Source organism: Isoptericola sp. MSGPD8_1_ISO-PGPR-S23-394, from assembly GCF_058072785.1.
The window spans coordinates 2,776,825-2,834,495 of record NZ_CM176517.1 but is presented as its reverse complement, the minus strand read 5'-3'; the positions used below and the strand labels follow the sequence as shown (position 1 = coordinate 2,834,495).

General features: G+C 70.9%; 37 protein-coding genes and 1 riboswitch (2 of these 38 only partly in view). Of the genes, 34 read left to right on the top strand and 3 right to left on the bottom strand.

The features are described from left to right. The 7 genes from pulA to AC3RJ8_RS12940 all read left to right on the top strand — a co-directional run. Window positions 1-3,338, top strand: partial view of a pullulanase-type alpha-1,6-glucosidase gene (pulA, locus tag AC3RJ8_RS12970; RefSeq protein ID WP_489713018.1) — the 3' portion only. It extends 2,497 nt beyond the left edge of the window; only the last 3,338 of its 5,835 coding nucleotides appear in the window; its start codon lies beyond the left edge, outside the window; it ends in the stop codon at window positions 3,336-3,338. 314 nt (window positions 3,339-3,652) lie between these two features. After that, the gene (gene chvE, locus AC3RJ8_RS12965; protein WP_489713017.1) at window positions 3,653-4,810 is read left to right on the top strand and encodes a multiple monosaccharide ABC transporter substrate-binding protein; all 1,158 of its coding nucleotides are present in this window, start codon (window positions 3,653-3,655) and stop codon (window positions 4,808-4,810) included. 126 nt (window positions 4,811-4,936) lie between these two features. Beyond that, a complete protein-coding gene (mmsA, locus tag AC3RJ8_RS12960) occupies window positions 4,937-6,496 on the top strand; it encodes a multiple monosaccharide ABC transporter ATP-binding protein (protein WP_489713016.1) in 1,560 nt (519 codons plus the stop codon). Then, window positions 6,493-7,671, top strand: a complete 1,179-nt coding sequence (mmsB, locus tag AC3RJ8_RS12955) for a multiple monosaccharide ABC transporter permease (RefSeq protein ID WP_489713015.1) — start codon at window positions 6,493-6,495, stop codon at window positions 7,669-7,671. Before mmsA ends, mmsB begins: the two co-directional genes overlap by 4 nt. A 66-nt stretch (window positions 7,672-7,737) precedes the next feature. Beyond that, window positions 7,738-8,940, top strand: a complete 1,203-nt coding sequence (locus tag AC3RJ8_RS12950) for an ROK family transcriptional regulator (protein ID WP_489713014.1) — start codon at window positions 7,738-7,740, stop codon at window positions 8,938-8,940. Continuing rightward, window positions 8,937-9,692, top strand: coding sequence for an ATP-binding cassette domain-containing protein (locus tag AC3RJ8_RS12945; RefSeq protein ID WP_489713013.1), 756 nt, complete (start codon window positions 8,937-8,939; stop codon window positions 9,690-9,692). The genes AC3RJ8_RS12950 and AC3RJ8_RS12945 overlap by 4 nt, the downstream gene beginning before the upstream one ends. A gap of 88 nt (window positions 9,693-9,780) precedes the next feature. Then, on the top strand, window positions 9,781-10,908 hold the full coding sequence (locus AC3RJ8_RS12940) for a substrate-binding domain-containing protein (RefSeq protein ID WP_489713012.1): 1,128 nt from the start codon (window positions 9,781-9,783) through the stop codon (window positions 10,906-10,908). 63 nt (window positions 10,909-10,971) lie between these two features. Here AC3RJ8_RS12940 and purU read toward each other — a convergent pair whose 3' ends face one another. Beyond that, entirely contained in the window at window positions 10,972-11,880 is a 909-nt protein-coding gene (gene purU / locus AC3RJ8_RS12935) for a formyltetrahydrofolate deformylase (protein WP_489713011.1), read from the bottom strand. A gap of 29 nt (window positions 11,881-11,909) precedes the next feature. Here purU and AC3RJ8_RS12930 point away from each other — a divergent pair, with 29 nt between their 5' ends. From AC3RJ8_RS12930 to AC3RJ8_RS12865, 14 genes are all read left to right on the top strand, one after another. After that, entirely contained in the window at window positions 11,910-12,491 is a 582-nt protein-coding gene (locus AC3RJ8_RS12930) for a GNAT family N-acetyltransferase (protein ID WP_489713010.1), read from the top strand. A gap of 35 nt (window positions 12,492-12,526) precedes the next feature. Further along, window positions 12,527-13,558, top strand: coding sequence for a LacI family DNA-binding transcriptional regulator (locus AC3RJ8_RS12925; RefSeq protein WP_489713009.1), 1,032 nt, complete (start codon window positions 12,527-12,529; stop codon window positions 13,556-13,558). Window positions 13,559-13,648: 90 nt separating this feature from the next. Further along, window positions 13,649-15,274: a xylulokinase gene (locus AC3RJ8_RS12920; RefSeq protein WP_489713008.1), complete on the top strand. Its 1,626-nt coding sequence runs from the start codon at window positions 13,649-13,651 to the stop codon at window positions 15,272-15,274. Between the two features lie 24 nt (window positions 15,275-15,298). After that, the gene (locus AC3RJ8_RS12915; protein ID WP_489713007.1) at window positions 15,299-16,015 is read left to right on the top strand and encodes an L-ribulose-5-phosphate 4-epimerase; all 717 of its coding nucleotides are present in this window, start codon (window positions 15,299-15,301) and stop codon (window positions 16,013-16,015) included. Between the two features lie 57 nt (window positions 16,016-16,072). Beyond that, window positions 16,073-17,584, top strand: a complete 1,512-nt coding sequence (araA, locus tag AC3RJ8_RS12910) for an L-arabinose isomerase (protein ID WP_489713006.1) — start codon at window positions 16,073-16,075, stop codon at window positions 17,582-17,584. A gap of 127 nt (window positions 17,585-17,711) precedes the next feature. Beyond that, window positions 17,712-18,731 carry a LacI family DNA-binding transcriptional regulator gene (locus tag AC3RJ8_RS12905; protein ID WP_489713005.1) on the top strand — a complete coding sequence of 340 codons (1,020 nt, stop codon included), beginning with the start codon at window positions 17,712-17,714 and terminating at the stop codon, window positions 18,729-18,731. Then, a complete protein-coding gene (locus AC3RJ8_RS12900) occupies window positions 18,731-20,302 on the top strand; it encodes a sugar ABC transporter ATP-binding protein (RefSeq protein ID WP_489713004.1) in 1,572 nt (523 codons plus the stop codon). The genes AC3RJ8_RS12905 and AC3RJ8_RS12900 overlap by 1 nt, the downstream gene beginning before the upstream one ends. Window positions 20,303-20,457: 155 nt before the next feature. Further along, on the top strand, window positions 20,458-21,477 hold the full coding sequence (locus AC3RJ8_RS12895) for an ABC transporter substrate-binding protein (RefSeq protein WP_489713003.1): 1,020 nt from the start codon (window positions 20,458-20,460) through the stop codon (window positions 21,475-21,477). 103 nt (window positions 21,478-21,580) lie between these two features. Further along, entirely contained in the window at window positions 21,581-23,119 is a 1,539-nt protein-coding gene (locus AC3RJ8_RS12890; protein ID WP_489713002.1) for a sugar ABC transporter ATP-binding protein, read from the top strand. Continuing rightward, window positions 23,119-24,192: an ABC transporter permease gene (locus tag AC3RJ8_RS12885; RefSeq protein ID WP_489713001.1), complete on the top strand. Its 1,074-nt coding sequence runs from the start codon at window positions 23,119-23,121 to the stop codon at window positions 24,190-24,192. The genes AC3RJ8_RS12890 and AC3RJ8_RS12885 overlap by 1 nt, the downstream gene beginning before the upstream one ends. Window positions 24,193-24,266: 74 nt before the next feature. Then, a complete protein-coding gene (gene yjfF / locus AC3RJ8_RS12880; protein ID WP_489713000.1) occupies window positions 24,267-25,241 on the top strand; it encodes a galactofuranose ABC transporter, permease protein YjfF in 975 nt (324 codons plus the stop codon). A gap of 220 nt (window positions 25,242-25,461) precedes the next feature. Beyond that, window positions 25,462-30,843, top strand: coding sequence for an alpha-L-arabinofuranosidase C-terminal domain-containing protein (locus AC3RJ8_RS12875; protein WP_489712999.1), 5,382 nt, complete (start codon window positions 25,462-25,464; stop codon window positions 30,841-30,843). Window positions 30,844-30,995: 152 nt separating this feature from the next. After that, window positions 30,996-35,870, top strand: coding sequence for a family 43 glycosylhydrolase (locus AC3RJ8_RS12870; RefSeq protein WP_489712998.1), 4,875 nt, complete (start codon window positions 30,996-30,998; stop codon window positions 35,868-35,870). A 313-nt stretch (window positions 35,871-36,183) separates the two neighbouring features. Then, complete coding sequence (locus AC3RJ8_RS12865; RefSeq protein ID WP_489712997.1) at window positions 36,184-39,438, top strand: discoidin domain-containing protein; 3,255 nt, start codon at window positions 36,184-36,186, stop codon at window positions 39,436-39,438. Window positions 39,439-39,508: 70 nt separating this feature from the next. On the opposite strand, the gene AC3RJ8_RS12860 is transcribed toward AC3RJ8_RS12865, so the two are convergent. After that, a complete protein-coding gene (locus AC3RJ8_RS12860) occupies window positions 39,509-40,957 on the bottom strand; it encodes a carboxylesterase family protein (protein ID WP_489712996.1) in 1,449 nt (482 codons plus the stop codon). A gap of 166 nt (window positions 40,958-41,123) precedes the next feature. Between AC3RJ8_RS12860 and AC3RJ8_RS12855 the strand changes: the two genes are divergently transcribed. Beyond that, a complete protein-coding gene (locus AC3RJ8_RS12855) occupies window positions 41,124-42,581 on the top strand; it encodes a helix-turn-helix domain-containing protein (RefSeq protein ID WP_489712995.1) in 1,458 nt (485 codons plus the stop codon). Between the two features lie 76 nt (window positions 42,582-42,657). On the opposite strand, the gene arfA (AC3RJ8_RS12850) is transcribed toward AC3RJ8_RS12855, so the two are convergent. Beyond that, the gene (arfA, locus tag AC3RJ8_RS12850; RefSeq protein WP_489712994.1) at window positions 42,658-44,187 is read right to left on the bottom strand and encodes an arabinosylfuranosidase ArfA; all 1,530 of its coding nucleotides are present in this window, start codon (window positions 44,185-44,187) and stop codon (window positions 42,658-42,660) included. A 143-nt stretch (window positions 44,188-44,330) separates the two neighbouring features. Between arfA (AC3RJ8_RS12850) and AC3RJ8_RS12845 the strand changes: the two genes are divergently transcribed. From AC3RJ8_RS12845 to AC3RJ8_RS12790, 12 genes are all read left to right on the top strand, one after another. Then, window positions 44,331-45,347 (top strand): LacI family DNA-binding transcriptional regulator, encoded by a 1,017-nt coding sequence (locus AC3RJ8_RS12845; protein ID WP_489712993.1) that lies wholly within the window; start codon window positions 44,331-44,333, stop codon window positions 45,345-45,347. Between the two features lie 183 nt (window positions 45,348-45,530). Continuing rightward, window positions 45,531-46,907 (top strand): ABC transporter substrate-binding protein, encoded by a 1,377-nt coding sequence (locus AC3RJ8_RS12840; RefSeq protein WP_489712992.1) that lies wholly within the window; start codon window positions 45,531-45,533, stop codon window positions 46,905-46,907. Window positions 46,908-46,980: 73 nt separating this feature from the next. Continuing rightward, complete coding sequence (locus AC3RJ8_RS12835; protein WP_489712991.1) at window positions 46,981-47,958, top strand: carbohydrate ABC transporter permease; 978 nt, start codon at window positions 46,981-46,983, stop codon at window positions 47,956-47,958. Continuing rightward, complete coding sequence (locus tag AC3RJ8_RS12830; protein ID WP_489712990.1) at window positions 47,958-48,872, top strand: carbohydrate ABC transporter permease; 915 nt, start codon at window positions 47,958-47,960, stop codon at window positions 48,870-48,872. The genes AC3RJ8_RS12835 and AC3RJ8_RS12830 overlap by 1 nt, the downstream gene beginning before the upstream one ends. Before the next feature lie 91 nt (window positions 48,873-48,963). Continuing rightward, on the top strand, window positions 48,964-50,475 hold the full coding sequence (gene arfA / locus AC3RJ8_RS12825) for an arabinosylfuranosidase ArfA (protein ID WP_489712989.1): 1,512 nt from the start codon (window positions 48,964-48,966) through the stop codon (window positions 50,473-50,475). Continuing rightward, entirely contained in the window at window positions 50,445-51,587 is a 1,143-nt protein-coding gene (locus AC3RJ8_RS12820) for an arabinan endo-1,5-alpha-L-arabinosidase (RefSeq protein ID WP_489712988.1), read from the top strand. Before arfA (AC3RJ8_RS12825) ends, AC3RJ8_RS12820 begins: the two co-directional genes overlap by 31 nt. A 48-nt stretch (window positions 51,588-51,635) precedes the next feature. Next, window positions 51,636-51,723, top strand: a riboswitch (ZMP/ZTP riboswitch). Between the two features lie 45 nt (window positions 51,724-51,768). Beyond that, complete coding sequence (gene glyA, locus AC3RJ8_RS12815) at window positions 51,769-53,052, top strand: serine hydroxymethyltransferase (RefSeq protein ID WP_489712987.1); 1,284 nt, start codon at window positions 51,769-51,771, stop codon at window positions 53,050-53,052. Continuing rightward, entirely contained in the window at window positions 53,049-53,906 is an 858-nt protein-coding gene (locus AC3RJ8_RS12810) for a bifunctional 5,10-methylenetetrahydrofolate dehydrogenase/5,10-methenyltetrahydrofolate cyclohydrolase (RefSeq protein WP_489712986.1), read from the top strand. Before glyA ends, AC3RJ8_RS12810 begins: the two co-directional genes overlap by 4 nt. Before the next feature lie 64 nt (window positions 53,907-53,970). Next, window positions 53,971-54,837, top strand: a complete 867-nt coding sequence (locus AC3RJ8_RS12805) for a PPK2 family polyphosphate kinase (protein WP_489712985.1) — start codon at window positions 53,971-53,973, stop codon at window positions 54,835-54,837. A gap of 75 nt (window positions 54,838-54,912) precedes the next feature. Then, window positions 54,913-55,395, top strand: coding sequence for a VOC family protein (locus AC3RJ8_RS12800; protein ID WP_489712984.1), 483 nt, complete (start codon window positions 54,913-54,915; stop codon window positions 55,393-55,395). Between the two features lie 58 nt (window positions 55,396-55,453). Beyond that, on the top strand, window positions 55,454-56,272 hold the full coding sequence (locus AC3RJ8_RS12795) for an exodeoxyribonuclease III (protein ID WP_489712983.1): 819 nt from the start codon (window positions 55,454-55,456) through the stop codon (window positions 56,270-56,272). A gap of 170 nt (window positions 56,273-56,442) precedes the next feature. Next, window positions 56,443-57,671 carry the 5' portion of a Na/Pi symporter gene (locus tag AC3RJ8_RS12790; protein ID WP_489712982.1) on the top strand. 10 nt of this gene lie beyond the right edge of the window, so the window shows 1,229 of its 1,239 coding nt (coding positions 1-1,229); it begins with the start codon at window positions 56,443-56,445; its stop codon lies off the right edge, out of view.

The window sequence follows — 57,671 nt, the reverse complement described above, 5'->3', positions numbered from 1 at the left end:
GCGTGACGGTGCCCGGCAGCCACAACAGCGAGATGGGCTGTGCGGGCGACTGGACGCCGGACTGCGAGGGCGCCCGGCTCACCGAGCGGGCCGACGGCGTCTGGGGGGCCACGTTCGACCTGCCGGCCGGGGACTACGAGTACAAGGTCGCGCTGAACGGCTCGTGGGACGTCAACTACGGCGTCGGGGGTGTACAGGGCGGCGCCAACGCGATGTACACGCACGACGGCGGTGAGGTCACGTTCTACTGGGACCCGGCGAGCAAGGACTTCTCCTCGACGGCCCAGGGACCGGTCGTCACGCTGCCCGGGTCGTTCCAGGACCAGCTCTGCCCGTCGGCCTGGGACCCGGCCTGCCTGGCCACCTGGCTCAAGGACCCCGACGGCGACGGGGTGTACACCTGGTCCACCGGCGCGCTGGCCGCCGGTGCCTACGAGACCAAGGTCGCCCACGGCCTGAGCTGGGCCGAGAACTACGGCGTCGGGGGAGCGCGTGACGGCGCCAACTACTCCTTCAGCGTCGGCGACGCTGCGACGGTCGAGTTCTCCTACGACCTCGCCACCCACGAGCTGACCATCGGCACCGAGGGTCCGACCTTGGAGGGCCGGGGGCAGCGGGCCGCGCACTGGGTGCGCCCGGACTTGCTGCTCGCGCCGGGCGACCTGGGCTCGGGCGAGGACTGGACCCTGTGGACCGCCCCGAACGGTGGCCTCGAGGTCACCGAGGCGGACGGTGGCTCCCGCGTGACCGGCCCGGACGGCGGCGACCTGCCCGACGGCGCGGCCGCGTACCCGCTCGAGCCCGGTGGCGAGATCCCCGACGACGTCGCCGCGGACCTCCCGGCGCTGGCGGACCACCAGACCCTCGCGCCGACGTCGGACGGTGAACCCCTCGACCGGGCCACGGTCGAGGACCTGCTGACCGGGCAGCTGCTCGTCAGCCGTGCGGACGGCGACGTCCTCACCGCCGCCACGGGCGTGCAGGTCCCCGGCGTGCTGGACGCCCTGTACGCCGAGGCTGCGGCCGACCGTACGTTCGGCGCCGTGGTGCACCCGAACCGGAGGTGGGCGTCGTTCGCGCTGTGGGCCCCCACCGCGCAGGACGTCGACCTGCTCGTCTGGCCGGAGGGCCGGGACCTGGACGCCGACCCGGACCGGTTCGACACCGAGCGTCAGACGGACGGTGCCTGGACCCTCGACGGCAAGCGCACCGACAAGAAGTACCCGTGGAACGGTGCACGGTACCGGTACGCCGTCGAGGTGTACGTCCCGAGCGCCGGTCGGGTGGAGACCAACCTCGTCACCGACCCGTCCTCGGTTGCGCTGACCACGGACTCCACGCACTCCGTCGTCGTGTCGCTGGACGACAAGCGGTTCCAGCCGAAGGTCTGGCGCACCGCGGAGCAGCCCGTCGTCGAACGGCCCGTGGACCAGACGATCTACGAGCTCCACGTGCGGGACTTCTCGATCGCCGACGCCACGGTCCCCGAGGAGGTCAGGGGAAAGTACCTGGCCTTCGCCGAGGACGGTTCGGACGGCATGGTGCACCTGCGGAAGCTGGCCGAGGCCGGGATGACGACCGTGCACCTGCTGCCGACGTTCGACATCGCCACGATCCCCGAGAGCCCGGCGGACCAGGAGACGACCGGTGACCTGTCCGGGTTCGCCCCGGACTCCACGGAGCAGCAGGCCGCCGTGGCCGAGGTCCAGGGCACCGACGCGTTCAACTGGGGCTACGACCCGTACCACTTCACGACGCCGGAGGGTTCGTACGCGGTGGACCCCGACGGCGGTGCCCGGGTGGCGGAGTTCCGCACGATGGTGGGCGCGCTGCACGACTCCGGCCTCCAGGTGGTGCTCGACCAGGTGTTCAACCACACGGCCGCCAGCGGCCAGGACGCGAAGAGCGTGCTCGACCGCGTCGTGCCGGGCTACTACCACCGGCAGGACCCGACCACGGGCGCGGTGGAGACGAGCACCTGCTGCCAGAACGTCGCCACGGAGCACGCCCTGGCCGAGAAGCTCATGGTCGACTCCGTGGTGACCTGGGCGCGCGACTACAAGATCGACGGGTTCCGGTTCGACCTCATGGGCCACCACAGCCGGGACAACCTGCTGGCGGTGCGCGACGCGCTCGACGCCCTGACGGTGGCCGACGACGGCGTGGACGGCTCCGCGGTCTACCTGTACGGCGAGGGGTGGAACTTCGGCGAGGTGGCGGACGGCGCGCTGTTCGAGCAGGCCACGCAGGGCAACCTGGGCGGTACGGAGATCGGCACGTTCAGCGACCGGCTGCGCGACGCCGTGCACGGCGGCTCGCCCGTCGACGGCGCGTCCACGTTCACGCAGGGCTTCGGCACCGGGCTGTTCACCGACCCGAACGGCCGGGAGGCCCGGACCGGTGAGCCCGGGACGGTGAACGACGGCGGCGGCGACGAGGCGGCCGACCTCGGTCACCAGACCGACCTGGTGCGCCTCGGGCTCGCCGGGAACCTGCGCGAGTTCTCCTTCACGGCGTCCGACGGCGAGCTCACCCGGGGTGAGGACCTCGACTACCGCGGCTCGCCGGCGGGGTACGCCGACTCCCCGGAGGAGGTCGTCACCTACGTCGACGCGCACGACAACGAGACGCTCTTCGACCTGTTGGCGCTCAAGCTGCCGACCGAGACGTCGATGGACGACCGGGTGCGCATGAACACCGTCTCGCTCGCGACGACGGCGCTCGCCCAGACGCCGTCGTTCTGGCACGCGGGCACGGACCTCCTGCGGTCGAAGTCGCTGGACCGCAACTCCTACGACTCGGGGGACTGGTTCAACGCCATCGACTGGTCGGGGCAGGACAACGGGTTCGCCCGGGGGCTGCCGATGGCCGCCGACAACGAGGAGAAGTGGCCGCTGATGGCGCCGCTGCTCGCGGACCCGGCGCTGAAGCCCGGGCCGGCGGACATCGACGCGGCGTCCGAGCGGGCACGCGAGCTGCTGGCGCTGCGCTCGTCGACCGACCTGTTCCGCCTGGGCTCGGCGGAGCGGATCGAGCAGAAGGTGTCGTTCCCGGCGTCCGGGCCCGACGCCGTGCCGGGCGTCGTCGCGATGTCGATCGACGACACCGTCGGCGGTGACGTCGATCCGGCGCTGGACGGGGTGCTGGCCGTGTTCAACGCCTCGCCGGAGCCGGTGACCGTGACGCTCGACGAGCTGGCCGGGCGCTCCTTCGAGCTGTCGCCGGTCCAGCGCGACGGCGGGGACACCGTCGTGCGCGAGACGGTCTGGGACCAGGTCGCCGGCACCGTGACCGTCCCGGCGCGCACCGTGTCGGTGCTGGTCGAGCCCCAGCGCTGACACCCGCCGCACGACCGTGTCCGGCACCTTCCGCACCGTCGGAACGTGCCGGACACGGTCGTTCGGCGTTCCGGGTTGTGTTTGGAGGGCGAACGAATGAATCGTGAGGGAGCGCCCGGTTTGCCCGATGTTCGCGCTTCCATGCCGTGACCAGATCGTAATCACTCTCTTGCTGCGACCCTTTGACTTCGAGACTCGAAGCCAGGAAGGTTGTCCTCGGCCATCCACGAGGAGGGCTGCGGTCCGGCCCCGACGGGGCACCAGCGGTGAAGGTCGCCGCCGGCGGACCCTCGACGACGAGAAGGAGCGCGAGGATGCGACTCGGCAAGAAGATGGGCGTGGTCGCCGCGGGTGCGGCGCTGGCGCTCACCCTGACAGCGTGCGCGGGCGAAGGCGCGGGCAGCAGCAGCGGAGACGGCGACGGCGGCGGCGAGACGGAAGGCGGCACCATCGGTGTGGCCATGCCGACCGAGACCTCCGAGCGCTGGATCGCCGACGGCGACGCCGTCAAGTCCGGGCTCGAGGAGGCCGGCTACGACGTCGACCTGCAGTTCGCGGGCGACGACATCCCCACCCAGACCCAGCAGATCGACGCGATGATCACCGGTGGCGCCGAGGCGCTCATCGTCGCCGCGATCGACGGCACGGCCCTCACGAGCCAGCTCGATGCCGCGGCCGCCGCGGGCATCCCGGTCATCTCCTACGACCGCCTGATCCGTGACAGCGAGAACGTGGACTTCTACGTCTCGTTCGACAACTACAAGGTCGGCGTCGCCCAGGCCACCGCCCTGCTCTACGGCCTCGGGCTCACCGACGCCGCGGGCGAGCCCACCGGCGAGGAGGGCGAGTTCAACATCGAGCTCTTCGCCGGCTCCCCGGACGACAACAACGCGCACTTCTTCTGGAACGGCGCGATGGACACCCTCCAGCCGTTCTTCGACGACGGCACGCTGACCGTCCCCTCCGGCCAGACGGAGTTCGACCAGGCGGCCACGCTGCGCTGGGAGCAGGAGCGGGCGCAGAAGCGCATGGAGGACCTCATCACCTCCACCTACACCGGTGGTGACACGGAGCTGCACGGCGTGCTGGCCCCGTACGACGGTCTCTCGCGCGGCATCATCACCGCGCTCACGGGCGCGGGCTTCGGCGACACGATCGAGGACGGCCTGCCGGTCGTCACCGGTCAGGACGCCGAGATCGCGTCGGTCAAGCTGATCCAGGACGGCGTCCAGCAGTCCACGATCTTCAAGGACACGCGCAAGCTCGCCGACCAGGCCGTCATCGCGGCCGAGGCGTACCTCGCCGGTGAGGAGCCCGAGGCGAACGACACCGAGACCTACGACAACGGCGTGAAGGTCGTGCCGTCGTACCTGCTCGAGGTCGACACCGTCTACTCGGACAACATCACCGAGCTGCTGGTCGACAGCGGCTACTGGACCCAGGACGAGATCGACGCCGGTCAGGCCGAGTGATCCGATCCTGAACCCCGGGCCCGCCGCCGACGCTTCCCCCGAGTGTCGGCGGCGGGCCCGGTCAGGGCTCTGCCCCGGCAGTCGGCCGGTGGCGGGCACATCCCAGAAGGAGGGACGAGGGCGCGCATGAGCAAGATCCTGGAGATGCGCTCCATCACCAAGGAGTTCCCGGGCGTCAAGGCGCTGTCGGGGGTCGACCTCGGTGTCGAACGCGGCGAGATCCACGCCATCTGCGGCGAGAACGGCGCCGGCAAGTCCACCCTCATGAAGGTGCTGTCGGGCGTGTACCCGCACGGTACCTACGAGGGTGACATCGTCTACGAGGGCGAGACCGTCCGTTTCGGGTCGATCAACGACTCAGAGGACAAGGGCATCGTCATCATCCACCAGGAGCTCGCCCTGGTGCCGTACCTGTCCGTGGCCGAGAACATCTTCCTCGGCAACGAGACGCGCAACCGGCTCGGGCTGATCGACTGGGACAGCGCGAACCACCGCGCTGCCGAGCTGCTCGACCAGGTCGGCCTGCACGAGAACCCCACGACGCCCGTCGGCCAGCTCGGGGTCGGCAAGCAGCAGCTCATCGAGATCGCGAAGGCGTTGTCGAAGAAGGTCAAGCTGCTCATCCTCGACGAGCCGACGGCCGCGCTGAACGACACGGACTCCGAGCACCTGCTCGGTCTGCTGCGGACGCTGCAGGAGCAGGGCATCACGTGCATCATCATCTCGCACAAGCTCAACGAGATCGCCGAGATCGCCGACAACACGACGATCATCCGCGACGGCCAGACGATCGAGACGATCGACATGTCCGAGCCGGAGTCCACGCAGGACCGCATCATCCGGGGCATGGTCGGCCGTGACCTCGAGAGCCGCTACCCCGATCGCACGCCGGACATCGGCGAGGAGGTGCTGCGCATCGAGGGCTGGAGCGTCGACCACCCGACGCAGGCCGGGCGCAACGTCATCTCCGACGCCTCCCTGAGCGTGCGCAAGGGCGAGGTCGTCGGGATCGCCGGGCTGATGGGCGCCGGCCGCACCGAGCTCGCGATGAGCCTGTTCGGACGCTCCTACGGACGCAACATCCGTGGCAAGGTGTTCAAGAACGGCCAGCAGATCCAGGTCCGCGACGTCGACGAGGCGATCCAGCACAAGATCGCCTACGCGACGGAGGACCGGAAGCGCTACGGCCTCAACCTCCTCGACGACATCCGCCACAACATCTCCTCGGCCGGGCTGCGCCAGCTCTCGCCCGGCGGCTGGGTCAACGGCAACGAGGAGCTGAAGATCGCCGAGGACTATCGCGAGTCGCTCAACATCAAGACGCCGGACGTCCTGGTGAACGTCGGCAAGCTCTCCGGCGGCAACCAGCAGAAGGTCGTGCTGTCCAAGTGGCTGTACACCGACCCCGACGTGCTCATCCTCGACGAGCCCACCCGCGGGATCGACGTCGGTGCGAAGTACGAGATCTACACGATCATCAACAAGATGGTCGCCGCGGGGAAGGCGGTCATCGTCATCTCCTCCGAGCTGCCCGAGCTCCTCGGGATCTCCGACCGCGTCTACACGCTCGCCTTCGGACGCATCACCGGTGAGGTCCCCGTCGCCGAGGCGACGCAGGAACGGCTCATGGAGCTCATGACCCTCGAGCGCGACCAGCCCCTGCCCACGAAGGAAACGAACTCATGAACGTCATCGCTGGAGCCCGGGACCTCGTCACCCGGCACCTGCGCGAGAGCGGGATCTTCATCGCGTTCGCGATGATCGTGATCCTGTTCTCCGTGCTCAACCCGAACTTCCTGAGCCCAGGAAACCTGACGAACATCATCCTGCAGTACTCCTACATCCTGATCCTGGCGATCGGGATGCTCATGATCATCGTGGCGGGGCACATCGACCTGTCCGTCGGGTCGGTGGTCGCCCTGACCGGCGCCGTCTCCGCCGTGGTGGTCATCAGAATGGGCATGCCGTGGTACATGGGCGTGATCGCGGCCCTGGTGGTCGGACTGCTCGTCGGGATGTGGCAGGGCTTCTGGGTCGCCTACGTCGGGATCCCCGGCTTCATCGTCACGCTGGCGGGCATGCTGCTCTTCCGCGGTATGACCTACCTGGTGCTCGACAACGTCTCGCTCTCGCCGTTCGGCGGCACCTACTACGAGATCGCCAACGGGTTCTCCAACGGCCTGCTCGGCGGCATGGGCTTCGACGTCTTCACCGTCGTCATCTTCGCGATCGGTGTGGCCGGCTACGCCGTGAGCCAGTGGCGCACGCGCCAGGGCAAGATCGCCTACCGCCAGTCGGTCGAGTCCATCCCGATGTTCGCCCTGAAGATCGTCCTCGTCGGTGCGGTCGTCATGTGGTTCGGCTTCCAGCTCGCCCAGAGCCGCGGCCTGCCGTTCGTGCTGATCATCCTGGCCGTGCTCGTCATCGTCTACACGCTGGTGACGCAGAAGTCGGTGTTCGGCCGGCACATCTACGCCGTCGGCGGCAACCTGCACGCCGCGCAGCTGAGCGGTGTGAAGGTCCGTCGCATCAACTTCTGGATCTTCGTCAACATGGGTGTCCTGGCCTCCGTGGCCGGCATCGTGTACTCGTCGCGCATGAACGCCGCGCAGCCGGCCGCGGGCAACATGTTCGAGCTCGACGCCATCGCCGCCTGCTTCATCGGCGGCGCCTCGACCACCGGTGGTGTGGGCCGCGTCGGCGGCGCCATGATCGGTGGTCTGATCATGGCGGTCATGTCCAACGGCATGCAGCTCATGGGCGTGCCGCAGTCGATGCAGCAGGTGGTCAAGGGCCTCGTGCTCCTGCTCGCCGTCGCGTTCGACATCTGGAACAAGCGCCGGGCCGCTGCCGCGCGCTGATCCGCCTGACGGCGGCGGGCCGGCGGTCGGACCGCCTGCCCGCCGCCGTCTTCTACACTCCGGTGCGTGAAGGGACGGCACCCCATGGCGGGATCCCAGTCGTCGCTGCGCGAGGCCAACCGAGCCCGCGTCGTGGACGCGGTGAAGAAGCACGGCGGGCTCACCCAGGTCGAGCTCGCCGGCGCCACGGGGTTGTCGGCCGCGACCGTCTCGGCGATCGTCAAGGAGCTCGTGGCGGCCGGGGCCGTCGAGGTCCGCAACACCGTGCGGTCCGGGCGCCGGGCCCAGCTCGTCACGCTGGCGCACCGCGTGGGGCTGGTCGCGGGCGTCGTCGTCGGCTACCGCCACCTCAGGGTGGCGCTGGCGGACGTGTCCCACGAGGTGCTGGCCGAGCAGGTCCTGCCCCTGCCGGCCGACCACCGCTCCGACACCAGCCTCGACCGGGCCGCCCTGCTGATCGTCGACCTGGTGGAGCGCGTGGGCGCGGACCTGGACGAGCTGCTCGGGATCGGGCTCGGGCTGCCGGCGCCCGTCGACCCGGCGACCGGCATGATCAGCGTGCGCGGCGTGCTGCGCGGCTGGGACTCGGTCCAGGTCGCCCAGGTGCTCGAGAAGCGGTTGGCGTGCCCGGTGTTCGCGGACAACGACGCCAACCTCGGCGCGCTCGCCGAGTCCACGTTCGGCGCCGGTCGAGAGCTGCGCGACCTGATCTACGTCAACGCCTCCCAGGGGGTCGGTGCCGGGCTGGTGCTCAACGGCCGGGTCCATCGCGGCGCGGACGGCACCGCCGGTGAGATCGGGCACGTGCAGGTCGACCCGGCCGGGCGCATCTGCGCCTGCGGCAGCCGGGGGTGCCTCGAGACGGTGGTGGGCTGCCCTGCGCTGCTCGAACCGCTCTACCCCAGCTACGGGCACGTCACCCTGCGCGACGTCGTGCGGATGACCAACCAGGACGATCCCGGCTGCCGCGAGATCGTGGCCGACGCCGGCGCGACCGTCGGCACCGTCGTCGCCGCCCTGGCGACCGGGCTCGGGCCCCAGCGGGTGGTGGTCGGTGGCGACCTCGCCGAGACGGGGGAGACGTTCCTCGGGCCGCTGCGGGACGCGCTGCGACGTCGCACCGTGCTGAGCCAGGCGGGTGGTCCCGACGTGGTGCCGTCCGCGCTAGGGTTGCGTGCCGAGCTCCTCGGTGCGATCGCGTTGGCGTTGGCGAGCACCGACCTGTTCGAGCGACCCGACAGCACCGACGACGAGGGAGCGGGACGATGACGCTGCCCACGGACGGCATGCGCCGGCGCTCCCCCCTGCTCGCCCTGCGGGAGGTGACGAAGAGCTTCGGCGCCGTCGAGGCACTTGTCAGCTTCGACCTGGAGGTGCACGCCCACGAGGTGGTGGCCCTGGTCGGGGACAACGGGGCGGGCAAGTCGACGCTCGCCAAGATCGTGTCTGGCGTGCTCACGCCGGACACGGGGCAGGTCGAGATCGAGGGCAGGCCGGTGACGATCTCCTCGCCGTCGGCCGCCAACGAGCTCGGGGTGGCGAGCGTCTTCCAGGACCTCGCCGTCTGCGAGAACCTCGACGTCACCGCCAACGTGTTCCTGGGGCACGAGATCCGCAACCGGGCCGGGCTGCTCCACGACGGGCGGATGGAGATCGACACGCGACGTCTCCTGGAGCACCTCACGGTCCGCATCCCGTCGGTGCGCACCCCGTTGCGCAACCTCTCGGCGGGGCAGCGGCAGGCGGTGGCCATCGCCCGCACGCTGATCGGCGACCCGCGGATCGTGGTGCTCGACGAGCCGACGGCGGCGTTGTCCGTGGCGCAGACCGGTGAGGTGCTCACGCACATCGAGCGTCTCCGGGAGATGGGCCTCGGGGTGATCCTCATCAGTCACAACCTCAACGACGTCCGCGCCGTGTCCGACCGCATCGAGGTGATGCGGCACGGCCGTCACAACGGCTCGTTCCCGGCGTCCGCCAGCCACGAGTCGATCCTGGCCGCGATCACGGGGGCCGCCTGAGATCTCGGCGACCGGCGTCGGCCCCACGGTCGGCGCCCGACGACCAGCGTCCGCCTGCCGGTGCGGCGGACTGAAACGGAGGAACGCGATGAATCGACGACTGGCAGCAGGTGCTGCCGTCGTGGGGACGGCCGCTGTGCTCACCCTCGCGGGGTGCGGGACGGACGGCGACGACGGAGCGAGCAGCGGCGCCGGCACCATCGGCGTGGCGATGCCGACGGAGTCGTCCGAGCGCTGGATCACCGACGGGGAGACGCTGGAGTCCGGGCTGGAGGAGGCCGGGTACGACGTGGACCTGCAGTACGCCGGTGACGACACCGCAGGGTTCAAGCAGGCTGACCAGGTCCAGGCGATGATCGACGGCGGCGCCGAGCTGCTGATCATCGCGGCCGTGGACGGGGCCGGGCTCGGCGACCAGCTCGAGGCAGCCGCGGCGCAGAACATCCCGGTCATCGCCTACGACCGGCTGCTGCTCGACAGCGACGGCGTCGACCACTACGTGACGTTCGACAACTACGCGGTCGGGGTCGCCCAGGCGACGTCCCTGCTGCGGGGCCTCGGCGTCGTGGACGACGAGGGCGAGCCCACCGGGGACGAGGGCCCGTACAACATCGAGCTGTTCGCCGGGTCGCTCGACGACAACAACGCGCACATCTTCTGGCAGGGGGCGATGGACACCCTGCAGCCGTACCTGGACGACGGTGTCGTCAAGGTGCCGTCGGGGCAGACGGACATCGTGCAGGCCGAGTCCTGGCGCTGGTCGGGAGACCTGGCGCAGGACCGGATGTCGGGGCTGCTCGCCCAGTTCTACGGGGACGGCACGACGCTCGACGGTGTCCTGTCGCCGTACGACGGCATCTCCCGGGGTGCGATCACGGCGCTGGCGCTGGACGGCCTGGGCCCGACGATCGCCGACGGGATGCCTGTCGTGACGGGCCAGGACGCCGAGGCCGACTCCGTGAAGCTGATCAACGAGAAGATGCAGTACTCGACGGTCTTCAAGGACACCCGCGCGCTGGCCGACGAGGCCGTGCGGGCCGCGGTGGCCTACCTCGAGGGTGGCGAGCCGGAGGTCAACGACACCGAGACGTACGACAACGGCGTCAAGGTCGTGCCGACGTTCCTCCTCGACGTGGCGACCGTCTACCGGCGCGACATCGACGAGGTGCTCGTCGACAGCGGGTACTACACCGCGGAAGAGGTCGACGCGGGCTGACGCCTGGCATCCCCTCGGCCACCCGAGGGGCCCCGGGGATCGGTCAGCGGAACCCGGGGCCGGTCAGTGGAAGACGACCGTGCGGTGGCCGTCGAGCAGCACCCGGTGCTCGGCGTGCCACCGCACCGCCCGGGCGAGCGTGCGCCGCTCCACGTCCTCGCCGAGGGCGACGAGGTCGGTCACGGCCCGCGAGTGGTCGACCCGCTCGACGTCCTGCTCGATGATCGGCCCCTCGTCCAGGTCTCCGGTGACGTAGTGCGAGGTGGCGCCGATGAGCTTGACCCCTCGCTCGTGCGCCTGGGCGTAGGGGCGCGCGCCCTTGAACGACGGCAGGAACGAGTGGTGGATGTTGATCACCTGTCCGGACAGGTCGCGGCACAGGTCGTCCGAGAGGATCTGCATGTAGCGGGCCAGGACGACCAGCTCGACGTCGAGCTGGTCGACGAGCTCGCGGAGCCGGTCCTCCGCCGCGGTCTTGGTGTCCCGGGTGACCGGCACGTGGTGGAACGGCTTGCCGTAGAACGCGGCGATGTCCTCCAGGTCGCGGTGGTTGCCGACCACGCCGACCACCTCGATCGGCATCCCCTGGTCGCGCTCGCGGTAGAGCAGGTCGACGAGGCAGTGGGCGGCCCGGGACACCATGACGAGGGTCCGCACGGGGCGGCCGACCACGTCGAGCGTCCACGTCATCTCGAAGTCGGACGCGACGTCGGACATCGCCGCCTCGAGCTCGTCGCGCGAGGCGTGCGACTCGACCTGGACCCGCATGAAGAACGTCCCCGACCCGGGGTTGCCGAACTGCTGCGACTCGGTGATGTTGCCGTCGTGGCCGGCGAGCATCCCGCTCACGGCGTGCACGATCCCGGGGCGGTCGGGGCACGACAGGGTCAGGACCCACTCGGTGGGTCGCCCGGCGGCTGCCGTCGTGCTCGAGGGCGTGGGTGCTGTCGGCTGCGTGGTCACGCACGCCATTGTGGCCCACCGTCTGCCACGATGGGGCCATGAGCGACACGACCGGCGTCCCCGACGACACAGCGAGCGGCGGCACCGCGCCCGATGAGCCCACCCGGATCGCCCTGGTCACCGACGACCACGCCGGCGAGCTGTTGACGCTGCGCCGTGCGGCGTTCGTCTCGGAGGCCCAGCTGTACGACGACCCGAACATCCCTCCGCTGACGCAGACGCTGCCCGAGCTGCGCGAGGACATGGCCCGTCACGACATCGTCACGGTCGGCGCGTGGGAGGGTCACCGGCTGGTCGGCTCGATCCGGGTCGAGGTCGACGGCTCGAAGGCGACCCTGGGACGGCTGGCCGTCGCGCCCGACCAGCAGGGGCGCGGACTGGGCACCACGCTCATGTTCGCGATCCTCGACTACCTGCCCGAGCAGGTGACGGAGATCTGGGCGTTCACGGGCAAGGACTCCAAGCAGAACCTCGCGCTGTACACCAAGCACGGCTACGAGGCCCAGTACGACGAGGCAGCGGGACAGCTCACCATGACCTACCTGCGCCGGGTGCTGCACGCGGTCGACGCGCGGAACGCCGCCGGGGGGCCGGCGGAGTCACCCGCCGACGGGTCGTGAGCGTCCCGGGCGCACGTCGCACGGGACGGCCGTCGATGGCGGACGTCGCGGCCGTGGCCGGGGTGTCGCACCAGACGGTGTCCCGGGTGCTCAACGGCCACGCCAGCGTCCGTGGCGAGACGCGGGAGCGCGTCCAGGAGGCGATCGAGCAGCTCGGCTACCGGCGCAACAGCGCGGCCCGGGCGCTCGCGACGTCGCGGTCGGCGACGCTGGGCGTGGTGACCACGGGCTCGGCGCTGTTCGGCCCGACGAGCACGCTCATCGCCGTCGAGGAGGCGGCGCGGGACAAGGGCTACTTCGTCTCGGTGGCGACGTTGCGCACCTACGACACGACCTCGATGCACGAGGCGCTCGAGCACTTCATGGCGCAGGGCGTGGACGGGATCGTCGTCATCGCGCCGCACGACGACGTGGCGGCGGCCGTCGAGTCCTTCCGCGCCCCGGTGCCCGTCGTGGTGGTGGCGGCGCTGGACGAGCGCCCGACGGCGGGGCTCACCCCGGGCGACGAGCCGTCGGGGACCATGTCGGTCGCCGTGGACCAGCGCGCCGGCGCCCGGGTGGCGACGGAGCACCTGCTCGACCTGGGGCACGCGGACGTGCTGCACGTCGCCGGTCCGCAGGACTGGTTCGACGCGCGCGAGCGGGCGGCGGGCTGGCGGGCGGCGCTGGAAGCCCGGGGGGTGGTGCCCACCCGCCCGCGCACGTGCTCCTGGTCGGCCGAGGACGGCTACCGGGCAGGGCGCGACCTCGCCGAGGCGGTCGTGGCGGGGGAGGGTCCGACGGCGGTGCTGGCGGGCAACGACCAGCTGGCGCTCGGCATCCTGCGGGCGCTGTGGGAGCGCGGGCTGAGCGTGCCCGACGACGTCTCGGTGGTCGGGTTCGACGACGTCGCCGGGGCCGCGTACTTCGTGCCGCCGCTGACGACGGTCCGCCAGCCGTTCGCCACGCTCGGTGCCCACTGCGTGGCGATGGTGCTCGCCTCCTTGGCCGGCGAGACCGTCGCGGTGGAGCGGATCGAGCCGGAGCTGGTGGTCCGCTCGTCCACCGGCCCGCCGCGTCGTGCCTGACCACCGGCTCGCGCGGGGAGCGGGTTGAGATCCGCCCCATGTGAGCGCTAACATCAATCGATCCGACCCCCCCAAGGAGTGGACTCCCCGATGACGCAGCATGACCGGGTGGCCGAGGTGCGCGACGCCATCACCGCCGGGCGCACGACGCTCGGTATCGAGCTCGGCTCGACCAACATCAAGGCCAGCCTCGTCGGCCCGGACCACACGCCGGTCGCCGGCGGGTCCCACGCCTGGGAGAACGAGCTCGTCGACGGTGTCTGGACCTACTCGCTCGACGCCGTCCACGCCGGGCTGCAGGGTGCGTACGCCGCGCTCGTGGCCGACGTCGAGGCGCGCTACGGCGTCCGGCCCACCACCTACGCCGGGCTCGGCGTGTCCGCGATGATGCACGGCTACCTGGCCTTCGACGCCGCGGACCAGCTGCTCGTGCCGTTCCGCACTTGGCGCAACACCAGCACCGGGCCGGCCGCCGCCGAGCTCTCCGAGCTGTTCGGGTACAACATCCCGCTGCGCTGGTCGATCGCGCACCTGTACCAGGCGATCATCGACGACGAGCCGCACGTGCCCCAGATCGCCTCGTTCACCACCCTGGCCGGGTACGTGCACCGGGCCCTGACCGGTCGGCACGTGCTGGGCGTCGGTGACGCCTCCGGCATGTTCCCCGTCGACCCCGCCACGCGGGACTACGACGAGCGCATGCTCGGCCAGTTCCGGCACCTCGTCGCCGCGAAGCGACCCGGGCTCCAGGTCGAGGGTCTGCTCCCCGAGGTGCTGACGGCCGGCAGCGACGCCGGTCGCCTGACCGCCGAGGGTGCCGCCCTGCTCGACCCGACCGGTGCCCTCGAGCCCGGGATCCTGCTCTGCCCGCCCGAGGGTGACGCCGGGACCGGCATGGTCGCCACGAACGCGGTGGCGCCCCGCACCGGCAACATCAGCGCCGGCACGTCGATCTTCGCGATGGTCGTGCTGGAGGAGCCGCTGACCAGCGTGCACCACGAGCTCGACCTCGTGACCACCCCGGCGGGCGACCTGGTCGCGATGGTGCACTGCAACAACGGAGCCAGCGAGCTCGACGCCTGGGCGGGCCTGTTCGGCGAGTTCGCCGCCGCGCTGGGGCACGACGCCGCCGCGGACGACGTCTTCGGCGCACTCTTCCGTGCCGCGCTCGACGGCGCGCCCGACGGCGGCGGGCTGCTCGCCTACAACTACCTCGCCGGCGAGCCCATCACCGGGCTCGACGAGGGTCGGCCGCTGGTCGTGCGCACGCCGGACAGCCGGCTCACGCTCGCGAACTTCATGCGCACGCAGATCTACGGCGCCTTCGGCACGCTCGCCCTGGGCATGCGCGTCCTGCACGGCGAGGGCGTCGCGATCGACACGATGTTCGCCCACGGGGGCGTGTTCCGGACGGCCGGGGTCGCCCAACGCCTCTTGGCCGCCGCCGTCGACGCCCCCGTCGCCGTCGGCCGGACCGCCGGCGAGGGCGGCGCCTGGGGCATCGCGGTGCTCGCCGCCTACGCGGCCGCCGTCGACGCGGACGGTGCCGACGGCACCGCCCCCGCGCTCGACACCTACCTGGCCGAGCGCGTCTTCGCCGACGCCGCGCTCGACGTCGCCGCACCCGAGGCCGAGGACGTGGCCGGGTTCGCGACCTACCTGCAGCGGTACAGCGCCGGCCTCGTGGTCGAGCGCGCCGCGACCGAAGCCCTCTAGCAACAGCCTGAACGGAGCATCACGATGCCGAGAACGCCGATCACCGCGGTGCCCGCGCACCTGCGCACCGCCGTCGACGCCGCCAAGGAGAAGGTTGCCGCGCTGCACGCCGAGCTGCCCCGCTGGGAGCTCGTGGTGTGGACCGCGGGCAACGTCTCCGAGCGGGTGGCCGACGACCAGGCCGCCGGGACCGACGGCGACCTGCTCGTCATCAAGCCCTCGGGGCTGTCGTACGACGACATCACGGCCGACGCCATGGTGGTGTGCGACCTGGACGGCAACCTCGTCGAGGGCGACCGCGCGCCGTCGTCGGACACCGCCGCGCACGCCTACGTCTACGCCCACATGCCCGAGGTGGGCGGCGTGGTGCACACCCACTCCACGTACGCGACGGCGTGGGCCGCCCGCGGGGAGGAGATCCCCTGCGTGCTGACGATGATGGCCGACGAGTTCGGCGGGCCGGTCCCCGTGGGGCCGTTCGCCATCATCGGCGACGACTCGATCGGCCGGGGCATCGTCGAGACGTTGCGTGGGTCCCGTTCGCGCGCGGTCCTGATGCAGAACCACGGCCCGTTCACCATCGGCACGGACGCGAAAGCCGCGGTCAAGGCCGCCGTGCTGTGCGAGGAGGTCGCCCGCGCCGTGCACGTCTCGCGCCAGCTCGGCGAGCCGCTGCCGATCGCCCAGGAGCACATCGACTCCCTGTACGACCGCTACCAGAACGTCTACGGCCAGCACTGACGCGTCCCGGCACCGCCCGCGGTGCGGCCGGCCCGACCATCTCTCGGAAGGAAGAACATGAGCAAGCCCTACGGTGACCGCGAGGTCTGGTTCCTCACCGGCAGCCAGGACCTGTACGGCCCGGAGACGCTGGAGCAGGTCGCCCAGCAGTCCCGCGAGGTCGCCGAGGCGCTCGACGCCTCCGGCGACGTCCCCGCGAAGGTGGTCTGGAAGCCGGTCCTGAAGGACTCCGGCTCGATCCGCCGCGCGATGCTCGACGCGAACAGCGACGACAACGTTCTCGGCGTCGTCACCTGGATGCACACGTTCAGCCCCGCGAAGATGTGGATCGCCGGGCTCGACGCGCTGCGCAAGCCGCTGCTGCACCTGCACACGCAGGCGAACGTCGAGCTGCCGTGGGCGGACATCGACATGGACTTCATGAACCTCAACCAGGCCGCGCACGGCGACCGGGAGTACGGGTACATGCTGTCCCGTCTCGGCGTCGCACGGACCACGGTGGTGGGGCACGTGTCGAACCCGGCCGTGCAGCGCCGGGTCGGCACCTGGGTGCGCGGCGCCGCCGGCTGGGCCGCGACCCACGAGCTCTCGCTGGTCCGGTTCGGCGACAACATGCGCAACGTCGCCGTCACCGAGGGCGACAAGACCGAGGCCGAGCTGCAGTTCGGCGTCTCCGTGAACACCTGGGGCGTCAACGACCTGGTCGCGGCGGTCGACGCCGTCGCGGACCAGGCGGTGGACGCGCTGGTCGCCGAGTACGAGCAGTCCTACGACGTCGTGCCCGAGCTGCGTGCCGGTGGCGAGCGCCACGAGTCGCTGCGCTACGCGGCGCGCCAGGAGATCGCCATGGAGGCGTTCCTCACCGAGCGCGGCGCCAAGGCGTTCACCACGAACTTCGAGGACCTCGGCGCCCTGCGCCAGCTCCCCGGCCTCGCGGTGCAGCGGCTCATGGCCAAGGGCTACGGGTTCGGCGCCGAGGGCGACTGGAAGACGGCCGTGCTGGTCCGGGCCGCGAAGGTCATGGGCGAGGGGCTGCCCGGCGGTGCCTCCCTCATGGAGGACTACACCTACGACCTCACGCCGGGCGACGAGCTGATCCTCGGGGCCCACATGCTCGAGATCTGCCCGTCGCTGACCACGTCGACGCCGCGGATCGAGATCCACCCGCTCGGCATCGGCGGCAAGGAGGACCCGGTGCGGATGGTCTTCGACGCGGACAGCGTCGAGGGCGCCGTCGTCGTGTCGCTGGCCGACATGCGCGACCGCTTCCGCCTCACGGCGAACGTGGTCGACGTGGTGCCGCCGACGGCGGAGCTGCCGAACCTGCCGGTGGCGCGTGCGGTGTGGAAGCCGCGGCCGGACTTCCCGACGTCGGCCGAGGCCTGGCTGACCGCGGGCGGCGCCCACCACACGGTGATGTCCACCGCCGCCGGCATCGAGGCCTTCGAGGTGTTCGCCCAGATCGCCCGGACCGAGCTGCTGGTGATCGACGAGTCCACCACGCGGCGCGGGTTCGCCGACCAGGTGCGCTGGAACCAGGTCTACTACCGGGTCGCGCAGGGCCTCTGACCGCTCCCGAGCTGTCAGGCCCTGGTGGGGGTATGCACCCCTGAGGGTCTGACAGCTCGGGGCGGCGGTAGTCTGTGGTCGCCGCGCCGCACGTCGGCGGGCTGGCGGAACACGATGGAGGGTCTTGATGGCGAGTCCCGGTGTCGACAAGCCGAACATCCGGCAGGTCGCGCAACTCGCCGGTGTGTCCCACATGACCGTGTCGCGGGTGCTCAACGACCACCCGAACATCCGGGAGGCGACCCGGCGCCGCGTCGAGGAGGCCATCGAGGAGCTCGGCTACCGCCCGAGCATGACGGCCCGCGCCCTCGCCACGCAGCGCAGCCGCCGCATCGGCGTCCTCGTCGAGAGCGCCCTGACGTTCGGTCCCACCAGCACGTTGTACGCCGTCGAGTCCGCCGCCCGGGCGTCGGGGTACGAGGTCAGCTCGATGCTCCTGCGCGCCGGCGAGGAGATCACGCCCCAGGAGGCCGTGGACCACCTGATCGCGCTGGGTGTCGAGGCGCTGTGCGTCGTCGCGCCCCGCTCCTCGTCGATCGCGGCGCTGCGACGCATCGCCGTCGGCGTCCCCGTGCTCGTGGTCAAACCCGAGAAGGACCCGACGTTCCTCACGGTGACCGTCGACCAGCAGGCGGGCACGGCGCTCGCCGTCGACCACCTGGTCTCGCTGGGACACCGCGACATCCTGCACCTGGCGGGCCCGCTCGACTGGCTCGACGCCAGGACGCGCGAACGAGCCTTCCGTGCCCGGGCGAAGTCGTGGGGCCTGCGGGAGCGCCCGATCGTCGTCGGCGACTGGACGGCGGACTTCGCCTACGACTTCGCACGCGGGATCCGCGAGCTCCCGGAGTACTCGGCGGTCTTCGTCGCGAACGACGACATGGCGGTGGGGCTCGTCCACGGGCTGCACGAGCGAGGGTTCTCGGTGCCCGAGGACATCAGCGTCGTCGGATTCGACGACATCCCGCTGGCGCGCCACGTCATCCCGCCGCTGACCACCGTGCGGCAGAACTTCGACGCGCTCGGGGTCGCGGTCGTCGACGTCCTGCGGGCGGCGATCGAGGGTCGCGACATCCCGGACGCCACGCGCATCCCGGCGGAGATCGTCGCCCGCGCGTCGAGCGCGCCACCACGGAAGGCCGACTGATGGCCGCGCGGGAGGTCCCGGTGGCACAGGTGCCGGCACCGGTGGTCGAGATGCACGGGATCACCGTGGAGTACGCCGGCGTGCGGGTCCTCGACGGGGCGGACCTGACCCTGCGTCCCGGCGAGGTGCACGCGCTCATGGGGGAGAACGGTGCGGGCAAGTCCACCCTCATCGGCGTGCTGACGGGAACGGTGCCGCTCCTGTCGGGCGAGGTGCTCGTCGACGGCGTGCCCCGCACGCCGACGAGCGTCGCCCGCAGCCGGGCGGAGGGGATCGCGACCGTCTTCCAGGAGTCGCACCTGAGCCCGCACCTGTCCGTCGCGGAGAACGTCATGATCGGCCACGAGGTGCGAGGGCGCTTCGGCATCAGGTGGGCGCGGAACCGGGACCGCGCCTCGGCCGCGCTCGCCACGCTGGGGATCGACGACGTCGACCCGCGCACACCGCTGGAGGCGTTGTCGCCGGCGACCAAGCAGCTCGTGGCCGTCGCCCGTGCGATCGTCCTGGAGCCGCGGGTGCTCGTCCTCGACGAGCCCACGTCGAGCCTGGACGAGGCGGAGGCGGCCCGGCTGCTCGGGGTCGTCCGCCGCCTGCGTGACCAGGGTGTCGCCGTGCTGTTCGTCTCGCACTTCCTGGAGCAGGTGTTCGAGGTGAGCGACCGGATGACGGTGCTGCGCGGCGGTCGCGTCGTCGCGGAGTACCGCACGGAGCTGGTGGAGCGGGCCGAGGTCATCTCGAAGACGATCGGCGAGGACATCGACGCCCTGCAGGCGCTGCACTCCGAGCGGCTCTCGCACCACTACGCGGAGTCGAACCGGGTGACGTTGCGCGCGGCCTCCATCGGACGCCGCGGGACGCTCGAACCGACGGACGTCGACCTCGCCCGGGGGGAGGTGGTGGGGTTCGCCGGTCTGCGCGGCTCGGGTCGCACCGAGCTCGCCCGCCTGATGAGCGGGGTCGAGCGCGCCGACCGGGGCGAGCTCTGGCTGGACGGCGAGCGGGTGCAGCTGCGTGGCCCGGCCGACGCGCTGCGGCACCGGATCGCGGTGTCGAGCGAGAACCTGCGCCACGAGGGCATCGTGGCGGGCCTGACCGTGCGCGAGAACATCGTGCTGGCCCTCCAGGCGCTCCGCGGCTGGACACGGCCCTTGTCCCGGGCCGAGCAGGACGCGGTGGTCGACACCTACCTGGACGCCCTGCGCCTGTCGCACGAGGACCTCGACCGGCCGGCCGGCCAGCTGTCGGGCGGCACCCAGCAGAAGGTCATGCTGGCCCGCCTGCTGGCGACGCGGCCGCACGTGCTGATCCTCGACGAGCCGACCCGCGGCATCGACATCGGCGCCAAGCTCGACATCCAGCGCCGGGTCGCCAGGCTGGCCGGCGAGGGGGTGGCGGTCGTCTTCATCTCGTCCCAGCTGGAGGAGGTGGTCCGCCTGAGCGACCGCATCGTCGTCCTCAAGGACCGGGAGAAGATCGGCGAGCTGAGCAACGGCCCCGGGGTCACGGTGGACACCATCGTCGAGATGATCGCGGCCGAGCTGGACGAACCCGGCGGGGCCGACACCGACTGATCGGACGCTGTTACGGGATCGTGATGCGCGGGGTGGTCCCACCCTCTTTGTGACCGGTCACATTTGCGCTATGTTAGCGGTCACAAGCCAAGGGTCGGAGCTGACCCGCGGACCGGGAGCACCGGTGGCCTGGCGTCTCGAGGAGGAGAACAGACATGACACGCAAGATGTGGATGCGCGGCACGGTGGCGGCCGTCTCGGCGGCGGCGATGCTGACACTGGCCGCCTGCAGCAGCGAGCAGGCACCGTCCAGCTCGGGCGAGGAGACCGCGAGCGGCGAGGAGGAGATGGCCGAGGGTGACGGCGTCATCTCGATCGGCTTCTCCCAGGTCGGCGCGGAGTCCGGCTGGCGCGCAGCGAACACCAAGTCCATCCAGGACACCCTGACCGCGGAGAACGGCTTCGACCTCAGCTTCTCCGACGCCCAGCAGAAGCAGGAGAACCAGATCCAGGCGATCCGCTCCTACATCTCCCAGGGCGTCGACGTCATTGCCTTCTCCCCGGTCGTCGAGAGCGGCTGGGACCCGGTCCTGCAGGAGGCCCAGGCGGCCGACATCCCGGTGATCCTCACCGACCGCGCCGTCGACTCGGCGGACGACAGCCTCTACGAGTCGTTCATCGGCTCCGACTTCGTCCTCGAGGGCGAGATGGCCGGCGAGTGGGCCGTCGAGCAGTACGACGGCGAGGGCTACAAGATGGTCGAGCTGCAGGGCACCACCGGCTCGGCTCCGGCGATCGACCGCAAGGAAGGCTTCGCCGCCGCGATCGAGGGCAGCGACATCGAGGTCATCGACTCCCAGACGGGCAACTTCACCCGCACCGAGGGCAAGCAGGTGATGGAGGGCTTCCTGCAGAAGTACGACGACATCGACCTCGTCTTCGCCCACAACGACGACATGGGCCTGGGCGCGATCGAGGCGATCGAGGCTGCCGGCATGGTCCCCGGCGAGGACATCAAGATCATCACGATCGACGCCGTCAAGGACGGCATGCAGGCGCTCGCCGACGGCAAGATCAACTACATCGTCGAGTGCAACCCGCTGCTCGGACCGGACCTCGCGGAGATCGCCCAGAAGGTCGTCGCCGGCGAGGAGGTCGAGAAGCGCATCGTGGTCGAGGACCTGGCCTTCGACCAGGAGGCGGCCGCCGAGGCCCTGCCCGACCGCCAGTACTGATCGGTCGCCCGGCGGGCCCGTGCCACGGACCCGCCGGGTGGTCGTCCTTCGAACCCGCGGCGGGGTGCGATCGCACCCCGCCGCGTCCCACGGAAGGTCAACGATGACGAGCCCCGATCCCGCGGAGCGACCGGTCGTCGAGATGTCCGGGATCTCCATCGAGTTCCCCGGCGTCAAGGCGCTCGACCAGGTCGACTTCAGGCTCTTTCCCGGGGAGGTGCACGCCCTCATGGGCGAGAACGGCGCCGGGAAGTCCACCCTCATCAAGGCGCTCACAGGCGTCTACGCGATCGACGCCGGCCAGATCCGGGTCGACGGCGACCTGCAGCACTTCTCCGGACCGGGGGAGGCCCAGGACGCCGGCATCGCGACGGTGTACCAGGAGGTCAACCTCTGCGAGAACCTCACCGTCGCGGAGAACATCATGCTGGGCAACGAGCCCCGGCGACTGGGCGCCATCGACTGGCGTGCCACCCGGCGCGCGGCCGCGCGGCACCTCGCCACCATGGGGCTCGACATCGACCCGGCGTCCTCGCTCGGCGCGCACTCGATCGCGGTGCAGCAGCTCGTGGCGATCAGCCGTGCGATGGTGGTCGAGGCGAAGGTGCTCATCCTCGACGAGCCGACGTCGAGCCTGGACGCCGACGAGGTGGCGCAGCTGTTCGCCGTCGTCCGGCGGTTGCGCGACGAGGGGGTGGCGATCCTGTTCGTCTCCCACTTCATCGACCAGGTCTACGAGATCTCCGACCGGATGACCGTGCTGCGCAACGGCCAGTTCATCGGGGAGTACCGGACCGCCGAGACCGACCGTGTCGAGCTGGTCTCCACCATGATCGGGCGCTCGATGGAGGTCCTCGAGGACCTCCACGTCACGGCCGACCGGACCGTGGAGATCGAGCGGGGCTCCGACCCGTTCCTGCAGGCCGTGGGCCTCGGGCGCAAGGGCAGCGTGCAGCCGTTCGACCTGGACGTCTACGCCGGCGAGGTCGTCGGCCTCGCCGGGCTCCTCGGCTCCGGCCGCACGGAGGTCGCCCGCCTGCTGGCCGGTGCCGACCGGGCCGACGCCGGCTCGACCCAGGTCAAGGGGCGGGCGGCCCGGCTGGGGACCCCGCGGGCCGCCATCTCGCACGGCATCGCCTTCTCGTCCGAGGACCGCAAGGCCGAGGGCGTCGTCGGTGACCTGACCGTGCGCGAGAACATCGTCCTGGGCCTGCAGGCCGGTCGTGGCTGGATGCGACGTCTGCCCGGCCGCCAGGTGGACGAGATCGTCGCCAAGTACGTCGAGGCATTGAACATCCGACCGGCGAACCCGGACGCCCTGCTGCGCAACCTGTCCGGCGGCAACCAGCAGAAGGTGCTGCTGGCACGGTGGCTCGCCACCGCGCCGGAGCTGCTCATCCTGGACGAGCCCACCCGTGGCATCGACGTCGGGGCCAAGGCGGAGATCCAGAAGCTCGTCGCCGAGCTGGCGGGGCAGGGCATGGGCGTCCTGTTCATCTCGGCCGAGCTCGAGGAGGTCCTGCGGCTCAGCCACCGGATCGCCGTCATGCGTGACCGTGAGAAGGTCGCCGAGGTGGTCAACACCGAGGGTGTCGGCGTGGACGACGTCGTCGACCTCATCGCCAGCGGAGGGAAGCACTGATGCCCACGACCACCCCGGTGCGTCCACGCACCACGGAGAGCGCGCTCCGGCGCGCCTCGCACCACGCCCTGTTCTGGCCGGTGGTGGCGCTCATCGCGCTGCTCGCGGCCAACACGGCCTTCCGTCCGGACTTCCTGGCCGTCTCCGTCCTGGACGGGCACCTCTTCGGTGCGCCGATCGACATCCTGCGCAACGCCGCACCGCTGATGCTGGTGGCTCTCGGCATGACCCTCGTCATCGCGACGCGGGGCATCGACCTCTCGGTGGGCGCCGTCGTCGCCATCTCCGGAGCCCTGTCGCTCAGCTTCATCGCGACCTCACCGGATCCCGGTTCGGTCTCGACGGTGCTCCTGGCGATCGCCATCGCGCTGGGGGTCTCGCTGGTGCTGGGCGTCTGGAACGGGTTCCTGGTCTCGGTGGTGGGCATCCAGCCGATCATCGCGACGCTGATCCTCATGACCGCCGGCCGCGGCATCGCGATGCTCATCACCGAGGGGCAGATCACCACCGTCACCAGCCCGCCGTTCAAGACGCTCGGCGCCGGCTTCTGGCTCGGGCTGCCGGTCGCGACGCTGGTCGCCGGGGGAGTCTTCCTCCTGGTGGCGCTGCTGACCCGCCGCACGGCGCTGGGGATGCTGGTGGAGTCCGTCGGTATCAACCCGTCGGCCAGCCGGCTCGCCGGTGTCAAGGCCCGCACCATCGTGTGGACCGTGTTCGCGCTGTCCGGTCTGTTCTCCGGCCTCGCCGGTCTCATCCTGGCGTCCAACGTGATGGCCGCCGACGCCAACAACGCCGGGCTGTTCATCGAGCTCGACGCGATCCTCGCCGTCGTCATCGGCGGGACGTCGCTGCAGGGCGGCAAGTTCTCGCTGTCCGGCACGCTCGTCGGGGTGCTCATCATCACGACGCTGACGCTGACCGTCACGATCGTGGGGATCTCGCCGCTCGTCACGCCGCTGTTCAAGGCCCTCGTCGTCATCGCGGTGACCCTCCTGCAGTCGCCGCGGATCCGGGAGTCCTTCGCGGCCCGGGCCCGACGACGGGTCGCCCGTCCCGAGGAGGTGTCCGCCTGATGGCCGCCGTCGCCCCCGAGCGCTCCGCCGACAGCTCGTCCCCCGCCCCGCGGCCACGGAAGGAAGGTTCGTCGATGCAGACGATCGCACGACGGCTGCACGTCGACCGACGGTACATGCCCGTCCTCGGCACGTTCGTGGTGCTCGCCCTGATCCTGGTGATCGGCGGGATGCGCTACGAGAACTTCCTGTCCGTCGGAGTCCTGGCGAACCTGTTCATCAACAACTCGTTCCTCATCGTCCTCGCGGTCGGGATGACGTTCGTCATCCTCACCGGCGGGATCGACCTGTCGGTCGGCGCGGTGCTGGCGCTGTCCGCGGTGAGCGCGGCTTACCTGCTGGACGCCGGCCTGCCCGCGGTGGTCGTCCTGCCGGCGGTGATCCTCATCGGGTCGATCATCGGCTTCCTCATCGGTCTGATGGTCCACGTGTTCGACGTGCAACCGTTCATCGCGACGCTGGCGGGCATGTTCTTCGCCCGCGGCCTGTGCTTCGTCATCGCCCCCGAGTCCATCCCGATCACGGACGAGACCTTCGTCGCGATCGCGGGCTGGGACACGTGGGTCGGCGGGCAGTGGCGGATGACCACCAGCGTGGTGATCGCGCTCGTCGTCGTGGCCCTCGCCTTCTACCTGCTGCACTACACGCAGTTCGGGCGCACGGTCTACGCGATCGGCGGGGGCGAGCAGTCTGCGAAGCTCATGGGTCTGCCCGTCGCGCGGACGAAGGTGCTCGTCTACGTGGTCTCGGGCACCTGCGCCGGGCTGGGCGGGCTGTTGTTCGCGATGTACTCCCGCTCCGGCTACTCGTTGACCGGCGTGGCGATGGAGCTCGACGCGATCGCCGCCGTCGTCATCGGTGGCACGCTGCTGACGGGCGGGACGGGGTTCGTCCTCGGGTCCGTCCTGGGCGTCCTCGTGCTCGGGCTGATCCAGACCATCATCACGTTCGAGGGCACCCTGAGCTCGTGGTGGACCAAGATCGTCATCGGCGTGCTGCTGCTGGTGTTCGTGGTCCTGCAGCGGGTCCTCACCCTGCGGCGCACGTAGCGTCCGTCCGGTCCGGCCCGCCGCAGCAGCGGCGGGCCGGACCCACCTCTTCCGTCCGGATCGATCGGAGGTGACGTGGCACGAAATGTGAGCGCTAACATCCTGACCCGCGACCGTGCGACGACGCACCGTCGCCCCGCCCGGCACCGTCCGGGCAGTACCGAGACACGCTCAGCGAGGAGTAGTCACGATGTACAGAGCAGTACGACGATCGACGCCCGTGGCGTTGGCCCTGGCCCTGGCGCTACCGGCCACCCTGGCCGGACCGGCAGCCGGCGCACCCTCCGCACCGACGGCGGGCTCCGCCGTCGTCCCGACGGCCGTCGATGTGGACGACGCCGCGTACGACGCCTACGTCTTCCCGTACTTCGCCGGCGAGGGCGAGGACGGCGAGAAGATCTACCTGGCGGTCAGCGAGTCGGACGACCCGACCGCCTGGCACACCCTCAACGACGGCGAGCCGATCCTCGAGTCCACCCTGGGCACCGAGGGCCTGCGCGACCCGTTCCTCATCCGGCACCCCGAGACCGGGGTCTACTACCTCATCGCCACCGACCTGCAGATCTACGGCGGCGGGAACTTCGGCGACGCCCAGGAGACCGGCAGCCGGTCGATGATGGTCTGGGAGTCGCCGGACCTGGTCACCTGGTCCGAGCAACGTGAGATCGAGCTCGCCCCCGAGAACGCCGGCAACCTGTGGGCGCCCGAGGCGCACTGGGACCCCGCCGCGGACGACGGCGCCGGCGCCTTCGTCGTGTACTGGGCCTCCGCGCTCTACCCGGACGACGTGGCCCCCGAGAACCGCGACATCAACACGTCCTACCAGCGGATGATGTCCGCGACCACCCCGGACTTCACCGAGGGCAGCTTCTCCGAGCCGCAGGTGTGGATCGACATGAAGCGCGGCACCGGCCGCGGCATGATCGACTCCACGGTGGCCGAGCTGACCGACGGCGACGGCAGCACCTACTACCGGCTGACCAAGGACGAGGCGGACATGACCGTCCGTCAGGAGGTCTCGGACGACCTGCACCTGACCCAGGGCGTCACCGAGGGCGACGGCTGGGACCTCATCGGCGAGCAGATCGGCGTCGGCGAGCCGAACCCCTGGGGCGGCGAGTTCACGTCCGGCGAGGGCCCCACGATGTTCCCGTCGCTGACGGACGACTCCTGGTACCTCATGATCGACCAGCCGTCCTACCACGGCGGCGAGGGGTACATGCTGTTCCAGACCCAGGACCTGGCGTCCGGCGACTGGACGTCGCTGCCGGAGGTGGAGCTGCCCAGCAACCCGCGGCACGGCACGGTCCTGCCGATCACTGCCTCGGAGCAGACCGCGATCATCGAGGCCTACCAGCCGGACCTCCTCACCGAGGGTGTCACGCTGGACCGGTCCGAGCTCTCGCTCGAGCCCGGCTCGACCACGACCCTCACCGCGACCGTGTCCCCGTTCACGGCCGAGGACCAGACGGTGACGTGGTCCTCCGACGACGAGTCGGTCGCCACGGTCGACGCCGACGGTGTGGTCACCGCGGTGGCGGAAGGCGCGGTCTCGATCACCGCGACGTCGAACGGCGGCCACGGCGCGGCGTCCGCGACCGTCACCGTCGCGGCGGCCGCACCCGCCCCGCTGCCCGAGGGTGCCTGGGTCGACGAGTTCGACTCCGACGAGCTGGACTCCCGGTGGACCATCGACCGCGAGGAGGCCTCGGCCTGGTCCCTCGGTGACGGTGCGCTCACGCTGCAGTCGCAGCCCGGCGACACCTACCAGGGCGACAACAACTACGAGAACATGTTCCTCGTCGACGTCCCCGCCGGGGACTTCGTCGCCCAGACGTCGCTGGCGGCCACGCCGACGGCGGACTTCCAGGGCGCCGGCATCATGGCGTGGCAGAACGCCGACAACTACGTGCGTGCCGGCCTGACCCACGCGTCCGTGTTCGACACCGGCCCCGTCGGCGTCGAGACCGGCACCGAGACCGCCGCGACCTATGCGGCGACGTTCCTGGCCCGTGAGGGCTCCACGGGGGAGACGCTCCGGATGGAGCGCGCCGGCGACGACTTCACCGTCTCCGTCTGGGACGGCACGGGGTGGACCGAGGCCGCGACGACGACGCTGGCTCCGGGCACCACACAGATCGGCCTGTACGCGCTCGCCGCGGGCAGCGCCCCGAGCCACGAGGTCGTCTTCGACTACTTCGCGCTCGTGGAGCCGGACGGTGCGGACCTCGTGCCGGAGGGCGAGTTCACCCTCGCCGGGTCCGGCGGCCGCTCCCTGGTCGACGACGGCGGTCTCGCCCTGGTCGACGAGCGTCCCGCGGGCGTCACGAGCTTCGAGGCCACGACCGTCGAGGGGGAGGAGGGCACGTCGCCGGTCACCCTGGCCACGCCCGCCGGGCTGCCGCTGGTGCTCGACGGCGACCGGCTGACGGTCGGCGCCGAGGGTGACGAGGCCGCCGTCGTGCGGCTCGCCGACGTCGGTGGCGGCAAGACCGCCGTGCTGGTCGGTGACCAGGCGCTCGTCGAGGGTGCGGACGGGGTGCTCGCCCTGGGTGACCCGGCCGAAGCCGCTCGTCTTCTGATCGTCCCGGTCTCCGTCGAGGAGAACACGATCTCCGTCGACGCGGACGCCGAGCGCACCGAGATGAGCGACGACCTCTACGGCGCGTTCTACGAGGACATCAACTACGCGGCCGACGGCGGTATCTACGCCGAGCTGGTCCGCAACCGGTCCTTCGAGTTCAACAGCGCGGACAACGGATCGTTCACCGGCCTCACGGGCTGGGAGCGCGTCGGTGGCGGGGACGTCGCCGTCGAGTCGGACGAGGCCGAGTGGCTCAACGAGTCCAACCGCTTCTATCTCACGGTGGACTCGGACGGCACCACCGGCGTCGCCAACTCCTCGTACAACGAGGGTGTGGCCGTCGAGGACGGAGCGTCGTACGACGCCTCGGTCTGGGCCCGCACGCCCGTGGCGCAGGACCTGACCGTGCAGGTGGTCTCCGCCGGCGGCGAGACCACCTACGCCACCGGCACGATCACCGTCGACGGCTCGGACGAGTGGAAGCAGTACGAGACCACGCTGACGGTGACCGGTGACGCGAACGACGCCCGCTTCCAGGTGCTCTCGAGCGCCGAGGGCACGCTGCGCCTGGACATGGTGTCGCTGTTCCCGCGGGACACCTGGGTCGGTCCCGTCAACGGCAAGAGCCCGCTGCGCAAGGACCTCGCCGAGATGGTCGCCGAGCTGAACCCGGAGTTCCTGCGGTTCCCGGGTGGCTGCGTGACCAACGTGGGGACCTTCGACACGTACCTGGGCTCCGACGGGGAGGATCGTCGGCGCACCTACCAGTGGAAGGAGACCATCGGACCGGTCGAGGAGCGCCCGACGAACTGGAACTTCTGGGGCTACAACCAGTCGTACGGCATCGGGTACCTCGAGTACATGGAGTGGGCCGAGGACCTCGGCGCGTTCCCGCTGCCCGTGGTGTCCGTGGGCGCCAACGGCTGCGGCTCGAACATCCCGGAGATGCACCCCGGCGACGAGAACTTCGACCGCTGGGTCCAGGACACCGTCGACCTCGTCGAGTTCGCCAGGGGTGACGTCGACACCGAGTGGGGGGCCGTGCGCGCCGAGCTCGGCCACCCGGAGCCCTTCGAGCTGCCGTACATCGGCCTGGGCAACGAGGAGAACACCTCGACGTTCGAGGAGAACTTCCCGGCGTTCCGCGACGCCATCGAGGACGCCGCGGCCGAGCACGGGTGGGACATCGAGATCATCTCGAACTCCGGCCCGGACGACACCGGTGCCCGGTTCGACGAGCTGTGGGAGTTCAACCGTGAGCAGGGCGTCGACATGGTCGACGAGCACTACTACAACGAGCCGTCGTGGTTCCTGCAGAACACCGAGCGGTACGACTCCTACGACCGTGAGGGCCCGCACGTGTTCCTCGGTGAGTACGCCTCGCGGGGCAACACGTGGGGCAACGCGCTGGCCGAGGCCGCCTACATGACCGGGCTGGAGCGCAACTCCGACCTGGTCGAGCTCGCCTCCTACGCCCCGATGTTCGCCAACGAGGACTACGTCCAGTGGACCGCGGCGAACATGATGTACTTCGACAACGACGAGTCGTGGGGCACGGCGAACTACTACAACCAGCGTCTGTTCATGAACAACGTCGGTGACGAGGTCGTCCCGAGCACCCACTCGGGTGCCACTGACGCCTCGGACCTGGACGGCGGGGTCTTCCTGTCCACCTGGGCCACCCAGGCCGCCTACGACGACGTCGTGGTGACGGACAACGAGTCCGGCGAGGTGCTCTTCTCCGACTCCTTCGACGACGCCGCGGCGGTGTCCGAGAACTGGGAGCCGGCCGCCGGGTCGTGGGCCGCCGCCGACGGCGAGTACGTCCAGTCGGGGACGGCCGAGGACGCCCGGTCCGTGCCCACGGGTGCCTACGACGTCGACTGGTCGAATTACACCCTCGAGCTCGACGCCCGGAAGCTCTCCGGGAACGAGGGCTTCCTCGTCGGCTTCGCCGCGGGCGGTGCGGACGACTACTACTGGTGGAACCTCGGTGGCTGGGGCAACACCCGGTCGGTCCTGCAGAAGGCCGACGGGGGCAGCGCCGGTGAGGTCAAGGCCCTGGAGGGCGAGTCCCTGACGACCGGCCAGGACTACCGGGTCAAGGTGGTCGTCGAGGGGCGCACCATCGAGCTGTACCTCGACGGTGAGCTCCAGATGACATACACCGAGCCGGCGGAGAAGTCGCTCTACCAGGTGGTCACCCACGACGAGGACACCGGCGAGATGATCGTCAAGGTCGTCAACCCCGGTGCCTCGACCGCTCGCACCGACGTGTCGGTCACCGGCGCGTTCGAGGTCGCCTCCGACGTCGCCGTCACCGAGATGGTCGCCGACCCGTCGGCGGCCAACACCAAGGCCGACAAGACCGCTGTGGTCCCGGTCGACCGCAGCTGGGACGGGGGAGCGAACGAGTTCTCGTACGACTTCCCGGCCCACTCGGTGACGTTCCTCCGCCTCACCGAGGCCGCGGAGCTGATCGAGGTGACGCCGGAGCGTCCGACGTGGACCGACGAGTGCGGCCCGGCGAACGTCACGGGAGCACCGCTGCCCGTGGTGGAGGGCGTGGAGTACGTCGAGACCCGCAAGAACGATGGCGGGGTCAAGGTGGTGGCCACTCCGCTGGAGGGCTACGTCCTGACCGACAAGCCGTCGTCGACGATGAACCCGGAGTCGTGGACGTGGACGAAGGGCGACTCGGACGAGGAGTGCGAGCCGGAGCACCCGGTGTGGGACGCCTCGGTGGTGTACACCGCGGGTGACCGGGTGATGCACGAGGGTGCCGTGTTCGAGGCGACCTGGTGGACGCGGGACCAGGAGCCGGGGTCGTCGCCGTGGGGGTCGTGGCAGGAGATCGCCTCGACGGGCGACGGCACGGCCGTGTGGACGGAGTCGAGGATCTTCGTCGAGGGTGACGTGGTGTCCCACGACGGCGCGACGTACACGGCGCGGTGGTGGACGCGGAACCAGGAGCCGGGTGGTTCGCCGTGGGGCCCGTGGGAGCTGACCACCGGCTGACCATGAGCGGTCTGGGCAGCCCAGACGGGTGATCGGTTCTGATCACCCGTCCGGGGCCGCACGTCCGGACCTGTTAGCGTTAACAACGGCGTCCGACGGCGGACGCGAACCGCACCGGCGACGAGGCCGGGCACGATCATGAGGAGTCATCGATGACCTCACGTCCACCCTCTCCACGCGCCCGGACCGGTCGGGGCCGCCGCACGGTGGCCGGCCTGCTCGGGTTGGCCCTGGCGGCCCTGGCGGCCCTGGCGGCCCCGGTGGTCGCCGCGGCACCCACGGCCCACGCCGCCGAGCCCAGCGAGGACGGCCTGGTCGCCTGGTACCCGCTGGACGGCGACGCGAACGACGCCTCCGGCCACGGTGCGGACGGCACGGTGGACGGCACCGCCGACTGGGGCGGTCTCGGCCTCGGGTTCGACGGCGACACCTTCGTCGACCTGCCGGACGACATGGTCGCCGGGGTCACCGACGTGACAGTCGCCGCCGACGTCTGGATCGAGCCGGAGCTGACCGGCAGCTACTTCCTCTACACGTTCGGCAACCCCGCCGTCGGCAGCCCGCAGTCCGGCGACGGCTACCTGTTCAGCACGGGAGACGCCAGCTATCGCGCCACGATCTCCGACGCCGCGTGGGGCGCCGAGCAGAACACGACGGCCGACGAGGCCCTGCCCCGGGGCGCCTGGGTGCACGTGGCCTACACGCTGACCGAGGGCACCGGCACGCTCTACCGGGACGGCCAGGTCGTCGCGAGCAACGACACCGTCACCCTGACCCCGGCCGACATCGGTGGCGGGTCGACCGCCTCGAACTTCCTCGGGCGGTCCGCGTACGACGCCGACGGCCTCTTCGAGGGCCGGATGAAGGACGTCCGGCTCTACGACCGTGCGCTCGACGGCACCGAGGTCACGGACCTGGTGGTCGCGAACGCGGCGCCGGTGCTCGCCGCGGACGCGACGGCGCTCGATCTCGGGGACACGACGGCGGTGCGCGGCGACCTCGACCTGCCGACCACCGCGCCGGGCGGCTCGACGGTGACGTGGGCCAGCTCCGACGAGTCGGTGCTCGCTGCCGACGGCACCTACGGGGCGCCACCCGAGGCCGCCGACGTGACGCTCACGGCGACCCTCGACAGCCGGGGCGCGACCGCGACGGCGGACTTCGCCGTGACCGTGCTGCCGGCCGCGGGAGACGCCGAGAAGGCGCAGGCAGCGGCCGAGACCCTCCAGGTGACGAACCTCGACGACGTCCGGGGCAACCTCACGCTGCCCACCGCGGGCGACGACGGCGCGAGCGTCAGCTGGGCATCGTCGTCGGACACCATCGCCCCCACGGGTGAGGTGAGCCGTCCTGCTCACGGCGAGCCGGCGCAGGACGTGGAGCTCACGGCGACGGTGACCGTGGGGGAGGCGACGGCGGAGCGGACGTTCTCCGCGCGCGTCCCGGCACTGCCCGCCGAGGAGGACTTCGAGGGCTACCTGTTCTCGTACTTCGTCGGCGAGGGGTACGCCGACGGCGAGCAGGTCTACTTCGGGCTGTCCGAGGGCAACGACCCGCTGAACTACCGGGACCTCAACGACAACGAGCCGGTCCTGACGTCCGAGCTCGGTGAGGAAGGTCTGCGCGACCCGTTCATCATCCGGTCCCCGGAGGGCGACAAGTTCTACCAGATCGCGACCGACCTGCGGATCTACGACGGCAACGGCTGGGACGCCGCACAGCGGCAGGGCTCGCTGTCCATCATGGTGTGGGAGTCCACCGACCTGGTGACGTGGACCGACCAGCGGCTGGTGCAGGTCTCGCCCGAGACGGCCGGCAACACGTGGGCGCCCGAGGCGTTCTACGACGAGTCCATCGGCGCGTACGTGGTGTTCTGGGCTTCGAAGCTCTACGCCGAGGACGACCCGGACCACACCGGCAGCTCCTACAACCGGATGATGTACGCCACCACGCGCGACTTCGTGACCTTCACCGAGCCGCAGGTGTGGATCGACCCGGGCTACTCCGTCATCGACTCCACCGTCACGCTGCACGACGGCGAGTACTACCGGTTCACCAAGGACGAGCGGAACAACACCTCGTCCACCCCGTGCTCGAAGTTCATCACCGCGGAGAAGTCCACAGAGCTCCGCTCGACCGACTACGAGTTCATCACCGACTGCCTCGGCAAGGCGAACTCCGTCTCGGACGGCATCAGCCAGGGTGAGGGCCCGACCATCTTCGCGTCGAACACCGAGGAGAAGTGGTACCTGTTCATCGACGAGTTCGGCGGCCGCGGCTACGTGCCGTTCGAGACCACCGACCTCGAGGCTGACGAGTGGGTCATGTCCACCGACTACGAGATGCCGTCCAGGCCGCGGCACGGCACCGTGCTGCCGGTCACCCAGGCCGAGCACGACCGGCTGCTGCGCACCTACCAGCCCGACGCGTTCGTCGAGTCCGTCGACGACGTGGCGGTGACCGTGCAGGTGGGCGACGCCCCGGTGCTGCCGGACGAGGTGCCGGTCACCTTCGCCGACGGGACCGCGGGCACGACGCCGGTCACCTGGGAGGACGTCGAGCCGGCTGCCTACGCGCAGGCGGGGACGTTCGAGGTCGCTGGTGCCCTGGGACAGGGTGCCTCGCTCCCGGCCCGGGCGGTGGTGACGGTCACCACCGACCCGGTACCGGTCGAGGCGCTCTCGGTGACACCGGAGAGCCTGGAGCTCGCGGTCGGCGGGGAGCGGTCGCTGACGGCGACCGTGACACCGGCCAACGCCAGCGGGCGCGAGGTCGCCTGGTCGGTCGCCGACGAGGCGGTCGCCACGGTCAGCGCGGACGGCGTCGTGACGGGCGTCGCCGAGGGCGCCACGACGGCGACGGCGACGACGGCGGACGACTCGTTCGCCGTCGACGTGCCCGTCACCGTGACGACGGAGATCCCCGGCCTGGTGGTCCGCTACCCGCTCGACGAGTCCGAGGGGACGACGGCGGCCAACACCGCGCCGGACAGCGCGTTCGGCGACGCGACGCTCGAGAACGGCGCGTCGTTCACCGGGCAGGGCGTGGCGCTGGACGGTGCCGACGACTTCGTGGACCTGCCGGACGACGTGCTGGCCGGCGTGCACGACGTCACGGTGGCGCTGGACGTACGGATCGACGAGGCCCAGCCGACGCCCTACTTCGTGTACGGCCTGGGCAACACCAGCGGGTCGGCCGGTGACGGCTACCTGTTCAGCACCGGCAACGCCTACCGGACGTCGATCGCGACCGGGAACTGGAGCACCGAGCAGACCGTCACGAAGGGGTCGAACCTCGCCCGCGGCGTGTGGAAGCACCTGGCGTACACGCTCGAAGGGGACACGGCCGTGCTCTACGAGGACGGTGTCGAGGTCGCCCGGCAGGCCGGCGTGACGATCGACCCGGCCGACATCGGTGACGGGCGGACCGCCGCCAACTACCTCGGGAGGTCGCTCTACTCCGGTGACCGCTACCTGGCCGGTGACGTCGCGGACTTCCGGCTCTACGACCGGGCGCTGGACCCGGACGAGGTCGCCTCGATCGGCGTCGACCACACGGGGGTCACGGGCGCGACGCTCGACGAGCTGAAGGTGGACGCGATCGTCGACGACGCCGGCAGCACCGTCACGCTGCCCGTCGAGCCGGGCACGGACGTCACCGCCCTCGCCCCGACGCTCGAGGTCTCCGCCGCCGCGGAGGTGACGCCGTCGAACGGGTCGGTCCAGGACTTCACGGACCCGGTGGTGTACACAGTGACCGGCCCCGAGGGGGCGGAGCGCACGTGGACCGTGCGGGCGGTCGAGATGCGCAGCCCCGTGCTGCCGGGGCTCTACGCGGACCCGAACATCGCCCAGTTCGGCGACACGTTCTACCTCTACGCGACCTCGGACGGCTACCCCGGCTGGGGAGGGAAGGAGTTCTACGTCTGGAAGTCCGCCGACCTGGTGGACTGGGAGCGGTCGGACGAGCCGTTCCTCACCCTGGACGGCGAGGACGGCGACGTCCCGTGGGCCACGGGCAACGCCTGGGCTCCGACCATCACCGAGCGCGACGGGAAGTACTACTTCTACTTCTCCGGCCACAACCCGACCTACGACCGCAAGACCATCGGCGTGGCCGTGGCCGACGACCCCGAGGGGCCGTTCACCGCGCAGCCGGAGGCGATGATCACCAACGCGGAGGACGTCAAGTCCGGTCAGGCGATCGACCCGGCCGCCTTCGAGGACCCGGAGACCGGCAAGCGCTGGCTGCTGTGGGGCAACGGCGGGCCGGCCGACGGCCCGGTGATGGCCGAGCTGAACGACGACATGGTCTCGATCGACGAGTCCACGCTGCAGCGGATCGAGGGGCTCCAGGACTTCCGCGAGGGTCTGTTCGTCAACCACCGCGACGGCATGTATCACCTGACCTACTCGATCGACGACACCGGCTCGGAGAACTACCGGGTCGGGTACGCCACGGCGGACAGCATGACCGGTCCATGGACCTACCGGGGCGTGATCCTGTCCAAGGACACCTCGCAGGGACTCCTCGGCACCGGGCACAGCTCGATCCTCAACGTGGACGGGACCGACGACTGGTACATCGCCTACCACCGGTTCGCCGTCCCCGGCGGCGACGGCACCCACCGGGAGACCACGATCGACCGGTTGACGTTCGACGAGGACGGGTTGATGCAGCCCGTGGTGCCGACGTTGACCAGCGTCGCACCGGTCGAGGTCGCCCCGGAGCACCCGGCGTGGGACGCCTCGGTGGTGTACACCGCGGGTGACCGGGTGATGCACGAGGGTGCGGTCTTCGAGGCGACCTGGTGGACGCGGGACCAGGAGCCGGGGTCGTCGCCGTGGGGGTCGTGGCAGGAGATCGCCGAGACCTCGGACGGGACGGCCGTGTGGACGGAGTCGAGGATCTTCGTGGCGGGTGATGTGGTGTCCCACGAGGGGGAGAGGTACGAGGCGCGGTGGTGGACGCGGAACCAGGAGCCCGGCGCCTCGGCGTGGGGTCCGTGGGAGCTGACCACCGGCTGACGCGCTCTGACCCCTGAAGCGCCGCCCGTGCCGCTGTGGGTATGAAGTCTCCGGATCTCGAGGCGAGATCTTCGGAGATCTCATACCCACAGCGGCATGGGCGGCGCGGTGTGCTTGCCGGAGGGCAGGAGGCGCTCGCGCGTCCCTCGGGAACGCCTGCCGCGCTGCAGGTTCGTTTCTGTTCGTTCCAGCGAGCGACGTGCTCGACCGGTTGAGAACCGTCGACTGCCTCAGTAGCGTCGCGTCCGATGTTGACGTGAACATCGGCATCGACGCCAGCTGCTCCCGGGCAGCGCGAACGAACGGAGAGACGATGAGGTCTCGTCACGCATGGACCGTGTCGGCGGTCGCCGCACTGGCCCTGTCGGCCGCCGGTGCGCCGGCGGCACAGGCCGCCGACGGGGTGCCGACGACGGACGATCCGCCCACGTACACGCAGTACGGGGCGATCGCCGACCCTGGCGCCGCCGACCCCGACTACTTCCAGCCGCACTGGTACGACACGGACGGTCGCCACGTCCAGGCCCACGGCGGTCAGGTCGTCACGACCGAGGAGGACGGGCAGACCGTCTACTACTGGTACGGCGAGGACCGGAGCAACGGCTACTGGGGCAGCCCGGGCGTCGCGGTGTACCGCTCCACCGACACCCTGAGCTGGACGAACGAGGGCACGGCGCTGCGCAGCGTGACGACGAAGGACGAGCTCGAGAGCCGGTACTTCGACGACCTGTACGACACCGTGGCCGACGATGGGACGGTCGACACCGCGCGCGTCGACGACCTGAACTACTACCTGAACTCCGCGCAGGCGTCGGACTACACGGCGATCTTCGAGCGGCCGAAGGTCCTGTACAACGAGGCCAACGACAACTGGGTGATGTGGTGGCACGCCGACGGGCAGACCAGCCCGGGTGGCAGCACCTACGCGCGGTCGATGGCCGCCGTCGCCGTCTCGGACAGCCCCACCGGTCCGTTCCGCCTCACCGGGTCCTTCCGCCTCTACAACCGCGCCGACCACCAGGCGTGCACGGACTCCGCGGTGCCCGGTCAGGCGCGGGACATGACCGTCTTCCAGGAGGACGACGGCTCGGCCTACATCGTCTACTCCTCGGAGGAGAACCACTCGCTCTACGTCGCGCGGCTGAACGCGGACTACACGAACGTCGAGCACACCACCACCGACGACCCGATCGGGATCCAGTACGCGGAGGACGGGCAGTACCCGTACCTCTTCGCCGACGGCTCGGCCGACGCGCCCGTGCGTGGCGAGGACTTCCAGATCGTCAAGGAGTGCGGTCACCTCGAGGCGCCGGCGATGTTCACGCACGGTGGGAGGTACTACGTGATCGCGTCCGGGGCGACCGGCTGGGCGCCGAACTCGCAGACCTACTACTCGACCGACGACCTCCTGGGCACGTGGGTGCGAGGTGTCGATGCCGACGACCCGGCCGAGGACATCCGCTACGACGCGATCCCGGAGGGCGGGGACGGGCGGCTGTCGATCGGGGACGTCCGCGGCACCACCTTCGGGTCACAGTCGACCGACGTCCTCACCCTCGGCACGGGCCAGCACGTCTACCTCGGCGACCGGTGGAACGCCGGTGCGGCGGACTCCACCTACGTCTGGTTGCCGATCACCGTCGGGGAGGGCGGCCGCCTCGAGATGCGCAACCCCGCCGACGAGGACCTCGCCGCGTGGGAGACCGGCTGGGACGCCGGCTACTGGGACGACAAGGGCGTCGGCGAGGAGATCTGGACCGTCGTCGACGACGGGCTGCCCGAGACGGTCCGGCGTGGCACGGACCCGGAGGCAGCCCTCCCGACGACGGTCTCCGTCCAGGTGGGGGAGGCGACCTCGGACGTCGCGGTCGAGTGGGACGCTCCCGACCTCGACCGGCTCGGTCGCCAGACGGTCGTCGGCAACCTGGCCGCTGCCGACGGCTTCGGGCCCGGTCGACGGATCACCCGCGAGATCCAGGTATGGGACGAGGGTCTGGTGAACCTGGCCCGTGACGCGACGGCTTCGGCGTCCAGCCGCGACGACCTCGTCGCGACGGTCGTCGACGGGGACACCCGCTCCAAGGGCTGGGACGACTGGTCGGGGGACGGCTACCCCCTCGACAGCCGGCTCGAGCTGACCTGGGACGCGCCGCAGCAGCCGTCCGAGGTCGTGCTGCACACCTACGCCGACGGGGCGGGGGCGACCTGGCCCAGCTCGGTCGCCCTCCAGTACCAGGACGCGACGGGAGACTGGGTCGACGCCGGGGTGAGCGCTGCCGTCGTCCAGGACCCGGCCGCCGGTGCGCCGGTCGTGGAGCTCGACGCCACGTCGGTCCCGGCGACGCGGGGGCTGCGGGTTCTCCTGCACACGGACACCGACACCTGGCAGTCCGTGTCCGAGCTCGAGGTCTGGGGAGAGCCGGGGCGTCCGGACGTGTGCGGCGCCACCGGGGCGACGCTCACCGCGTCGTTCCACCAGACGCGGTACGAGGAGATGCCGCCGCAGCACGCCTGCGACGACGACGTCGCCACCGCCTGGTCGACCTGGGACGGCGACACGGTGCACGAGTCCGCCTCGCTCACGGTGGCGTCGGACAGCCCGTTCGAGGCCGACCGGGTCGAGCTGACCAACGTCGAGGGAACCGTGACGGGAGTCAGTGTCGACCGTCTCGCCGCCGACGGCAGCTGGCAGCCCACGACCGCGCAGGACGTGGCGCCGGAGGCGAACGGCGCGCTCACCGCGGTCGACTTCGACGCCGTCACCACTGCCGCGCTGCGCCTGACCTTCACGACCCCGGGCTCGTTCCTGAAGATCACCGAGCTGACGGTGCCTTCGCCCGGACCAATCGACCTGTGCACGCTCGGCGGTACGGAGGCCAGCGCGTCGTTCCACCAGACGCGCTACGACGAGATGCCGGCGGGGCACGCGTGCGACGGCGACGACGGCACCGCGTGGTCGACGTGGGACGGGGACACGCACCACGACGAGGCGACCTTCGAGGTCACCACCGAGACGGCCTTCGTCGTGGACGAGGTGTCGTGGACGAACACCGAGGGCACCGTCACGGCGGCCGACGTCCTGGTCCGCGAGGCTGACGGGAGCTGGCACGAGGTCGCCACCGACGTCACGCCGGCGGCGAACGGGGAGTCCACCACGGTGCCGTTCGACCCCGTGAGCGTGACGGGGGTGCGCCTGGTCCTCTCGACGCCGGGCTCGTACCTGAAGGTCCGGGAGGTCACGGTCCTGGGCGAGGTGGCGGCAACGCCGGAGCTCTCGGTCTGGGACGCCGGCACGGCGTACAGCGCAGGGGACCGGGTCGCCTTCCACGCTGCGGCCTTCGAGGCGACCTGGTGGACGCAGAACCACGAGCCGGGGTCGTCGCCGTGGGGGTCGTGGCAGGAGGTCGCCGAGACCTCGGACGGCACGGCGGTGTGGACGGCGTCGCGGATCTTCGTCGCGGGTGACGTGGTCTCCCACGAGGGGGAGAGGTACGAGGCGCGGTGGTGGACGCGGAACCAGGAGCCCGGTGGGTCGAAGCACGGCCCGTGGGTGTCCGTGACGTCCTGACCCCCGCCGAGCAGGAGGTTGTGCCCGCTATCCGCCGGGGATACGGGCCCAACCTCCTGCTCGGCAGTGGCTAGGAGCGAGTGACGACGCGCAGCCCGCCGCTCCAGCCCGGTCCGGTGCGGACCTGGTCGGTGGTGAGACGTCCGGTGGTGGCGAACTCTGCCCACGCCGCCCGCAGCTCGCGGCCCGCCTCCACGAGGTGGGCTGCGCCGTCCGGCCCGATCACCGGGGCCTCTGCCCACCGTTCCGTGCTCGGGAAGAGCAGTCCGAGCTCGACGGCGTGCGTCGCCCCGAGCGGGTTACCGACGGGTCGGGCAGAGAGCTCGGCGCAGACGACGGCGGCCCCCGCGTCGGCCATGTCCGTCGCGAAGGCCCGGGCGCCCCGGCGGAACAGGGCGTCGGTCACCCGGCGGGACACGAGCCGGAACAGCGCCGGGCCGAACAGCGGCTTGGCCCGCAGGGCACGTCCCTTCGGGTCGAGCTGGACGAACGCGGCCCCGTCCTGGGCCATCCACGTCACCAACAGCTCCGTCCCGGGTGCCCGACGGCGCCAGGTGGCCCGGAACTGGTCCTCCGGAGGCAGCGGTGCCCGTCCGTACTCGGGGGCGAACGGCATGCCGGAGCGGTCGTTCATGCCGGCGACGGCGGCGGCGGCGCGGCCCTGGGCGTCGAGGACCTCCTCGACGGCACCGGTCGGGTCCAGGTCGCCGACGGTGTCGGCCATCCGCTCGTGGACCTCGGTCCGGCCGCCGCGGATCCCGAACGGTGCCGACTGGAGGATCGCCCGCTTCACGAGCCCTTCAGCGCCGTCCGCCCCGAGCACGTGGGCGACCAGGTCGGCTCCCGCGGACTGGCCGAGCACCGTCACCCGCTCGGGGTCGCCGCCGAACGCCTCGACGTGCCGCTGGACCCAGCGCAGCGCCTCGACGAGGTCGAGCAGCCCGAGGTTCGCCGACCGGCCGCCGGGCCGGCCGCCGGGCCGGCCGCCGGGCCGGCCACCGGGCCGGCCACCGGGCCGGCCACCGCGGCCCGGCGCGGGCGACCCGAAGAACCCCAGCGCCCCGAGCCGGTACGTGACGTTCACGACGACCATGCCGTGCTCGCGGCACAGCGTGGTGGGGTCGTACCCCGGCAGGTCGCCCGCGCCGGAGACGTAGGCGCCGCCGTGCACCCAGACGAGCACGGGCGCCGCAGCGGTGAGGTCGGTCGGTCGGGTGATGCTCAGGCGCAGGCAGTCCTCGGTGAACGTCGCGCCGGTCAGCTGCGGCCCGTAGACCTCGTCGGCGGCGCTGGGCGGCTGCGGGCAGGCGAGCAGCGTGCGCTGGAGCACTGCGGACTCGCCCGGATCGGGATCCACGGCCTCGGGGGCGGCGAAGCGTCCTGCCCGGGCGTACCGGATGTTGCGGACCCGGACGACGCCGTCGTGACGCAGGGCGGCGAAGGATCCCAGCGGTGTGTCGAGAGCGATGGCTTCGCCGGCCGGGCCGGCGTCCTGCTGGGTGGTGGAGCTCGGGGTCATGGCGTCCTCCTCGACGGCGTGCGACCACGATAGCGAACCGACCGGCCGGTATGCGCGAGTCGGCGTCCTCCCTGGTCACGATCGGCTCCCGATGTCTCCGGAGCGTTGACTTCCCGAGCGTAGACCTGTTGATATATGGAGCCATCACCATATTTCGGAGGAATACGTGACTCAGCAGGAAGCTCCCTCGAGGCCTCGCTACCGCGGTCGGCACCTGCCGATGGTGGCCGTGGTCGTCGCGGCCTTCATCGCCACCGCCCTGGCCTACAGCGGAATGGTCCTGTTCGGCCTCGAGGTCGCGAACATGGAGCCGCTCGAGGCCTACGCGCTCGCGGGCTTCCTCGAGGTGAGCCTGATCGCGGTCGCCCTCATGGCGCGCAACGCCGCCCTCGAGGGCCGCCCGTACGGGGTCCTGCTGACGCTGACCTGGATCCTGTCGGGGACCTCCGGCGTGTTCGCCGCCCTGCACGAGGTCGCCGTCCCCACGGCCAGCACCCCGTACATGGTGGTCTTCCGGTTCGTGCCGCCGCTCGTGGCGGCCATGATGTGGCACCTGGCACTGGTCGGCGAGCGTCATCTCGTCACGGGCCACACGCTCGACGAGCGTCGGCGCGAGCACCGGGTGCACCAGTACGTCACGGCCCTGGAGATGTGGCGCGACGCGCGCCTGGACAGCTCCGGCAGCCGACGCAGCACGAAGAAGATCCGCGCGGCGCACGAGCGGCAGCGCGCGGCCCGTGACCGCGCCCTCAAGCTGCTGACCGTGGAGGACTTCGAGCGCCGGATGCAGGTGTGGGTCGAGCGCCTGGAGGCCGCGGAGCGTCACGGCAGCCGGCTGGACACCATCGGAGCGAGCTCGGCGAAGCGCGGTACCGCCCGTGGGACGTTCGCCGTCGAGGACCTGGTGGCGGTCGCTGCCGACCGCCGCGAGGAGCCGGCCACCGCCGAGCCCGTCGTCGCCGCAGCCCCGGTCGCTGCCGAGCCCGTCCTCGAGCCGGTCGCCAGCGAGCCGGTCGCCAGCGAGCCCGACGTCGCGCAGACCGACGTCGCGCAATCCGTACCCGAGGAGGTCGCCACCGAGCCCGGTGCTGCGGAGGGTACGGAGCCGTTCGCCGAGGAGTTCGGCGCTGCGCTGGGTGGCGAGCCTGCGGGCACCGCCCCCGCGGACGAGGCGCCCGAGGGGCCGGCCGACGAGGCCCTCAGCGAGGCTCCGCAGCCGACGGAGCCGCTCCCGGAGACGGGGCACACCCGACGGGTCGAGGCCTTCGGGCTGAGCCGCCACGGCGACCAGACGGCCACCGGGGCGACGCCGCGGGTGCCGACCTGGTCGAACCTGCACGGGACCTCGGAGATCCCGGTCGTCACCGCGAGCGCTCAGGCCGACCGCCTGGACGCGTCGGGCGACCGGCCGGGGGAGACCGCGGTCGAGGGCGCGGGCGACGAGCCCACCTCCGGCCGCGACCAGCGCATCCTCGAGCTGGCACGCCAGGGGAAGAACCAGCGCGAGATCGCCGACGAGGTGCAGGCCTCCCGGTCGACCGTGAGCCGGGTGCTGCGTCGCTACGAGGACCAGAAGCCCGGCTCGGAGCAGGCAGGCGACGAGCTGGCGCTCGCCCCGGCCTGACCGTCGCCCGGACGACGGACCCGGGTCCGGACCGGCGGCCGCCGGCCCGGACCCGAGGGGTCCGTTCGTCGGCAGCTCAGAGGCGCGCGAACGTCCCGGCGAAGGCCGTCCACGACTCCGGTGCCAGCCGGACGGTCGTCGTACCGCCGCCGGTGGCCAGGACGGCGTCGGCGACGTCGACGGCCGACCAGCACGCCTCGGCGACCTTCGCCGCGTGCTCGGGGCCGTGGACGGCGCTCTCGTGGTCGGCGACCATCCGGTGGCCCTCGGCCAGGGACAGGGACGCCCCGACGTGGGCCAGGTCCACCTCGACGACGTGGTCCGACCGGTTGGTCAGGAACAGTCCCAGCGAGCCGTCGTCGTCCACGGTCGCCGCGGCCGTGACCGTCGGCGCCGTGCCGTGGCGCTCGGTCTCGTAGGACGCCGCCTCCACGCGGACGTCGAGCGCCGTGCCCCGGGCGAGCCGCGCCGTCGTCGCGAACGGGTGGAAGGTGGGCTGGCGCCAGGCCTCCCCGCCCGGCTCGGTCATGATCGGCGCGATGACGTTGACGAGCTGTGCCAGGGCGGCGACCGGGACGCGGTCGGCGTGGTTGAGCAGCGTCACGAGCAGGTCGCCGACGACGACCGCGTCGAGGCCGGAGTAGACGTCCTCGATGATCCGCGGGGCGTCCCGCTGGATCGGCAGGTTGGACTCGCCGGGGAAGCGCGTCTCGAGGTACCAGACGTTCCACTCGTCGAACGAGATGGTGATCTTCTTGTCCGACCGGCGCTCGGCGCCCACGGCGTCGGCCGAGGCGACCACGCGGTCGATGAACCGGTCCATCGCGGTGCCCGAGGCGAGGAACGAGGCCCGGTCGCCGTCGTGCTCCTCGTAGTAGGCGTGCATGGAGATGTGGTCCACCAGGTCGTACGTGTACGACAGGACGGTGCGCTCCCACGCGCCGAAGGTCTCCATCTGCATGGACGAGGAGCCGCACACGACGAGCTCGATCGACGGGTCGACGAGCTTCATGGCCTTGCCGGCCTCGGCGGCGAGCTTGCCGTACTCGTGGGCGTCCTTGTGGCCGATCTGCCACGGGCCGTCCATCTCGTTGCCCAGGCACCAGAGCCGCACCCCGTAGGGCTCGGTCCGGCCGTTCGCGATGCGCAGGTCGGCCCAGCGGGTGCCGGCCTCGCCGTTGCAGTACTCGACCAGCGCGGCCGCGGCGTCGACCCCGCGGGTGCCGAGGTTGACCGCCATCATCGGCTCGATGCCCTCGCGCTCTGCCCACTGCAGGAACTCGTCCGTGCCCACGAGGTTGGGCTCGACGGTCCGCCAGGCCAGGTCGAGGAACGGCTTGCGGTCCTCGACGGGGCCGACGGCGTCCTCCCAGACGTAGTTCGACACGAAGTTGCCGCCGGGGTAGCGGACCATCGGCACGCCGAGCTCGTGGACCAGGTCGGCCACGTCGCGACGGAAACCGTGCTCGTCGGCCTGTGCGTGGCCGGGTTCGTAGATGCCGGTGTAGACGGCGCGGCCGAGGTGCTCGACGAAGGAGCCGAACAGGCGCCGGTCGACGGTCCCTCGACGGAAGTCGGGGTGCAGGGTGATGCGGGCGTCAGCCATGGTTCTCGGTGTTCCTCTGTGAACGGGGTGCGGGTGTGCCGCCAATGGTTACAACGATGTAGAGTGAACCACGACAGTGCTGTCCGGCACCAGCGGAGATTCCGTGGCCTACGCTAGGGCGCGTTGAGCAGGAGGAATGTCACGTGGCAGTGACCATGCACGACGTCGCGCACCGCGCTGGCGTCTCCATCAAGACCGTGTCGAACGTCGTGAACGACTACCCGCACGTGCGCGCCGAGACGCGCCGACGCGTGCAGGAGGCGATCGACTCCCTCGGGTACCGCCTCAACACGACGGCGCGCAACCTGCGCCAGGGGCGGACCGGGATGATCGGCCTGGCGCTGCCGGAGCTCTCGCTGCCGTACTTCGCCGAGCTGGCCGACTCGGTCATGCGTGCCGCTGAGGAGCGGGGGGTCGTCGTCCTCCTCGAGCAGACGGGCGCCCAGCGTGAGCGGGAGCTGCAGGCGCTCGACTCGGCGCAGCGACGGCTGACCGACGGGCTGCTGTTCTCCCCGCTGGCCCTCGAGCCGGAGGAGACCGAGCGTCTGGAGGTTGACTACCCGATGGTCCTGCTGGGCGAGCGGATGTTCGGCCCGGTCGACCACGTGACCATGGCGAACGTCGAGGCCTCCCGGGCGGCGACGCTGCACCTGGTCGAACGCGGGTGCCGCCGGATCGCCGTCATCGGCGCCCATCCGGGCGAGACGATGGGGTCCGCCCGTCTTCGCTTCGACGGGTACCGCCAGGCGCTGGCCGAGGCCGGGCTGCCGTTCGACCCGGACCTCGTGGCCGACGCCGGTCTCTGGCACCGCTCCACCGGGGCGGCGGCCATGTCGCGACTGCTGGACGCCGGGACGGCGTTCGACGGGGTGTTCGGCATGAACGACGCCCTGGCCCTGGGCGCCCTGCACGTGCTGCACTCCCGTGGTGTCTCGGTGCCGCGGGACGTCGCGGTCATGGGCTTCGACGACATCGACGACGCCCGCTACTCGGAGCCGTTGCTGAGCTCCGTCGCGCCGGGGCGCGAGCAGATCGCCCGCACGGCCGTGGACATGCTGCTGGAGCGGATCGAGGGGTCGACGGTGGAGCCGCGCCGCGTGGTTGCCTCGTTCGAGATCGTCGCCCGGGAGTCCTGCCTGCTGGGACGAACCGTGCACTGAACGTCCCGCCGCCAGTGGTCGGTGACGAACCGGTCACGATGCGGAGGCGGGGCTTGCCCAGCGATATACAACGGTGTAAACATAGCCCTACTCCGATGTGCAACGTTGGAGAAGAGGGTGCCGGAGCGGGCATCCCTCGCTGGAGGCCAAGGCGGCCCCCGCGCACATCAAGGAGGAGTACACATGCGCATCTCACAACGCCGTGGAGCACAGGTCGCCGTGGCCGCGCTGGCGGCCGGAGCGCTGCTCACCGCCTGCTCGTCGGACGGTTCCGGCGAAGGCGGCGACGGAAGCACGGAGGCAGCGGGCGGCGACGCGACCTGCACCAACGAGGTCGTCAACCCGGACGCCACCCAGGTCTCCGTGTGGGCCTGGTACCCCGCGTTCGAGTCCGTGGTCGACCACTTCAACGAGACGCACGACGACGTCCAGGTCTGCTGGACGAACGCCGGCCAGGGTGCGGACGAGTACAACAAGTTCTCGACCACCATCGAGGCCGGTTCCGGCGCGCCGGACGTCATCATGCTCGAGTCGGAGATCCTGCCGACCTACACGATCCTGAACTCGCTCGCCGACCTGTCGGAGTTCGGCGCCAACGAGCTGGAGAGCCAGTTCACCACCGGCGCCTGGTCCGATGTCGTCAGCGGCGACTCGGTCTACGCCGTCCCCGTCGACGGCGGCCCGATGGGCATGCTGTACCGGGCCGACATCTTCGAGGAGTACGGCGTCGAGGCGCCGACGACGTGGGACGAGTTCGCCCAGGCGGGCCAGGACCTGCGTGACGCCGGCTACGAGGGGTACATCACCAACTACCCGACCAACGGCAACGCGATGAACTACGCGCTGTTCGCGCAGAACGGGTGGACGCCGTTCGAGTACGACGCCGCGAACCCGCAGGAGATCGGCATCGACGTCGCCACGCCGGAGGCGGAGCAGGTCCTGTCGTACTGGAAGGACCTGATCGACGAGGGCCTCGTGTCCACGGACGACGCGTTCACCTCGGACTACAACACCAGCCTCGTCGACGGCACCTACGCCGTCTACCTGGCGGCCGCGTGGGGCCCGGGCTACCTCCAGGGGCTGTCCGACGCCGACTCCGAGGCCGAGTGGAAGGCCGCGCCGCTGCCGCAGTGGGACACGAACGACCCCACCCAGGTCAACTGGGGCGGCTCCACCTTCGCGGTGACCGAGCAGGCGTCCGACAAGGAGGCCGCGTACACGGTGGCGTCCGAGCTGTTCGGCAACATGGACGCCTGGGAGCTCGGCATCGACGAGGCCGCGCTCTTCCCGCAGTGGAACGAGGCGCTCGAGTCCGACTTCTTCGTGAACAAGGAGTACGAGTTCTTCGGCGGGCAGCAGATCAACAAGGACGTGTTCCTCGAGGCCGCGAACGGCTACGAGGGCTTCTCCTTCAGCCCGTTCCAGGTCTACGCCTACGACCAGCAGACGCAGGCGCTGTTCGACATGGTGGAGTCCGGTGGTGACGCCGCCACCACGCTGCAGACCATCCAGGACGCTCTCGTGTCCTACGCCCAGCAGCAGGGCTTCACCGTCAAGTGACCGACGGGTCGCCGGCCCGGGTCACCGGGCCGGCGACCCCTCCGTCCGGTCAGGATCGCGCAGGGAGTAGACCATGACAACGTCGTCGGCAGCAGTCGACCGAGGCACCGGACCCGCCACCGCGGGCGGGCGGGGCACAAGACCCCGCCGGACGGCCTCGACCAGCACCATCGACAGCAAGCGGCAGTGGTGGGGATGGCTCTTCGTCGCCCCGTTCACCGTCGTGTTCCTGCTGTTCCTCATCATCCCGCTCGGCTATGCGTTCTGGATGAGCCTGCACAACAAGGGGCTCGCGACCGGCGGCGAGTCCGTCTTCGTCGGCGCCGACAACTACGTGCGGGCGTTCACCGACCCCGTCTTCCTCGAGGGCTTGCTGCGGGTCGCCAAGTTCGTGGCCGTCATGGTCCCGATCCAGATCGGCCTGGCGCTGCTGTGCGCCCTGGTGCTGGACACCCTGGCGACCCGGTTGTCCAAGGCGTCGCGGCTGCTCATCTTCGTGCCGTACGCGGTCCCCGCGGTCATCGGCGCCCTGATGTGGGGCTTCCTCTACAGCCCGCGGTTCGGCCCGGCCACCGACCTCTTCGGACTCTTCGGCATGACCGCGCCGAACTTCCTCAGCTCGTCGATGATCTTCACCTCCCTGGTCAACATCGTGACCTGGCAGTGGGTGGGCTACTACATGATCATCATCTACGCGGCGCTGCGGACGATCGACCCGTCGATCTACGAGGCCGCGCGCATCGACGGGGCGAACGGTCTCCAGACGGCGGTGCGCATCAAGGTGCCGATGGTGTCGTCGTCCATGGTCATGGTCGTCGTCTTCTCGCTCATCGGCACGCTGCAGTTCTTCACCGAACCGACGGTGCTGCGGTCCGTGGCGCAGGGTGCGATCCCCTCGGACTACACGCCGAACATGTACGCCTACTCCCTGGCGTTCTCCTACAGCCAGTTCAACTACGCGTCCACGATCGCGTTCGCACTCGGCATCTTCGTGTTCATCGGGTCGTACATCTTCCTGTACCTGACCCGCAAGCAGAGTGGACTCAAGTGATGACTACGGACACCTCCACCAGCCCGGCCCCGACGAAGCGTGACCGCCGCCCTGGCACGGGTGCGAACGGCGGCCGCCGGATCGGCTCGCACGCCTTCCTGGTGCTCATGGCCCTCTACTTCCTCGTCCCCCTGTGGTTCCTCGTGGTCGGGTCCACCAAGACGAACAGCGGTCTGTTCGTCGGTTCCGGCGGGGCGCTGTGGTTCAACGACAACTTCTCCCTCGTCGAGAACATCCGGGGGCTCTTCGAGCACCAGGGCGGCATCTACTGGATCTGGCTGCGCAACTCCTTCATCTACGCGCTCGCCGGCGGCGTCGGTGCCACCGTGCTCGCGATCTTCGCCGGGTACGGTCTCGCGAAGTACCACTTCAGGGGGCGCACCGCATACTTCACCGTGCTGCTCGGGTCCGTCATGGTCCCGCTGACGGCGCTGACGATCCCGACCTTCGTGCTGCTGAGCGACATCGGCCTCATCAACACGATGTGGGCCGTCATCCTGCCGTCGCTGCTCAGTCCCATCGGGGTCTACCTCGTGCGGGTGTACTCCCAGGACGCGATCCCCAGCGAGATGCTCGACGCCGGGCGCGTCGACGGAGCCGGCGAGCTGCGGCTCTTCTTCCAGGTGGCCCTGCCGCTGCTGCGGCCGGCGATCGTCACGGTGCTGCTGCTGACCACGGTGTTCAGCTGGAACAACTTCTTCCTGCCGCTCGCCGTGCTGCGCGACACCGACCTGCTGCCCGTCACGGTCGGCCTCAACCAGTGGCAGGCCCTCTCGAACGCCAGCGCCGGCGGCGAGCAGGTCTGGAACCTCATCGTCACCGGTGCACTGGTCTCGATCATCCCGCTGATCGCCGCCTTCCTCGGCCTGCAGAAGTACTGGCAGGGCGGGCTCTCTCTCGGGTCGGTCAAGTAGACCGCTCCCTCCCAGCTCCCGGTGGGCACCGGCACGGTGCACACCGGGCTCCATCGTCGACCCCGCCATCCACCCCTCCACGGGAGGTCTCATGCTGCCCGCCACCGTCACCGTCGACCCGGCTTTCGTCGTCGGGCCCGTGCGTCGTCGTACCTTCGGCTCGTTCGTCGAGCACCTGGGTCGGTGCGTCTATACCGGTATCCATGACCCTGGTCATCCCACCGCTGATGCCGACGGGTTCCGCGGTGACGTCGTCGAGCTCGCCCGTGAGCTCGGGGTCTCGACGGTGCGGTACCCGGGTGGGAACTTCGTGTCCGGCTACCGGTGGGAGGACGGCATCGGACCGGTCGCGCAGCGGCCGCGGCGCCTGGACCTGGCGTGGCACTCCACGGAGCCGAACCTGGTGGGTGTCGACGAGTTCATGCGGTGGGCGCGCCGCACGGGCGTGGAGCCCATGATGGCGGTCAACCTCGGCACGCGGGGCGTGCAGGAGGCCCTCGACCTGCTCGAGTACTGCAACGTGCCCGGCGGGACGAAGTGGAGCGACCTTCGGCGGGCGAACGGTGCCCAGGACCCGTACCGCGTCAAGATGTGGTGCCTGGGCAACGAGATGGACGGGCCGTGGCAGATCGGGGCGAAGAGCGCCCACGAGTACGGCCGCCTGGCCACGGAGGCCGCGCGGGCGATGCGGATGATCGACCCGGACCTCGAGCTGGTGGTGTGCGGGTCGTCCAACTCGGGCATGCCGACCTTCGGCGCCTGGGAGCACACGGTCCTGACCGAGGCGTACGAGCACGTCGACCACGTCTCGGCGCACGCCTACTACTACGAGACCGACGGCGACCTGGCCTCGTTCCTCGCCTCCGCGGTCGACATGGACCACTTCATCGACTCCGTGGCCGCCACCGCCGACGCCGTGCGGGCCGCGGGCAAGCACAGCACGTCCATCAACATCTCGTTCGACGAGTGGAACGTCTGGTACCAGAAGCGTGCCGAGTCCCGCCCACCGTCGGGCGACGACTGGCCCATCGCGCCCGTGCTGCTCGAGGACCGCTACAACGTGGCCGACGCCGTCGTGGTCGGCAACCTGCTCATCAGCCTGCTGCGCCACACCGACCGGGTGCACGCCGCCTCCCAGGCCCAGCTCGTCAACGTCATCGCCCCGATCATGACCGAACCGGGTGGCCGGAGCTGGAAGCAGACCATCTTCCACCCGTTCGCCCTCACCTCGCGGCACGCCGCCGGGGAGGTGCTGCGCCTGGCCATCGACTCACCCGTGACCGAGACCGCCCGCTTCGGCGAGGTCGACGTGCTCGACGCGGTGGCCACGCACGACGCCGCCACGGGCGAGGTCGTGATCTTCGCGACCAACCGCTCCGCCACGGACGACGTCGTCCTGGACATCGACCTGCGCGGCTTCCCCGGGCTCGTCGTGCGCGAAGCGCTGACCCTGTCCAACCCGGACCACACCTGGACCGCCACCGCCGACGACGACACCACCGTGGCGCCGCGGCCGAACACGACCGCCAAGATCGCCGACGGCCGGGCCCGCGCCGAGCTGCCGCCCGTGTCGTGGACGATGATCCGGCTGGGCAGCGCGTGACGGCGGACGACCCGGCACCCGCGCCCCCGACGGCGGAGCCGCGCCCCGTGGAGCGGCGGCGCCGGCGTCGGGGGCGCGTCGTGGTCGCCGTGCTGGGTGTGCTCGCGATCGGTGCCGGGGTCTCCCTCGGCGTCGTCCGTCCCTGGGAGGGGTCGAGCGAACCGGTGGCGCTCGCCCTGGACGGCGACCTGTCCACGCACGACCCCGCCCTCGTCGTCGGCGACGACGGCGAACCCTGGTTCGTCTACTCGACGGGCGTGCCGAACAAGGCGCTCGGTGCCCCGATGGTCCACCGGTCCGACGACGGCGGGGCCACCTGGGAGGAGGCCGGCCCGGCCTGGTCGAGCGACGAGGACCCGCAGTGGGTGCGCGACCCCGACGGAGTCGCGGGCGTCAAGCATTACTGGGCACCCGAGCTCGTCGAGCACGACGGCACCTGGTACCTCTACTACTCGGCGTCGACGTTCGGCTCGAACACCTCGGCCATCGGGCTGGCGACGTCGCCCACCCTCGACCCCGACGACCCGACGTACGGGTGGACCCACCAGGGCCCGGTGTGGCGGTCGCAGGCGGGGGAGTCGTCGTACAACGCGATCGACCCCGGCGTGGTCGAGGACGAGGACGGTGAGCCGTGGTTGTTCTTCGGGTCGTTCTGGGACGGCATCCACGCCGTCCCGCTCGAGTGGCCCTCGGGGACGCCCGTCGCCGGTGCCGACCCCGTGCTGGTGGCGAGCCGGGGCGACGGGGAGAACCAGATCGAGGCGCCGTACGTCGTCGAGCGCGACGGCTGGTACTACCTGTTCGTCTCCTGGGGGAAGTGCTGCTCGGGCGTGAGCTCCACGTACTCGATCCACGTGGGCAGGTCGCGCGACGTCACCGGGCCGTACCTCGACGCCGACGGGCAGGACATGGCCGACGGCGGCGGGACGCTCGTGCTGGGCTCGGACGGGCCGATGATCGGGCCGGGCGGGCAGTCCGTCTCGCAGGGACGCCTCGGGTACCACTTCTACGACGGCGACGCCGAGGGGCTGCACCGGCTGGCGATCCAGGAGCTGGGCTGGTCGCGCGGCTGGCCCGTCGCGACGACCGAGGTCCCCGCCTCGCCGGGGTAGACCCGGGCCGACCGGAGGGCTGACCCGCCGACGACCCATCGGCTAGGATCGACGCGTCGCGACTGGCGTACAGGTGGATCACCACCGGGGAGCGACGCGCTGTGCTGACGACGGGTCGGTCGCCTGGGCCCGGTCGGTAACGACAACCCGTGCAACCGCCGACACAGCAGGAGACGCCGCCATGAGCGCACCCGACCCCACGTTCAACGCCCCTCTGGCCGAGGTGGACCCGGAGATCGCCGCCGTCCTCGACGGCGAGCTGGCCCGCCAGCGCGACACCCTCGAGATGATCGCGTCGGAGAACTTCGTGCCGCGCGCCGTCCTGCAGGCCCAGGGCTCCGTCCTCACCAACAAGTACGCCGAGGGCTACCCCGGACGCCGCTACTACGGCGGCTGCGAGCAGGTCGACGTCGCGGAGAACCTGGCGATCGCCCGCGCCAAGGAGCTGTTCGGCGCCGAGTACGCGAACGTCCAGCCGCACTCGGGCGCCCAGGCCAACGCGGCCGTGCTGCACGCCCTGATCAACCCGGGCGACAAGATCCTCGGCCTCGAGCTGGCCCACGGCGGCCACCTGACGCACGGCATGAAGATCAACTTCTCGGGCAAGCTGTACGACGTCGCCGGCTACGGCGTGGACCCGGAGTCCCACCGCATCGAGATGGACGAGGTGCGCAAGCGCGCCCTCGAGCACCGCCCGGACGTGATCATCGCCGGCTGGTCCGCCTACCCGCGCCAGCTCGACTTCCCCGCGTTCCGAGAGATCGCGGACGAGGTCGGCGCCAAGCTCTGGGTGGACATGGCGCACTTCGCGGGCCTGGTGGCCGCCGGGCTGCACCCGTCCCCGGTGCCGCACGCCGACGTCGTCTCCTCGACCGTCCACAAGACGATCGGCGGCCCCCGCTCCGGCTTCATCCTGGCGAAGGAGGAGTACGCGAAGAAGCTGAACTCCGCGGTCTTCCCCGGCCAGCAGGGCGGTCCGCTCATGCACGTCATCGCCGGCAAGGCCGTGGCGTTCAAGCTGGCGGCGTCGGACGCCTTCAAGGAGCGCCAGGAGCGCACCCTGCGCGGTGCCCGGATCATCGCCGAGCGGCTGTCCCAGGCCGACGTCGCCGGCACCGGCGTCTCGGTGCTGACGGGGGGCACCGACGTCCACCTCACGCTGGTCGACCTGCGGAACTCGGCGATGGACGGCCAGCAGGCGGAGGACCTCCTGCACTCGGTCGGCATCACCGTCAACCGCAACGCCGTCCCGTTCGACCCGCGCCCGCCGCGCGTCACCTCCGGCCTGCGCATCGGTACCCCGGCGCTGGCCACCCGTGGCTTCGGCGACGAGGAGTTCACCGAGGTCGCGGACATCATCGCGGCCGCGCTGCGCGACGGCGAGGGCGCGGACACCGCGGCCCTGTCCGCCCGCGTCGAGAAGCTCACGGCCGACTTCCCGCTGTACCCGGAGCTGCAGCAGTGACCGCCCGCATGCTGCCGGGCAAGCCGGTCGCGGAGGCCGTGTTCGCCGACCTCGCGCCGCGGATCGAGGCGCTCGTCGCCGCCGGTCACCGGCCGGGGCTCGGCACGATCCTCGTCGGGGACGACTCGGCGAGCGCCGGCTACATCCGGATGAAGATGGACAAGGCGACCGAGCTCGGTTTCAGCTCGCCGCACATCCACCTGCCGCAGGAGGCCTCCCAGGCGGACGTCCTGGCGGCCGTCCGGGAGATGAACGACGCCGACGACGTCGACTCCGTGCTCATCCAGCACCCGACGCCGCCGCAGATCGACTTCGACGCGGCGCTGCTCGCGCTCGACCCCGACAAGGACGTCGACGCGCTGCACCCGGTGAACATGGGACGCCTCGCGCTCGGGATGCCGGGACCGGTGCCCGCGACGCCGGCGGGGATCGAGACGCTGCTGGCGCACTACGAGATCCCGGTGTCTGGGCGCGAGGTGTGCATCCTCGGGCGCGGCACCACGCTCGGCCGCCCGCTCGCGCTGCTGCTCTCGCAGAAGCGGCCGACGGCGAACGCGGCCGTCACCGTGGTCCACACCGGGGTGCCGGACTGGCCGGAGTACACCAGGCGGGCCGACATCGTCATCGCGGCCGCGGGCGTGCCGGGCATCCTGCGCCCGGAGCACCTCACGCCGGGCGTGACGGTCGTCGGCGGCGGCGTCCGCTACGAGGGGCGGCGGCTGCTGCCCGACGTGGACGAGTCCTGCGAGGAGGTCGCCGGCGCGATCACCCCGCGGATCGGCGGCGTCGGACCGACGACGATCGCCATGCTGTTCCGCAGCGCGGTGGAGGCGGCGGAGCGCTCGGTCGCCTGACCGCACCGGCGTCGGCCGTGCCGCACGGCCGACGCCGCCGCCCCGACCTTGCGATGATGACGGGATGACCGTGACACGCGAGGACCGCTGGACCGCTCACCCCGGCGAGCTGCTCCGGGTCGGGCAGGGCTTCCGCCTGGCCGACGTCGACCCGGACGCCACCCCGGGCTACGACGGTCGCAAGAAGCACGGCCGGTCCGACCTGCGCGCCGGGGCCGAGGAGCTGGCAGCCCTGCAGGAGCGCCTCTACGCCCAGAGCACCGTGAACGCGTCGACACCGGCCGTGCTGCTCGTCCTGCAGGCGATGGACTCCGCGGGCAAGGGCGGGATCGTCCGCCACGTCATCGGGGCCACGGACCCGCAGGGCATCCGGCTCAAGGCGTTCAAGAAGCCGACCGCCGAGGAGCTCGCGCACGACTTCCTGTGGCGGGTGGAGAAGGAGGTCCCCGAGGCAGGCTTCATCGGGGTGTTCGACCGCTCGCACTACGAGGACGTCCTCATCGGCGCCGTGCGCGAGCTCGCACCTCCGGGGGAGATCGAGAGGCGTTTCGGCGCGATCAACGACTTCGAGAAGCGGTTGAGCGATTCCGGGACGAGGGTCGTCAAGGTGATGCTCCACATCTCGTCCGAGGAGCAGAAGGCGCGTCTCATGGAGCGGCTCGAGCGGCCGGACAAGCACTGGAAGTACAACCCGGGCGACGTCGACGAGCGGCTGCTCTGGCCGCGCTACATGGAAGCGTTCCAGACGGTCCTGGACCGGACGTCGAGCGACCACGCACCGTGGCACGTGGTGCCGGCGAACTCGAAGTGGTACGCGCGGCTCGCGGTCCAGGCTCTGCTCGTGACCGCCCTGGAGGACATCGACCCCCGGTGGCCCGCGGTGACCACCTATGACCTGGCGGCCGAGAAGCGGCGGCTCGCGGCGACCTGAGCACCGATGAGTACGGCGGACCGCCGCCGTCGTACCTCCTGAGACCCCGACCCGCGGGGCCCAGGAGGGAGCGACATGGTCACCGTGAGACCGCACCTGTGGTTCGCCGACGACAACGCCCACGAGGCCGCCGACTTCTACGCCGAGCACGTCCCCGACTCACGCGTCGGCAAGGTCCTCAGAGCGCCCGAGGGTGTCCCCGGCGCCACGGCGGGTGAGCCGTTCATCGTCGAGTTCACCGTCTGCGGCATCGACGTCGTCGGCCTCAACGCCGGGCCGGACCTCCGGCTCGACGAGGCCTTCACCTTCTACCTGCTCTGCGACGGCCAGGACGAGGTCGACCACTACTGGGACCTGTTCACGGCCGACGGCGGCGAGCCGGGCCCGTGCGGGTGGTGCACCGACCGATTCGGCGTGAGCTGGCAGGTCATCCCGCGCCAGCTCGAGGAGCTGTGCGGCGACTACTCGACCGCGGCGAACCTGCGGGCGATGCAGGCGATGCTGAAGATGTCCAAGATCGACGTGCCCACGCTGGAGGCCGCGTACGCGGGCAGGTGACGTCCCGGCAGGGTGACGTGACGTGCGCCGCTGACGACTGTCGGAGGCGTGTGGTGGTATGGCCGGCGTGCTGACCATCGCCACCGCCAACGTCAACGGGATCCGCGCCGCCTTCCGCCGCGGCATGCACGACTGGATCTCCCGCCGCTCGCCGGACGTCCTGCTGCTGCAGGAGGTCCGGGCCCCCGACGCGCTCGTGCGCGACTACCTGGAGGGCTGGCACGTCGCGCACCTGCCGTCCGAGCTCAAGGGACGGGCGGGCGTCGCGGTCGCGTCGCGCCTGCCGCTCACCGCGGTGCGCGGCGGGCTCGACCTGCCCGACGGCGGCCAGGAGCCGGACGTCGACACCGGGCGCTGGCTCGAGGCGGACCTCGTCCTGCCCGACGGCGGGTCCCTTACGGTCGTGTCCGCCTACCTGCACTCGGCCTCGAACGCCCCCGGCCAGGAGCACACCCTGGTGGCCAAGTACGCCCACCTGGACCGGGTCTCCGCACGGCTGGCCGAGCTGGCGGTGGGCGACGTGCCGGCCCTCGTCGCGGGCGACCTGAACATCGCGCACCGCGAGGTCGACATCGCGAACTTCAAGGGCAACCGCAAGAGCGCCGGGTTCCTGCCCGAGGAGCGTGCCTACGTCGACCGCTGGCTCGACGGCGGGTGGAGCGACCTCGGACGTGCCCACGGTGGCGACGGTCCGGGCCCGTACACGTGGTGGACCTGGCGCGGGCAGGCGTTCACCAACGACCGGGGCTGGCGCATCGACTACCAGCTCGCGAACGAGTCGCTCGCGGGCCGGGCGGTGAAGGTCGAGGTGGACCGGGCGCCGTCGTACGAGGAGCGGTGGAGCGACCACGCCGCGGTGGTCGCCACGTACGCCTGAGTGGCGGTGCGCAGGTGTGAGGTGAACGTGTGATGCACGAGACCGTGCGCGTTCATCTTCTGTTCACCTGAGGTCCGTGATGACGTCATCCGGCCCTGGTTGTCTCGGAGGAGCAATGACGAGTGGTGGCCGCCGTCGGGGCGGTCACCTCCATCTTCACGGGAGACTCCATGACCGACGTCCTGCCGCAGGCGTCCGTGACCTCCGCCGCACCGGCCGGTACCACCGACCGCGAGGTGCGGCTGGTCAGCCCGTTCGAACGCCTGGGACTGTCGGGCCGTGCTCTGCGCACCGCGAACTGGCTCGGTGTCGTCGTCGGCGTCTACGTCCTCATCACCGCGGTCGAGCTCATCGGCTCCGGCTTCAAGGTGGCCACGGGGGACACCGCCGAGTCGTTGTTCGCCTTCGCGTCGAACCCGTTCGTCGCGCTCATGGTGGGTGTGCTGTTCACCGCGGCCACGCAGTCCAGCTCGACCACCACCTCCGTCACCGTCGGGCTGGTCGCGGGCGGTCTGCCCATCAGCATCGCGATCCCGATGCTCATGGGCGCCAACATCGGCACCACGCTGACCAACACGCTCGTGAGCCTCGGCATGGTCCGCGACAAGGAGAGCTTCCGGCGGGCGTTCTCCGCGGCGACGGTGCACGACTTCTTCAACCTCATCGCCGTGGCGATCTTCCTGCCGCTCGAGCTGGCGACCGGGTTCCTCGAGAAGTCCTCGGCCTGGCTCGCGGACGCGACCTCCGGTTCCGACGGCGGGTTCGTCGCCACGGTGTTCTCCGGGCTCGGCACCGCCGTGGACGCGGTGACCCAGCCCCTGGCAGACGCGCTCGCCTGGTCGACGTCGTTCCTGCCCGGCGCCTGGCACGGCGTGGCGATGATCGTCCTCGGGATCGCGCTGATCCTGCTGGTCATCAACTGGCTCGGCCGCCTGCTCAAGGTCCTCATGGTCGGACGGGCCGCCGAGGTCTTGCACTCCTCCGTGGGACGGGGGCCGCTCACCGGCATCGCCAGCGGTGCCGCGATGACCGTCATGGTGCAGTCCTCCTCGACGACGACCAGCCTGATGATCCCGCTCGCGGGATCGGGAACTTTCAGCCTCAAGCAGATCTACCCGTTCACCGTCGGTGCGAACATCGGCACCACCATCACGGCACTGATCGCCGCCTTCGCCTTCACCGGGGCGGAGGGCACGCTGGCCCTGCAGGCGGCGTTCGTGCACGTGCTGTTCAACGTGTTCGCGGCGCTCGTCGTCTTCGGTCTGCCCCTCCTGCGCCAGCTCCCGCTGCGTGGCGCGACCTGGCTCGGTAATGTCGCCGCCACCAACAAGCTGTGGGCCGCGGCCTGGGTGCTGGGCGTGTTCGTCGGGATCCCGCTGGCACTCATCGGCGTCACCGC

What these genes read in the sequence shown, in the direction of transcription:
- chvE (WP_489713017.1), top strand. Translation starts at nt 3,653, where the DNA reads ATGCGACTCGGCAAGAAGATGGGCGTGGTCGCCGCGGGTGCGGCGCTG.
- mmsA (WP_489713016.1), top strand. Translation starts at nt 4,937, where the DNA reads ATGAGCAAGATCCTGGAGATGCGCTCCATCACCAAGGAGTTCCCGGGC.
- mmsB (WP_489713015.1), top strand. Translation starts at nt 6,493, where the DNA reads ATGAACGTCATCGCTGGAGCCCGGGACCTCGTCACCCGGCACCTGCGC.
- AC3RJ8_RS12945 (WP_489713013.1), top strand. Translation starts at nt 8,937, where the DNA reads ATGACGCTGCCCACGGACGGCATGCGCCGGCGCTCCCCCCTGCTCGCC.
- AC3RJ8_RS12940 (WP_489713012.1), top strand. Translation starts at nt 9,781, where the DNA reads ATGAATCGACGACTGGCAGCAGGTGCTGCCGTCGTGGGGACGGCCGCT.
- purU (WP_489713011.1), bottom strand. Translation starts at nt 11,880, where the DNA reads ATGGCGTGCGTGACCACGCAGCCGACAGCACCCACGCCCTCGAGCACG.
- AC3RJ8_RS12930 (WP_489713010.1), top strand. Translation starts at nt 11,910, where the DNA reads ATGAGCGACACGACCGGCGTCCCCGACGACACAGCGAGCGGCGGCACC.
- AC3RJ8_RS12925 (WP_489713009.1), top strand. Translation starts at nt 12,527, where the DNA reads ATGGCGGACGTCGCGGCCGTGGCCGGGGTGTCGCACCAGACGGTGTCC.
- AC3RJ8_RS12920 (WP_489713008.1), top strand. Translation starts at nt 13,649, where the DNA reads ATGACGCAGCATGACCGGGTGGCCGAGGTGCGCGACGCCATCACCGCC.
- AC3RJ8_RS12915 (WP_489713007.1), top strand. Translation starts at nt 15,299, where the DNA reads ATGCCGAGAACGCCGATCACCGCGGTGCCCGCGCACCTGCGCACCGCC.
- araA (WP_489713006.1), top strand. Translation starts at nt 16,073, where the DNA reads ATGAGCAAGCCCTACGGTGACCGCGAGGTCTGGTTCCTCACCGGCAGC.
- AC3RJ8_RS12905 (WP_489713005.1), top strand. Translation starts at nt 17,712, where the DNA reads ATGGCGAGTCCCGGTGTCGACAAGCCGAACATCCGGCAGGTCGCGCAA.
- AC3RJ8_RS12900 (WP_489713004.1), top strand. Translation starts at nt 18,731, where the DNA reads ATGGCCGCGCGGGAGGTCCCGGTGGCACAGGTGCCGGCACCGGTGGTC.
- AC3RJ8_RS12895 (WP_489713003.1), top strand. Translation starts at nt 20,458, where the DNA reads ATGACACGCAAGATGTGGATGCGCGGCACGGTGGCGGCCGTCTCGGCG.
- AC3RJ8_RS12890 (WP_489713002.1), top strand. Translation starts at nt 21,581, where the DNA reads ATGACGAGCCCCGATCCCGCGGAGCGACCGGTCGTCGAGATGTCCGGG.
- AC3RJ8_RS12885 (WP_489713001.1), top strand. Translation starts at nt 23,119, where the DNA reads ATGCCCACGACCACCCCGGTGCGTCCACGCACCACGGAGAGCGCGCTC.
- yjfF (WP_489713000.1), top strand. Translation starts at nt 24,267, where the DNA reads ATGCAGACGATCGCACGACGGCTGCACGTCGACCGACGGTACATGCCC.
- AC3RJ8_RS12870 (WP_489712998.1), top strand. Translation starts at nt 30,996, where the DNA reads ATGACCTCACGTCCACCCTCTCCACGCGCCCGGACCGGTCGGGGCCGC.
- AC3RJ8_RS12865 (WP_489712997.1), top strand. Translation starts at nt 36,184, where the DNA reads ATGAGGTCTCGTCACGCATGGACCGTGTCGGCGGTCGCCGCACTGGCC.
- AC3RJ8_RS12860 (WP_489712996.1), bottom strand. Translation starts at nt 40,957, where the DNA reads ATGACCCCGAGCTCCACCACCCAGCAGGACGCCGGCCCGGCCGGCGAA.
- arfA (WP_489712994.1), bottom strand. Translation starts at nt 44,187, where the DNA reads ATGGCTGACGCCCGCATCACCCTGCACCCCGACTTCCGTCGAGGGACC.
- AC3RJ8_RS12840 (WP_489712992.1), top strand. Translation starts at nt 45,531, where the DNA reads ATGCGCATCTCACAACGCCGTGGAGCACAGGTCGCCGTGGCCGCGCTG.
- AC3RJ8_RS12835 (WP_489712991.1), top strand. Translation starts at nt 46,981, where the DNA reads ATGACAACGTCGTCGGCAGCAGTCGACCGAGGCACCGGACCCGCCACC.
- AC3RJ8_RS12830 (WP_489712990.1), top strand. Translation starts at nt 47,958, where the DNA reads ATGACTACGGACACCTCCACCAGCCCGGCCCCGACGAAGCGTGACCGC.
- arfA (WP_489712989.1), top strand. Translation starts at nt 48,964, where the DNA reads ATGCTGCCCGCCACCGTCACCGTCGACCCGGCTTTCGTCGTCGGGCCC.
- glyA (WP_489712987.1), top strand. Translation starts at nt 51,769, where the DNA reads ATGAGCGCACCCGACCCCACGTTCAACGCCCCTCTGGCCGAGGTGGAC.
- AC3RJ8_RS12805 (WP_489712985.1), top strand. Translation starts at nt 53,971, where the DNA reads ATGACCGTGACACGCGAGGACCGCTGGACCGCTCACCCCGGCGAGCTG.
- AC3RJ8_RS12800 (WP_489712984.1), top strand. Translation starts at nt 54,913, where the DNA reads ATGGTCACCGTGAGACCGCACCTGTGGTTCGCCGACGACAACGCCCAC.
- AC3RJ8_RS12795 (WP_489712983.1), top strand. Translation starts at nt 55,454, where the DNA reads ATGGCCGGCGTGCTGACCATCGCCACCGCCAACGTCAACGGGATCCGC.